The following is a 57,671-nucleotide window of genomic DNA, read 5'->3' as shown; positions in this document are numbered from 1 at the left end:
CCAGGCCGCGCTGCCGGGCCTTGGCGACGACGTGGATGGTGTGGATGGAGTCGCCGCCCAGCTCGAAGAAGTTGGTGTGCACGCCCACGTCGTCGACGCCGAGCACCTCCGCCCACAGCTCCGCGAGGATGTGTTCGGTGGGGGTGGTGGGTTCGGCGGCGGTTCCCTCGATGTCACCGTGGTCGGGCACCGGCGGCAGCGCGTCACGGTCGAGCTTGCCGTTGACGCCGACCGGCAGGGCGCGCAGCGGCAGGAACGCGGAGGGCACCATGTAGTCCGGCACGCTGTCCTTGAGGAAGCGGCGCAGGCCGCGCACGAGGTCGGTGCCCGCACGGTCGAAGGCGGGATCGTTGGTCAGGGGCCCGGCAGGCCGGGAGTCCGTCAGGTCCAGGCGGTGGGTTCCGGTGCGGCTGAGCAGGACCGCGTAGCTGCCGTCGGTCGCGTCCGGCATCCAGGAGACGGTGACGGCGCAGCCGGTGTCGGCGCCGAGCCGCCACCACTCCTCGGGGTCCACGTGGCCGGCGGGGTCGGCATCGGTGTCACGGACGAGTTCGCCGACGATCTCCTCGGCGTCCCGGTCGCGCAGCCGGTCCCGCTTGGCGTTGACGGCGGCGAGGCGGGCGTTGGGCACGCCGAGCACGGCGAGCGCCTCGGGCCGCTCCTCGTCGAGGCGCCGGCGCACCTCCGCGGGGCTGCCGCCGTCGGCCCGGTCGAGCGTGACGATGCCCGTGCCGGAGCCGGGGGGCCGCGGCGTGACGTGCAGGACGGCGTCGTAGCGGTACCGGGTCAGTTCGTTGGCGTGGCGGCCACGGCGGAGCTGTACGTCGACGTCGCGGATGGCGGACCGTTCCTCGCGCAGGGCGGTGAAGAACGCGGGGTGGACGAGGAGTTCCTGCTCCTGGCGCGTCTGGCGGGCGATGCGGCCGCGCAGGCGCCCGACGGGCAGTTTCGCCGTCGCGCGGCTCAGCTCGACGTCGGTGTGGAAGGTGTCGAGCAGGGCGAGGTTGCGCAGGTCGCCCACGAAGACGGCGCCGTCCCCGGTGAGGCTGTCCAGGGCTTGGCCGAGCACGGTGCGCAGGTAGGCGGCGTCGGGAAAGTACTGCGCGACGGAGTTGAGGATCACCACGTCGTACGGCTCCTCGTCGCACCGGGCGCTCTCGTCGGCGGCGCGGTGCGAGAGGGTGACGCCCGCGAGTTCGGGGCGCTCGGCGATCAGCCGGGTGCGGACGAAGTCCAGGGCTTCCGATGAGATGTCGGTGCCGTGGTAGCTCTCGCAGTACGGGGCGATGCGGGAGAGCAGCAGGCCGGTGCCGCAGCCGATTTCGAGGACCCGGCGGGGCGCCAGGGCGAGGATGCGTTCGACGGTGCCGTCGATCCACTCCCGCATCTCCTCGGCCGGCAGCGCCTCACCGGTGTAACTGCTGTTCCAGCTGGCGATGTTGAAGTCGGCGTCGCGCGGTCCCGTGCCCTGCGCGTAGGCCTGGTCGAAGACCTCCGCCCACTCGGCGACCCGCTCGGACAGCGGGTCCCGGTCGTCGGAGGCGCGCGCGGCGGGTGCGGGGTCGGGCACGACGTAGGCGACGAGCTGCTTGTGGTCCGCCTCGCGCGGGTCGTCGCGGGTGACGACGGCGGCCTCCAGGACGTCGGGGTGCCGGGTCAGGGCGGCCTCGACCTCGCCGGGCTCGATGCGGATGCCGCGCACCTTGACCTGGAAGTCGGCGCGGCCCCGGTACTCGATCGCCCCGTCGGGCAGCAGCCTGGCCAGGTCGCCGGTCTTGTACAGCCGCTCGCCGGGGGCGCCGAACGGGTCGGGGACGAAGCGCTCCTCGGTCAGCTCGGGCCGGCCGTGGTAGCCGCGGGCCACCTGGACGCCGCCGATGTGCACCTCGCCGACGACGCCGACCGGCACCGGTTCGAGCCGTTCGTCGAGGACGAGGACGCGGGTGTTGGCGATGGGGCGGCCGATGGGCACGACGCCGCGCTCGTCGCCGGGCACGCACTGCCAGGCGGTGACGTCGACGGCCGCCTCGGTGGGCCCGTAGAGGTTGTGCAGCTCGGTCCCCGGCAGCCTGGCGAAGAACCTCTCCTGGAGGGCGAACGGCAGCGCCTCACCGCTGCACATCACGCGCCGCAGGGCCGCGCAGCGCCCGGCGAGGCCGTTCTGGCCGAGGAAGACCTGGAGCATCGACGGCACGAAGTGGGCGGTGGTGATCCGCTCGTCGCTGATCACCTCGGCGAGCCTGGCCGGGTCCTTGTGCTCCTCGGGGCCCGCGACGACGAGCGTGGCGCCGGCCAGCAGCGGCCAGAAGAACTCCCACACCGAGACGTCGAAGCTGAACGGCGTCTTCTGAAGCACCCGGTCGGTGCCGTCGAGACGGTAGCGGTCCTGCATCCAGAGCAGCCGGTTGACGATGCCGCGGTGGGTGTTGAGGACGCCCTTGGGCTCGCCCGTGGAGCCCGAGGTGTAGATCATGTAGGCGAGCGTGTCGGGGCCCGCGCCGTGCTCGACGGGCCCGTCGGGCTGCTCGGCGATCTCCGCCCGGCGGGTGTCGAGGGCGAGGACCTCCGCCTCGGTGGGCGGCAGTCCGGCCCGCAGGTGCTCCTGGGTGAGCACGATCCGCGGGGCGGCGTCGCCGAGCATGAAGGCGCGTCGCCTGGCGGGGTGTTCGGGGTCGACCGGCACATAGGCGGCGCCCGACTTGAGCACCCCGAGCAGCGCGACCACGAGGTCCACCGAGCGCTCGGCGCAGACGGCCACGGTGTGCTCCGGGCCCGCGCCTCGGGCGCGCAGCCAGTGGGCGAGCCGGTTGGCGCGGCGGTCCAGTTCCGCGTAACCGACCTCTTCGCCGCCGAAGACGACCGCGGGCGCGTCGGGGGTGCGTGCGGCCTGGTCGGCGATCAGGTCGTGCAGGCAGCGCTCCGCGCCGTCGTAGGCCTTCGCGGTGTCGTTCCACTCCTCGACGATGCGGCGGCGGTCGGCCTCCGGCAGCACGGGGAGCCGGGAGACGGCGAGCTCCGGGCGGGCGGCCGCGGCCTCCAGCACGACGCGGAAGGCGTCCATCAGACGGCGTACGGTGCCGGGTTCGAAGACGTCGCGGTTGTACTCCACCTCCACCAGGAGTTCGTCGGCGCGGTCGACGACGCTGATCCACAGGTCGAACTTGGAGGTGCCGATCCTTACGCCCTCGATCGCCTCGATGACCAGTTCGTCACCGGGTTTCATCTCCCTGGCGGGCAGGAAGTTGAAGCAGACCTGGAACAGCGGGTTCTGCGACAGGTACCGCTCGGGCCGCAGCGCGTCGACGAGGACCTCGAACGGCACCTCCTGGTGCTGCTGGGCGCCGTTGACGACCTCCTGGACCCGCCGCAGCACTTCGCGGAAGCCGGGGTCCCCCGCCATGTCCGTCCGGTAGACGAGGGTGTTCACGAACATGCCGATCAGCGGCTCGATGTCGACGTGGGTGCGGTTGGTCACCGGCGAGCCGACGGGGATGCCGCGCTGGCCCGTGTAGCGGTGCAGCAGGACGTTCAGCGCGCCGAGCAGCACGACGAACAGGCTGACGCCCTCGCGGCGGCAGAGCGCCTGCAACTCGTCGCGCAGGGCGGCCGGGTACACGTCCCTGAGGTCGCCGCCCTCGAAGGTCTGGACGGGCGGCCGGGGCCGGTCGAGGGGCAGCTCCAGGTTCTCCGTGCCGTCGCCCAGTTGCCGGCGCCAGTAGTCGAGCTGGTTCTCCAGGCGGTCACCGGAGAGGTACTCGCGCTGCCAGACGGCGAAGTCCGCGTACTGCACCTCCAGTTCGGCGAGCGGGGAGGGCCTGCCCGCGGCGAACGCCTCGTACAGCGTGAAGAGTTCCTGCCAGAACAGGCCGAGCGACCAGCCGTCGACGACCACGTGGTGGGCGTTGAGCAGCACCACGTGCAGTTCGGGGGCGAGCCGGTAGAGGGTGACGCGCAGGAGCGGTCCCGTGGCCAGGTCGAAGGGGCGGCGCCCGGCCTCGTGGACCAGCGCGTCGAGCCGCGCCGGGTCGTCGGTGAGATCGACGAGTTCGACGGGGACCCGGACGTCGTCGACGATCTCCTGCCACGGTTCACCGTTCTCGCTGGGCAGCCGGGTGCGCAGCGACTCGTGCCTGCGCACCACTTCCCCGGCGGCCCGCTCCAGGATGTCGCGGCGCAGCGGCCCGCGGACGCGGAAGCTCATCGGGACGTTGTACGCGGGGCTGTCGGGCACCATCTGGTCGAGGAACCACAGGCGGCGCTGGGCGAAGGAGAGCGGCGGCCGGTCGTCGGCGGGGCGGCGCGGGATGCGGGTGGTCCCCGACGTGCGGGCCGCGCCGCTCAGCTTCTCCAGCAGGGCCCGCTTCCGCGGGGACAGCCGTGCCTTGCGCGAGGTGGCGAGATCTTCGCGGGACATGTGGGGGAACTCCTTGGTGGTCTCGGCGGCGTCCTGGCTCTCGCCGGTTCACGCGAGCGGCGGGCGTACGGTCCGGTTCACGCGAGCAGGGTGCTTTTCACGCGAGCAGGGTGCTGACGGTCTCCTCGGGCAGCTCGTCGATGCGCTCGATCAGCTCGGCCTCAAGCAGCTCGACCATGTCGGCCAGGGTGCGGGCCTGGAACAGCTCCCCGAGGTCGAGCTCGAAGGGGAAGCCGCTCTTGAGCCGGGAGATGATCTGGGTCGCCAGGATCGAGTCGCCGCCCACCTCCTGGAAGTCGTCCTCGGGGCGGACCGTGGTGACACCGAGCACGTCGCGCCACGCGTCGGCCACCAGTTCCTGGAGTGAACCGCCGGGCGCCTGTTCGCCCGCTGCGGCCTCGGGGAGCGGTTCCGCCACCGGAGTGACGGCGACCTGGGCCGGGGTGTCGGGCAGCTCCGCCACGGGCTCCCCGGAGTCGCGCGCGCCTTCCTTCTCCGCGAGGACGACCGCCTGGTACGCCTGGTCCTCGCGCACGGGAGCCGGGGAGAGGCCGCGGACCGCGCGGAAGCCGCCGCGCTCCAGGGCCTGGCGCCACAGGGAGACGCTGAGCAGCGGGGACCCCGGGATGCGGCAGTCGTCCTCGTAGGCCCACCAGCCGCCCATCAGGCCGAAGGTGAGCGTGAAGAAGTCCTGGGCCCGCGTGGTCTCCAGGAGGATCAGCACGCCTCCGGGGCGCAGGAGCTGCCGGGCGTGGGCGAGGGTGTCGTCGATGCTGCGGGTGGCGTGCAGCACGTTGCAGGCGAGGACGACGTCCTGGCTGTCCGCCTCGAAGCCCTGCTCCACGGGCGCCGATTCGATGTCCAGCGGCGCGAAGGTCACATAGGGGTGGTCGGCGCCGTACTGTTTGCGCCCGTACTGGGTGAAGCCGCGCGAGATGTCGGTGTAGACGTAGCGCAGCCGCCCGTCGCCGCCGTCGAGCGCGGGCAGCACCTTGGCGGTGGTGCCGCCGGTGCCCGCGCCGATCTCCAGGACGGAGAGGGTGGCTCCGGGGTCGCGCTCGCGCCGCGCGCGGACGTAGCGGGCGACGAGTCCGGCCACCAGGCCGTTGGTGTCGCCGTCGCTGTGGTAGACGGCTTCCACGGCGTCGAACGAGCCGCCGGGGAAGAGCACTTCGTGGGCCTTCCTGCGGCCGGTGAGGACGTCGGGCATCTCCTCCAGGCAGAGCGTCAGGAGGTGGAAGTACCCGTCCATCTCGGCGTACTCGGCGGTGACGTGGCGCTTGAGGTCGGCCAGTTCGCTCTCGTCCCAGTGGAGCCGGCCGGGTTCGGCGACGAGGTCGGTGGTGACCAGGTCGGTGGTGAGCAGGTCGGTGGTGAGCAGGTCGTCTCCGTCGGCGCGCAGGTAGCCGCCTTCGGTGAGGACGCCGAGCAGCCCGTGGAAGAGCGCGCGGTGCTCGTCCACGATGCCGAGTCTGTCGGCCAGTTGGGCCTCGGTGTACCGCTCGCCCGCGCTCGCGAAGACGTCCATGCGGCGCAGCGAGGCGAAGAGCATCCTGCGGCAGACGCCGGTCAGCTCGCGGACCATCACGTCGGAGCGCAGCGCGGCTTCGAGGTCTCCGGCGGCCGGGTCGGACCGCAGGTGCTCGGCGGCGGCGTCGTCGAGGTCGGCGAGGACGGAGGGCACGGCGTTCGCCGCGTACGCGGTACGGGTGCCGCCCTGGTCCGCGGGGCCCGGAGCGGTGCCGTCCGCCCAGGCGTGCGGGAAGACCTCGCGTACGAAGGGGTGTCCCGGCAGGGCGATGCGGCGCGGTGCGGTGCCGGTGTGCAGGCGCGGCCAGTCCACGGGGGCTCCGGTGACCCAGGCCGCCGCGAACTCGTCGATGTCGCGGCCGGCGGGGCTGGCCGCCGGCCGGCGTTCGGCGGCGCGTCCGCTGTAGGTGCCGGGCACCGCGGCGGCGCCGTCGGCGAACGCGTCGAGGCGGCCGAGCAGTTCGCCGGTCGATCGGGCCGTGACGGCCAGGCGTTCGGCGAAGGGTTCGCGCCCCACTTGCAGGGTGTACGCCACGTCCTGGAGCGTGATGTCACCCGGTCCGGCCGCGCGCAGGTGGGCGGCCAGCGCGGCGGCCTTCTCGCGGAGCTGCTCCTCGCTCTTGGCGGAGAGCGGTACGACCATCCGGCGCTCGGGCGTGGGCAGGGCCGCGGGGCGGGCGGGCAGGTGTTCCTCGATGATGACGTGCGCGTTGGTGCCGCTGTACCCGAAGGAGCTGACACCGGCCAGGCGGGGTTCCTCGCCCGCGCGGTCCCAGTCGGCGAGCTCCCGGCTGACGTAGAGCGGGCTCTCGTCGAAGTCGGCGTGCTTGTTCTCGGTACGGAAGTTCGCCGCCGGGGGCAGTTTGCCGTGCCGCATGCACAGCAGCACCTTGATGGCTCCGAGGACACCGGCGGCGCCCATGGTGTGGCCGATGTTGGCCTTCACGGAGCCGACGGCGCAGAACCGGGCGCGGTCGGTGAACTCCGCGAACGCCTCGGTGAGGCCGTGCACCTCGATCGGGTCGCCGAGGCTGGTGCCGGTGCCGTGCGCCTCCACGTAGCGCAGGCGGCCCATGTCGACGCCGCTGCGGCGGTAGACGTCGCGCAGCAGCGCGCTCTGGGCGGCGGAGCTGGGCGAGGTGATGCCGGAGGTGCGGCCGTCCTGGTTGGTGGCGCTGCCCCGGATGACGCCGAGGATACGGTCGTTGTCGCGCACCGCGTCGGAGAGGCGCTTCAGTACGAGTACGCCGACGCCCTCGCCGACGAGCATGCCGTCCGCGTCGGCGTCGAAGGGGCGGCAGGCCCGCCCCGGCGAGACCGTGCCCAGGGCCTCCATGGTGACGAACGTGCCGGGGTGGTTGGCCACGTACACGCCCGCGGCGAGCGCGAGGTCCGACTCGCCGTCGAGGAGCAGCCTGCGGGCGATGTCGACGGCGACGAGGGAGGACGAGCAGGCGGTGTCGACCGTCATCGCAGGCCCGCCGAGGTCGAGCTGGTAGGCGAGGCGGGCCGCCATGATGCTGGTGTCGGCGCCCATCAGGGCGTGCGCGGAGTACTCCGTCTGGGGCGCGAGCCCCGTGCTGCCGACGATGGTGGCCACGGCGCGGCCGCGGAGCGCGGAGGCGTCCTGGGCGGCGTCCTCCAGGGCGTGGTAGCAGGATTCGAGCAGTACGCGCTGGGCGGCGTCCATCGCGGCGGCCTCGCGGGGCGCGATGCGGAAGAACGCCGGGTCGAAGCGGTCGCTGTCGGCCATCTTTCCGTAGCGTGGCGGGGCCACGTCCGGGAAGTGCTCCTTGAGCAGGGACAGCGCCACCGGGTCGTCGACCTCGGTGGTGCGGTCCTCGCCCGAGCTGATCACCTGCCAGAGTTCGTCGGGGCTCTGCGCGCCCGCGGTGCGGCAGTGCATGCCGATCACCGCGACGGCCTCCGGCGGTGCGGCGCCGTCGAGCCGGCCGGACACGCGGGCGGCGAGCGCGTCGAGGTCACCGGCCTCCAGCACGGCGTCGGTCGGGAGCGTGGTGCCGAACCGGGAGTTGATCTCCTCGGTGAGCGCCACGGCCGCCGCAAGGTCGAGGCCCAGCTCATCGAAGGACGTACGGGAGACCCGCTCGGGGGTGGCATCCAGGACACGGGCCGCGAGTTCCGACAGCGCCTGCTTGACGTGGGGCGACATTGACTCTGTATCTCCTTCAGCTCCGCGGGGTGCGCGGCTGCGCGGTGGTCTCGGCCAGATGTGCCCGGTTGGTCCGCAGGCGGTCCTCCTGGGTGCCGGAGGCCGCCTTGCGCAGGTGGAACAGGCGGCGTTCGATCCAGCCCCGCCGCAGTGGCTCCGCCAGGTCGGGGTCGGGGTTCTCGGCCGCGGAGTGGTCGACGCCCGTCTCCTCGACCACGAAGCGGTTGTACGCGAAGACCTCGGCCCAGGTGCGGCCGGTGGGGACGCTGACCCCGGCGGCGGGGTCGACCAGGTCACCGCTGAGCGTGCAGAGGTAATCGGCGAGGAGGAGGCGCCCACCGTCCACGACGGCCGCGTCGAGCCGGGCGAAGAGGGCCTGCTTGTCCTGTACGCGGTGACTGGCGTCGATGCCGTACGCCAGGTCGTACTGCCCCGGGAAGGCGTCGAGCGGCCCACCCCGGTGGAACAGCCCGACCCGCCCGCCAAGACCGGCCCGACCACCGATGTCCCGCCGGCCACGGTCGACGACCTCCTTGTCGGAGGTCACGCCGTGCACGATGAGCGCGGGATACGTGTCGGCAAGCCCGACGAGCGACCCGACACCACGACAGCCGAAGTCGAGGACGGCACCGAGGTGTTCCAGGGCTGCGTGGGCGAGGAGGGGATGGGGGGAGACGGGGGGCGGCTCGGGGGGCGGGGTGGTGGCCGCCGCCGGAGGCGGTGTTGAGGGCACCTGCGGGGTGGGCTGTGCCGACGGTGGGCTGGCAGCGGGTGTGCTCTCCGGCATTGCCTCGTGGGCGCCCTTGGGCCGCGTACCGGCCTTGGCGGCGGTCGTCAGGCGGCGTTGTAGGTACGTGGCCAGGGGGCCCGGGGCCGGGTGGTCGAAGACCAGGGTTACCGGCAGGCGCAGGCCCGTCGCGCGGTTGAGGCGGTTGCGGAGTTCGACCGCCGTCAGGGAGTCAAGGCCCAGTTCGACGAAGCCGGTGTCCGGGCCGATGGTGGCCGGGTCGGTCACCAGGACCGAGCCGACCATCTCGCACACCAGCTCAAGGAGTACCGCGAGTTGCGCGTCCGAGGGGAGATCGGCGAGCCCGGCCAAGTCCACGTCGAGGCGCCCGCCCACCCGGTCGGCGGTGACGGCGGCCGCCCGCGGCGCGCTCCGCAGCAGGGCGCGGTGGAGCGGATGCCCCTCCCCCGACTCCGCCTGCGTACGCAAAGCTTCGAGGTCAAGGCGCATCGGGACCTGGAGCGGTTCGTCCGCGCCGCGGGCCAGGTCGAAGAGGGCGAGGCCGTCCCCGGAGGGAAGCGGCAGCAGCCCGCCGCGGGCCATCCTGCCCGTGTCGCCCTCGCTCAGGTGCTTCGTGAGGCCCGTGGCCTGCTCCCAGTATCCCCAGGCCAGCGAGGTCCCCGGCAGCCCGTGCGCCCTGCGGTGCTGGGCGAGGGCGTCGAGGAAGGAGCTGGCCGCCGCGTAGTTGGACTGCCCGGGGTTGCCGAGGACACCGGCCGCGCCGGAGAACATCACGAACTCGGCGAGGTCGGCCCCCCGGGTCAGCTCATGGAGGTTGAGGGCACCCTCGGCCTTGGGCCGCAGGACCCTGTCGAGCCGCTCGGGGGTCAGCGCGTCGAAGACCCCGTCGTCGAGGTCGCCCGCGGTGTGCACGACGGTGCCGAGCGGATGCCCGGCGGGGATGGCGTCGAGCACCTCCGCGAGCCGCCCCCGGTCGGCGACGTCGCAGGCCACGACGGTCACCTCCGCCCCGGTAGCGCGGAGTTCGGCGGTCAGCTCGGCCGCCCCCGGCGCGTCCGGACCGCGCCGGGAGAGCAGCAGCAGGTGCCGGGCGCCGCGCGCGGTCACCAGGTGCCGGGCGAGCATGCCGCCCAGGGTGCCGGTGCCGCCGGTGATGAGGGTGGTGTGGCCGGGGTCCGGTCGGCGCGGCACCGTCAGCACGATCTTGCCGATGTGCCGCGCCCGGCTCATGAACCGGAACGCCTCCGGCGCCCGCCGCAGGTCCCAGGCGCGCCGGGGCAGGTGGGCCAGGACGCCCCGCTCGAAGAGGCCGACGATCTCGGCGAGGATCTCCCCGATGCGGCGCGGCCCCGCGTCGACGATGTCGAACGCCCGGTAGCGCACCGCGAAGTGCTCGGCCGCGACCTGCGCCGCGTCACGGATGTCGGTCTTGCCCATCTCCACGAACCGCCCGCCGCGCGGCAGCAGCCGCAGCGAGGCGTCGACGAACTCACGGGCCAGGGAGTCCAGTACGACGTCCACGCCCCGTCCGTCCGTGACGGTACGGAAGTGTTCCTCGAAGCCGAGGTCGCGCGAGGAGGCCAGGTGGTCCTCGGGTACGCCGAGGGCGCGTACGGCGTCCCACTTGCCCTCGCTCGCGGTGGCGAAGACCTCCGCGCCCAGATGCCGGGCGAGCTGCACGGCGGCCATGCCCACCCCGCCCGCGGCGGCGTGCACGAGGACCGACTCGCCGGAGCCGAGGCCGCCCATGTCGACCAGGCCGTAGTACGCGGTGGCGAACGCCACGGGGACGGCCGCCGCCTCTTCGTAGGACCACCCGGCGGGCATCGCCACGACCGTGTGCGCGTCGGCCACGCAGACCGGCCCGAGGCCGCTGGGGAAGAGACCCATCACGCGGTCACCGGCCGCGAGGTGGGTCACGTCGGCGCCGGCGTCGAGCACGACACCGGCCCCCTCGGCGCCGAGCGTCAGCTCGCCGGGGTACATGCCGAGCGCGCCGAGCACGTCACGGAAGTTGAGGCCCGCCGCACGCACCTCGATCCGCACCTGGCCGGGGCCGAGCGGCGCATCGGCCGCGGGCCAGGGCAGCAGGGCGAGGTTCTCGAGCGTGCCGGCGCCACGGGTGTCCAGGCGCCATGCGGTGCCGTCGCCCGGCGGCACGAGCGCGCTGTCCGAGCCGAGCGGGGCCAGGCGGGGCACCAGGGCCTCTCCCGCGCGCAGGGCGAGCTGCGACTCACCGGCGGCGACGGCGGACGCGACCGCGGCGGGCAGCGCCGCGGCGGACGCCTCCTCGCCGTCCACGTCGACCAGGAGGAGCCGCTCGGGGTTCTCCGCCTGGGCGGCCCGCAGCAGCCCCCACACCGGGGCGTGCGCCAGGTCGCCGACGTCCTCGCCGACGTGCGTGGAGACGGCCCGCCGGGTCGCGATCACGAGACGTCCCGCGGTCTGGTTCTCGTCGTTCAGCCACGCCCGCACCAGGTCGAGGGCGCGCGCGGTGGCCGCCCTGATCCCGGCCGCGAGGCCGTCCGCCGGCTCGGCGCCCAGGGAGAGCAGCGAGGTCTCGCCCCCGTCCCTCACGTCGACGCCCGCGTCCCGCAGGGCCGCGGCGAGGCCGAGTTCGTCCGGGCCCGCCACGGCCCAGGCGCCGCCGGGGGCGTCGACCGGCGTGAGGGGCGTCCATTCCAGACGGAGCAGCTCGTCCGGCAGGGCGGCGGCGCCAACAGACTGCCGGGCCGTGCCGGTGATCGGTCGCAGCACCAGCGAGTCGAGTACGGCCAGCGGCCTGCCGGTGGCGTCGGCGACCGCGGCCGAGACCGCGTCGGTCCCCGCGCCGGTGAGCCGCACCCGTACCGTGGCCGCCCCGCCCCCGAACAACCGCATCCCGGTCCAGGAGAACGGCAGCAGCCCGCCGCCGTCCCGGACGAAGCCGCCGAAGCCCATCGCGTGCAGGGCCGAGTCGAGCAGCGCCGGGTGCAGGCCGTAGCGGGCCGCGTCGGGGGCGTCGTCGAGCGTGGCCTCGGCGAAGACCTCGTCGCCGCGCCGCCAGACCGCGCGCAGCCCGCGGAACGCGGGACCGTAGGCGTACCCGGCGTCGGCCATCACCTGGTAGTAGTCGTCCACGGGTACGGACTCGGCGCCGGCCGGCGGCCACACCCCCCATCCCTCGAAGCCGGCCTCGGCGGCATCCGTGGCCAGCAGTCCGGCGGCGTGCCGCGTCCATGCCCCAGGCGTCCGCTGCTCCTGTGCCGCCGAGTCGTCGGCGAGAGGCCGCGAGTGCACTTCCACGGGACGGCTGCCCATGGCGTCGGGCGCTCCCACGACGAGCTGGAGCCGGACGCCGCCCTGTTCCTCGTCCGTGAGGGCGAGCGGGGCCTCAAGGGTGAGCTCTTCGAGGCGCCCGCAGTCCAGCGTCCGCCCGGCGTGCAGCGCCATCTCGACGAAGCCCGTGCCGGGGAAGAGCACCGTGCCGGACACCGCGTGATCCGCGATCCACGGGTGCGTGGCGAGGGACACCTCGCCGCTGAACACGGTGCTGCCGTCGGCCAGTTGCACCTGGGAGGTGACGAACGGGTGCCCCGCGGCGGAGGCGGGAACGTGCTCCCGGGCCGCAGGGGCGGGCTCGTCGACCCAGCAGACCCGACGCTCGAACGGATAGGTCGGCAGCCCCTGCACCCGTACGACCCGACTGCCCCCGCCCCCGCCTCCGTCTCCGCCTCCGTGGAGGGCGGGCCAGTCGACGACCGCGCCGCGCACCCACAGGTCCGCGACCCGGGCGAGGTCCCGCTCGCGCAGGGCGGCATCGAGACCCGAGACGTCCACGCGGGCGGCCGTGGCCGAGAACACCGCGTCGGAGGGTCGGCCCCGGCGCCACCGCGTCAGGTGCCCGCGCAGCTCCTCTGCCCCGGAGGCGATGACGGCGAGGCGGTGGGTCAGGTCCGTGCGGCCCACTTGCAGGGTGTACGCGATGTCCGCCATGGCGGCCTCGGGCCGCTGCCCGAGGAAGTCGAGCCAGAGGTCGGCATAGGCGTCGAGGCGTTCCCGGGTGTGCGCCGAGAGGACGAAGAGGACGGGACCGCGTTCGGCCGGCCGGGGGCGGGAGGCCGGCTCAGGAGCCTCTTCCAGTACGACGTGCGCATTGGTGCCGCCCCCGCCGAGGCCGGTGATCCCGGCGCGGCGCGGTGCGGCGGCCCCGTCGACCGTGACCCGGTCCCAGGCCACGGGGGCGCCGGACAGCTCGAAGGGGAGCCGGTCGATGTCGATCGCCGGGTTGTACTCGTCGGGCAGCCGGGTCGGCGGCAGCGTGCGGTGCCGGAGCGCGAGGATGACCTTGAAGAGCTGCGCCATGCCGGCGGATGCCTCGCCGTGGCCGATGTTGGGCTTCAGGGAGCCGATGCGGTAGGGCCCGCGCGCGTCCTGCCGGTCCTCGAAGACCTGGGTGAGGGACGTCATCTCGACGGCGTCGCCGATCTCGGAGCCGTTGGCCGTGGCCTCCACGTAGCCGACGGTCCGCGGGTCCACGCGGGCGTCCCGCAGGGCCTCGCGGATCACCTCGGCCTGCCGCTGGGAGCTGGGGCTGGTGAAACCGATGGTGCGGCCGTTGTGGTTGACGGCGCTGCCGCGGATGACCGCGTGCACCGGGTCGCCGTCGCGCCGCGCCTGCCGCAGCGGCTTGAGCAGCACCGCGCCGACGCCTTCGCCGGGGACGATCCCGGCGGCCTCCGCGCCGAAGGACGCGCAGTCGTCGCGGTCGGAGAGCAGCCCGACCGTGGCCAGTTCGACGTACGTGGACGGGTGCAGGTAGAGGTTCACGGCTCCGGCCAGCGCCAGGTCGCAGCGGCCCGAGCGGAGACTCTCGACCGCCTCGTGCAGGGCCACGTGGGCCGAGGAGCAGGCGGTGTCCACGGCCTTGCTCGGGCCTCCGAGGTCGAACTGGAACGAGACCCGGTTGACCATGTCGCCGAACGACGTACGCGGCATCTCCAGGCGCCCCTCGGCACCGAGCTGCGTGAAGCCGTGCTTGGCGCCGCCCGCGAAGACGCCTATGCGGCCCCGTATCTCCGGCGGGAGCTTCGACGGGGCGTGGCCCGCGTCCTCCAGGGCCTTCCAGCACTCCTGGAGGAAGAGGCGCACCTGTGGGTCGGTGTTGCGGGCCTCCTGCTCGGTGAAGCCGAAGAGGGCGGGGTCGAACGCGTCGAACCCGTCGAGGAAGGCGCCCCACTTGGAGTGGCTCTTGCGCACGACATCCGCGCCTTCGGGCCGCGGATCGTAGTGCTCACGCCAGTCCCACCGCCGCTCGGGTATCTCACCGACAGCACTCCGCCCCTCCATGAGCAGCCGCCAGAAACTGTCCTGGTCGGGGGCGTCGGGGAAGGTGCCGCTCATGCCGATCACGGCGATGGCACCGTCGAAGTCATCGAGACCGAGGTCGACGTCATCGACCACCGGGTCCGAGGCCCGGACCGGGACCGGGCCTGGGGCCGGGGCCGGGGTCGGGGCCAGGGTCGGGGCGGCGCCCTGCGGCACCCCGGCCCTCCCCAGGAACGCCCTGCAAGCGTCGGGGAAGCGTTCGACGAGATGCTCGGTCACGTTCTCGACCTTGGCGAACTCGAAGAACAAGGTGCGGGAGGCGGCCGGGAACGCATCGCTCAGGAGTTGGTTCAGGCGGGTGCGGGTGATGGAGTCGATGCCGTAGCGGTCGAGCTGCTCCCTCGGGTCGACCTCACCGTCGCCCTCCGTGCCGCCGAGCAGCTCCGTGGCCATGAGGGCGATCCGCCGCTCCACCGCCTCCGCGAGCCGCTCGGGCGGCTGTTCCACCCGCTCGGCGGCCACCGGGGCCACCGGGGCTGCCGGGACCGCCACGGGAGCGGGGGCCACCGTGGTCGCGGGGATACCGTGGCGGGTCTCGGCGAAGGGGTAGCCGGGCAGGGAGATCCTCGTCGGCGTGCCGTTCCGGTGCAGTGCGGACCAGTCCACGGGGCCACCCCGTACCCACAGCTCCGCCGCCCGGGTCAGCTTGCCGCGCTCCAGCCACTTGCCCACGGCCTCGCGCAGCTCGTCGTCGGCGAAGAGCCGGGCGACGTCGGACCGGCCGTCTCCCTCTCCCACCCAGCAGTTGTCGGGCAACTCGGTACCCGCTGCCAACGCCCGCAGCCCGGCGGTCAGTTCCTCCAGGTCGCTCACCACGAGCGCCGCGCGCGACGCCAGTTCCGCGCGGCCGAGCTGCAACGTGCGCGCCACATCGGCGAGCGAGAGCGACGCGCCCTCGCCGCGGACGTCATCGGCGTCACCGGCGGTGCCCCCGGACACGTCGGCAAGGCGCGCCAGCTCGGCCGCCGTACTTCCCTCGTGCAGGGCGTCGCCGTCGACGCGACCGCCGAGCGCCGCGTCCAGTGCCTCGCCGATGCGGGCGAACTGCTCCGGCCGTACCCCGTAGGAGTCCAGGGGCTCGTCCGGGTCGATCTCGTCGGCGTCGACTCCCAGGACGCCGGCCACCACGGCGCACACCCGCGCGGGCGCCACCACCGGGCGCGGGGCAGGCGGGACGGTGGCGGTGGCGTCCGCCAGGTGCTCCGCGAGGGCCTTCGCGTACGCGCGCAGCCGCTCGGGCGTACGCGCCGACAGCGGCACGACCTGCGGAACCACGACCCGCGGCCGCTCCCGACCGGCGACGGGCACGTACTGCTCCACGACCACGTGCGCGTTGGTCCCGCTGTGGCCGAAGGAGTTCACCGCGGCCATCAGCGGAAGCCCGCCGGGGTGCTGCCAGGGACCGGCCGCCGCGTCGGCGACGAACGCCGACTCCGCGAGGTCGATCAGCGGGTTGAGGCCGCGCAGCGTCGGCATGCCGACGAGCCGGCCGTACCGCATCGAGAGCAGCACCTTGATCATGCCGACGACCCCTGCGGGGGCACCCGTGTGGCCGATGTGCGCCTTGGCGCTGCCGAGGGCGGCGAACCCGCGCTCATCGGTGAGCCGCCGGAACGCCCGTACCAGCGCGTTGGCCTCCACCGGGTCGCCCAGGGCCGTGCCCGTGCCGTGGGCCTCCACGTATCCGACGCGCTCGGCGGGGATGCCGAACCGGCGGTAGACGTCGAGGACCAGCTCTTCCTGGGCGGTGCCGTTCGGGGCGGTGATGCCGTTGCTCGCGCCGTCCTGGTTCATGCCGGTGGCGCGGATGACGCCGTGGACGTGGTCGCCGTCGGCCACCGCGTCGGAGAGCCGCTTCAGTACGAGGACGGCCACGGCCTCGGAGTAGACGGTGCCGTTGGCGTCGGCGTCGAAGGTGCGGCACTCGCCGCTCGGTGACATCGCGCCGCTCTCGACGAGGAGGTCGAGGCCGCGCGCGTCCAGGCCGGCGTTCACGCCGCCGGCCAGCGCCAGGGTGGACTCTCCGGAGCGCAGACTCTGGCAGGCCAGGTGCACGGCGGCCAGGGAGGAGGAGCAGGCCGTGTTGACCACGAGGGCGGCGCCGCGCAGGTCGAGGAAGTACGAGAGCCGGGAGGCGACCAGCGCGTCGGAGGCGCCGGTGAACGACTCGTGCGGGTAGCCGGTGGGCTCGGCGCCGATGAACAGGCCCGTACGGGAACCGGCGAGCGACGTCGGGTCGATCGCGGCGTCCTCCAGGGCGTGCCAGCTCTCCTGGAGCAGCAGCCGCTGGTTGTGGCTCATCAGGTCCGCCTCGTGCGGCCGGATGCCGAAGAACTCCGCGTCGAAGTGGTCCCTTTCGGAGAGGGCGCCGCCCCAGCGGTATCCTGCCGGGTCGTCCGGGGCGAGGTAGTGGTCGGGCAGCTCGCCGTAGCCGACGCGGCCCTCGGTGAGGTTGCGCCAGAACTCGCGTACGTCCGCCGCCCCCGGGAACTGCCCGGCCATGCCGACCACCGCGATGTCCAGCATCCGCGAACGGTCGAGGGGGCCCCGGCCCTCGTCCTGGTCCCGCTCCTGGTCCTGGCCCCGGTCCTGGCGGCGCGCGTCGAGGAGAGCGCGAGCCTCCTCCGCGCCGACCGCGCCCTTGACGTATCCGTCGAGGATGTCGCGGAAGTTGGCGCTGCTCATCGTTGCTCCTTCGTGGCCGGCGGTTCTGCGTCGAGCAGGTCGAGCACCTCCGCGGCGGACAGCTCTCCGGCCGCGAACCGTGCCTCCAACGTCACGATCAAGTCGTCCGGGACTTCCGGCGGTGGCGTCGCCTCCGGTGGCCGTGGCGGCTCCGTCGCCTCTCGCGCGCCGCCCAGCAGCCCGTCCAGATGCTCGGCGAGCCGCTCGACGGAGGAGAACTCGTACAGCGCCGCCGCGTTCAGCTCGACGCCCAGTTCCTCCCCGATCCGGGCGACGAACGTCGATCCGGTGATGGAGTCGACCCCGAGGTCCGCGAAGGCCGTCGACGCCGACACGTCCTCCTTCGGCACCCGCAGCGTCTTCGCCAGGCGCTCCACGAGCAGGCCCCGCAGCTCCGGGCGCCGTTCACGGCCGACGGGCGCGACCCGCTCCGACCGGTCGGGCCGGTCGGCCGCCTCGCCACGAGCCGTGGGGCGCTCCGGAACCCGCATACCGATGACCTGCCGGTGGCGGCCCGCCCGCAGCAGCCGCACCGCCGTGTCGAAACAGGCGGCCCCCTCGTCGTCGTCCAGGAAACCGAGGGCCGGGTAGTCCCGCGCGGCCTCGCCGAACGAGGCGCGCCAGGCGCCCCAGTTGACGATGCCGACCGGGAACGCGGCGGCCGGTGCGACGGACCGGGCGAAGGCGTCGGCCGAGGTGATGCCGGCCGCGTAGGCCGCGTGGGTACCCGCGCCGCCGAAGGAGAAGGCCTGGGCCGACGAGAAGTAGCAGAGGAAGTCGAGCGGCTCGTCCGCCACGGCTTCGTACACGTTCCGCGCGCCCGAGGCCTTGATGTCGTAGTGCGCGCGGAACTCGTCCTCGCCGAGGCCGGCGAGCGCGCCCGGCGCTCCGGTGATGCGCGTGGCCCCCGCGAACAGCACGCCGTGGATCTCGCCGAGCAGCCCCTTGGCCTCGGCGATCGCCCGCCGTGCCTGGCGCGGGTCGGTGACATCACCTTGTACGTAGCCGACGCGGTCGCCGTAGAGCGCCTCGCGAACGGCGGGGTCGCTGTGCGGGCGGCGTCCGACGCAGACGACCTTGGCGTCGTAGCGGTCGATGAGGTGGCGGCTGACGACGCGTCCGACGGAGCCGCTGCCGCCGACCACCACGTAGGTGCCGCCGGGCCGGATGCCCGGCCCCGGCCGGGCGGCCTCGGCCGGGGTCACCGGGGCGACCTCCTGGCGGTACCGTCGCCCGCCGCGCAGCGCCACCAGGTCGGCGGCCGGGGAAGCGGGTTCGTCGGCCACCAGGGCGGCCACCGCGGCACGGTCGTCGGGCGTCCGCAGGTCGGCCGCCGTCACGTCGAGGTTGCGTACGGCGAAGCGGCCGGAGTCCCGTGCCACGAAGTAGGCGAGACCGGCCAGGCCCGCGCCGTGCGCGGCGCTCGGCTCACCGGCGACCGACTGCGTGTCCCGGGTGACGACGCAGAGGTCCGTGCGCCCGCCGTCGAGCCGCTGGACGGCCTTGACCAGCCGCAGCAGCGCGAGTTCGGGCCCGGCCGTGCTGTCGTCGGCGGGCGTGCCCGAGCCGCTGACGAGGACGATCCGGTCAGGTGCCGTCCCCGTCAGGGCGAAGGCGTCGTCGAGCGGCCGCTCGGTCACCTCGGTGACGCCGCCGCGCCGGAAGTGCGCGGCCAGCGCCCCGGCGAGCCCGTCCCCCGGCTCATCGGCGGCGATCAGGACCCTGCGTGGCGCGGGGCCCGCGGCGGGCGCGCCGGGCGCCTCCGCCCATCGCGGCACCCCCAGCAGCCCGCTCGGCGGCACGACGGACGACGCGTCGTCGGCTGCGGGCGCCTCACGCGCGGCGCGGACGTCAACGGCCCCGCCCCCGGGAATCCAGTGCCGCTCCCCCGCGAACGGGTACGTCGGCAGCGCCACCCGCCGCGGCCGGTGCTCGCCGTAACGGATGTTCCAGTCCACCATGGAGCCGCCCGCCCACCGCCGTGCGACCTCGTACGGCTCACCGCCGCCGAGCACCGGGCGCACCCCGTGGTCCGCGAACTCGCCCACCTGCCGCGCCAGTTCACTCGCGTCGCGCGCCACGAAGGCCACGCGCACAGGCCACTCGACCCGGCCCACCTGCAAGGTGTACGCGATGTCGCGCAGCGCGTGCCCTGCGCCGTCCCCGGCGAGCGCGTCCCGCAGCCGTGCGGCGGTCCGCCGCAGTTGCTCCTCGGTGCGTGCGGACAGCGGTACGAGGACGGGCTCCTCGGGGGCGGGGGGAGGCTCGGCGGCGGGTCCGTACTCCTCCAGGATGACGTGCGCGCCCGCCCCGGTGGCCCCGAACGAGCTGAGCCCGGCCCTGCGCGGCCCCTCGGGCGGCGCGGGCCATGCCTCGGTGGCGCGCTGGAGGCGGAAGGGCGTGCCGTCCAGGGCGAGCAGCGGGTTCACGGTGTCCGCGTGCAGGGAGGGGACCAGCGTGCGGTGGTGCAGTTGCAGCGCCGCCTTGGTCAGGCCCGCGACACCGGCGGCGGACTCCGCGTGCCCGATGTTGGACTTGACCGACCCGAGGGCGCAGAACCCCGTGTCCTCGGTGTGTCTGGCGAAGGCGGTGGACAGGCCCCGGATCTCGATCGGGTCGCCGAGCGAGGTGCCGGTGCCGTGCGCCTCCAGGCAGCCGATGGAGCGGGCGTCGACGCCCGCCTTGTCGAAGGCGGCCGAGATGACGGCGGCCTGGCCGACCGGGCTCGGCACGCTGAAGCCGCTGGAGGAACCGACGTGGTTGACGGCGGATGCGGCGATGACGGCATAGATGTGGTCGCCGTCGGCCTCGGCGGCGGCCAGCGGCTTGATGACGACCGCGCCGACGCCCTCCGACGACACATAGCCGTCCCCGCCCTCGCCGAAGGAGCGGCAGCGGCCGTCGGAGGAGTGCATGCCGACGGCGCCGTAGGTGCGGTACTTGCCGGGGTGCAGCGAGAGGTTGACGCCGCCCGCGAGGGCGACCTCGCACTCGCCGCGGCGCAGTGACTCCACGGCGAGGTGCACGGCGGTGAGGGAGGACGAGCAGAGGGTGTCCACCGTCATGCTCGGGCCGTGGAAGTCGCAGACGAAGGAGACGCGGTTGGCGATCTGCCCCTGGTTGAGGGCCAGCGGCACGGGTGCGGACGCCTCGGCGGCGACCAGCGTGTAGTCCTTGTGCATGGCCCCGGCGAACACGCCGACGGCTCGCCGCCGGTCAGGGCCCCCGGCTTCGGCGAGCCCTGCCGGGGTGTACCCGGAGTCCTCGATCGCCTCCCAGCAGGTGCGCAGGAACCAGCGCTCCTGCGGGTCGGTGATCTCCGCCTCGGGACGGGAGATCCGGAAGAAGTCGGCGTCGAAGCGGCCGACGTCGTCGAGGAACCCGCCCCAGCGCGAGCCGTCCCCCTCCGCCGGGGTCCACCGCTGAGCGGGCACTTCGGAGACGCTGTCCTTGCTGTCCTTCAGGTTCGCCCAGAACGCGGCGAGGTCTTCCGCGCCGGGGTAGTGGCCCGCCATGCCGATGATCGCGAAGCGTTCGGCGCCCACGGCGGGCAGGCGGCGCCGCTTGAGGCGGGGGCGCTCCAGCGGTGCGCGGCGCCCGGCCCCCGTCCCGTCCCGCCCGGCCAGGATCGCGTGGGCGTTGGTGCCGCCGTCCGCGAAGCTGGAGACGGCGGCGACCAGCGGGGCGTCGGGCCACGGGACGAGCGCGCGCTCGAAGCGCAGGGGCGTCGCGGCGAAGTCGAAGTGCTGAAGGGGCTGCTGACCGCTGAGGAACGGCACGATGGCGCGGTTGCGGAGCATCAGGACGGTCTTGATGACCCCGGCGATGCCCTCGGCGCACTGCGGGTGGCCGATGTTGGGCTTGACCGAGCCGAGCGAGCAGGGCGTGCCGGAACCGTCGCGGTAGACGTCCGCGATGGCCTTCAGCTCGATCAGGTCGGGGATCTGTGAGCCCGCCGCGTTGGTCTCGATGTACGTGACGTCGTCGGCGGCGACCCCCGACCTCGCGAGGGCGCGGGCCATGACGCCGCGCTGCGCGGCGGGGTTGGGGGTGGCGGGGCCCGCGGTCCTGCCGTCGTTGTTGACGGCCACCGCCTTGAGCACCGCGTGCACGCGGTCGCCGTCCGCCTCGGCCGCGGCGAGCGGCTTGAGCAGGAGGACGCCGACGCCCTCGGCGGGTGTGAAGCCGTGGGCCCGCCGGTCGAAGACGTGGAACTCCGTGCCGGTGTTGAGCAGCCCCCGCTTCTCGAAGAGGCGGTGCCCGCCGGCGTCGGGCAGCAGCGTGATGCCGGCGACCACGGCCGCCTCGATGTCGCCGGAGCGCAGGGCCTGGGCGGCGTGGTGCATGGCCACGAGCGCGGAGGAGCAGGCGGTGTCGACGACCGTGCTGGGGCCGCGCAGGTCGAAGTAGTGCGACAGGTTGGCGGCCAGGTAGTTCTGGCCGACGGCGACCACGGGGTTGCGGCTGCGGCCGAGGGTCGCCTCGTCCGGTGCGTGCCGGGTGCGGCCGCCCACGTACACGCCGATGTCGCGCCCCTTCAGCTCGTCGGGGGTGTGGCCCGCGTCGCAGAGCGCGAACAGCGTCTCCTCCAGGAGCAGCAGGGCCTGCGGGTCCATCGCGGCGGCGTCGGCGTCGGAGAGGTGGAAGTGGCCGGGGTCGAACCCGTCGAGGTCGAGCAGGCCCGCGGTGTACCCGGCCCCGCTCCCGCTCCCGGTCCCCCAGCGCCCGGCGGGCACGGCCGCGATCGCCGAACGCCCCTCGCTGAGCAGCCGCCAGTAGGCGTCGAGGTCCGGGGCTCCGGGGAAGCGGCCGGACATGCCGACCACGGCGATGTCGTACGGGGTGTCGGCGGGTGCCTGGTGGCGCTCGGCGGGGACGGCGGCGGTGACCGGAGCCGGAGAGGGGTCCGCGACAGCCGCGGTCGCCGTGCCGCCGAAGGCCTCGGACGCCGTGCCGCCGAAGGCCGCGGCGACGGCCTGTCCGTGGTGGGCGGTGAGCCAGCCGACGAAGGACTCCACGGTGGGGTGGTCCACGAGGACCGACGGGTCGAGGTCGACGTCGAGTTCGGCGCCGACCGTGCGCAGGATCTGGACCATCATGATCGAGTCGGTGCCGTAGTCGGAGATCGGCACGTCGGCGGCGAGCCGCCCCGCGTCGAAGCCCAACTCCCGGGCCAGCAGACCGATCAGCCATGCCTCGGCCTTCTCGGCGGCGCCCTGACCGCTCCCGACGTGAGCGGCCACCGAAGCCGTGGCCGAAGCGGGAGCCACAGCGGGAGTCGGAGCCGAAGCGGAAGTCGGAGCCGTCGCCACGGCCGGCGCACCGGCCCTCTTCGCCCGCAGCGCGTCCGGCGTCCACTCCGGAGCGACGATCGCCGGCAGCACCACAGGGCCCGCCCCGGTGGACAGGACGTGATCGAGCAGCCGCAGACCCTCCGCCTCGGAGAGTTCACCGAGGCCGGTGGCCCGGTAGCCCGGCCCGGGGCGCTCGCTGCCCATGCCGACGCCCCGCCAGCTCGGCCAGGCCACGCTCACCACGGGCAGCCCGTGGGGCGCGCGGCGGGCGACGGCGTCCAGGTGGGCGTTGGCCATCGCGTAGTCGCTCTGCCCCACCGCCGCCGCGGGGACCGTCGAGGCGACCGAGGAGAACAGCACGCAGAACCGCAGCGGATCGACGGCCAGCGCGTCGACCAGGGCGTCGAGCCCGGCCACCTTGGGGGCGAGCACCGCGCGCACGGCCTCGACCGGCTTCCGTACGAAGGCGAGGTTGTCCCGGTCCACGAGCCCGGCGGCGTGCAGCACTCCGCCGATCGGCCCGAGCTCCCCGCGGATCTCGTCCAGGGCCGCGCGGACGGCTGCCGTGTCCTCGCCGAGGGGCAGCGAGAGGAGCTTCAGCCGGACCCCGTCACGCTCCAAGGCGCGCAGCCCGTCGAGCTTGCGGCCGAGCGCCGTGTCCGTGCCGTACCGGTCCCACTCCGCGCGCGGCGGCAACTGCTCCCGCCCGGTGAGGACGAGGGTCCGGGCGCCCCACTCCGCGACGGCGTGCCGGGTGAGCGCGAGGCCGATGCCGCGGGTGCCGCCGGTGATGAGCAGCGGCTCGCCCGCGGGGAAGCGGACCGGTGCTCCCTTGGCGGCGGGCAGCGCCTGAAGGACCGCCCTGTGCCGGGTGCCCTGCCGGTAGGTGACGTCGATGTCGTCGCCGCCGTCGGCCAGTTCGCGCGCCACGAGGTCCGGCAGGTCCGGGTCCGCGGGGTCGGCCTCCAGGTAGCGGGAGCGGACGCGCCCGTACTCGCTCCCCAGCATCCGGTAGAGCCCGGCGCGGGCGTCACCCCTGCCGACGCCGAGCAGCGTCGCCTCACGTCCGGTCATGCGCTGGAGCACCGGCAGCCAGTCGGCGAGGTCGAGGCCGCCGAGGTCGACCAGCGCGTCGAAGCCCTCGTGCAGGTCGGCGGCGGTGGTGATGAGCCGGCCGCCGGGCAGGGCTGCGGCGAGCCGGGCGGCGTGCTGCCCGGCCCCTAGGACGGCGACCTCGGCGGGGCCGTGGCCCGCGGTGGCGGGAGCGGGCTCCCACCCTCGTACGAGCAGACGTGTGCCCTCGGGCGGTGCCACCTCGCCGGGACCGCGTCGCGCGACGAAGACCTCACCGAAGGCGTCCGGCTCGGCGACCGGCCGCCACACCTCGTCGTAACCGGTGGCGTGCAGCACCTCCTGCCAGCGGGGTGCGGACAGGAGCGGTGCGCCGGGGAGCCGTACGTCCTCGTCGTCGTAGAGCCACCAGCCGTCGAGCAGGCCGAAGGTGAGGGTCAGGACGGCGGACTTGCGGGTGACCTCGTTGACGACGAGGACGCCGCCGGGGCGCAGCGCCGCGGCCAGGTTGCGCAGGACGGCGCGGATGTCTCGGGTGGCGTGGAGCACGTTGGTGGCCACGATGACGTCGCAGTCGCCGCCGGTGAGCCGTTCACCGGCGCCGGCCCGGGTCACGTCCCAGCGGCCGTAGCGCAGATGGTCCCTGCCGGGTCCGAAGCGGTGCTCGGCCTGGTCGAGGAAGGCCGGGGAGAGGTCGGTGTACCAGTACTCCAGGCGGTCGGCGTACGGGTCGAGGCGGGGCAGGACGACGGCGGTGGTGCCCCCGGTGCCCGCGCCGGCCTCGGCCACGCGGACCGTGGCCGACGGGTCATGGGCGAGGCGTTCGCGCACCGCCGTGGCGGTCACCTCGGCCACCACGTCGTTGAGCCGGTCGGCGACGGCGTTGCCCTGGTACACGGCGGTGAGCCTGGCCATGGAGCCGCCGGGGAAGAGCACGTCGGTCGCGGGCACCGTGCCGGACAGGATCTCGAGGAGCCGTTCCACGCACTCCTGGACGAGGGAGAGCTGCGCGTCCCAGTACGGGTCGGCCGCGAAGCGCTCGCGCACGGCCGTCCACGCGGTGTCGTGCGCCGGGGGCCGCTCGTCCGCGAGCTCCAGGACGTCGCCGTGCCGCCGCGTCAGACCGGTGGCGGTCAGCAGCCGGGCGGCCTCGTCGAGCCAGCGCCGGTACTTGTCCACGACGCCGAGGCGCCGCGCGATGCCGTCCACGGACTCGGTACGGGTCGTCGTGAAGACGCCGGACGCGCGCAGGCGGAGCAGTACCTGTCGGGCGATCAGTCGGTCGAGTTCGTCGGCGGGGAGAGCGGCGGGTGCGGGGGCGGGTGGGATGACGGCGTCCTGCCGCAGCCGGCTCAACCCGGTGCCGGTGGAAGTGTCCGCGCTCCCTGCGGCCTCGGAAGCGGCTCCGAAAGCGGACTCGGAAGCGGCCTCGGAAGCGGCCTCGGAAGCGGTCTCGAACGCGGCCCCGAACGCGGCCGGGAAGCGGGCCGCGAGGTGGGCGGCCAGGTCGCGGACCGTGGTGTACTCGAAGAGCAGCGTGGGTTCCAGCTCCTGCCCCACCACGTCCCGTACGGCCTCGACCAGGCCGAGGACCTGCACGGACTCCAGGCCGAGTTCGTAGTACCCGGCGGTCGCGGACACCGACTCCGGGTCCGTGCCCAGGCGTTCGGCGAGCAGGCGCCGCAGGAAGTCCTCGACGTGGCGGGCCTCGGGCACGGCGGCCGGGCCCTGAGCGGCGGGCCTGGCCGCGGTGGACGTCCCTGCCACGGCTTTGCTTGACAGGTCGGAGAGTTCGGCCACCTGGCGGCCCTGGGTGTCGAAGAAGTCCACGGAGAACCGGGCGACCTCGCCCCGGCGGCTCACCGAGGCACGCCGCACCCGTGCCGTGCAGGCCCCGGTCAGCGGCCCCGCCGTACGGAACGAGCCGATGTGCAGCGGCAGGAACGCCTCGCCACCGGTGTCGAGCAGCGACCCGGCGGCGACGGCGCCGGCGAGCAGCAAGGCGGGGTGGACGACGAAGTCGCCGCCGGAAGCGTCGAGTTCGGCCGTCAGCAGCTCCTGGTCCGCGCGTACGAGACCCTCGGCGCGCGCCGCGCCGCTGTAGTGCTGGCCGTTCCCGCCGTCCCTGGCGTAGGTCTCGGCGAGGGGGGTGGGTGTGCCGTGCGGGTGGCCGTCGAGCCGTTCGCGGAAGTCGGGGGCGCCGGTGCGGAGCACCTCGGCCGTGGCGTAGGGCTCGCCGTCGGTCACCGTGACGTGCCAGCGGTCGTCCCCGGCCGTGGTGCAGCGGATCTCGGCGGCCACGGGCCCGTCGGTCACGTCAAGCGGGCGCAGCGCGGTGAGGTCGCGCACGGTGAGCCGTTCTACGGCGTGCCCGTGGTCGCGGAAGACCTTGGCGATGAGGTCGACGTAGGCGAGGGCGGGCAGCAGCGCACGTCCCTGGACGCGGTGTCCTGCGATGACCGGCGTCGCGGTGGAGAGCACCACCTCGCCGTGGGGTTCGGCGGCGGTTGGCCGCCGCACCGCGTCGTCAGCGGCAGGCAGCCAGCAGCGCTCGCGGGCGAAGGGGTAGCCGGGCAGGGAGACGCGGGGGCCGCCGGGCCAGTCGACGGGGGCGCCGCGCACCCAGGCCGCGGCGAGTTCGGGCGCGGTGCCGCCGGTGGCGGGTGCGGCCGAGCGGTTCGCGGTGCCGGTCAGGACGCGCGGCGAGCCCGACCCTGCGAGGTGGCCCGCCAGGGCGTCGGCGAGGTCGTCCACGCCGTCGAAGACCACGGCGAGGCGGTGCGCCATCGGCTCGCGGGTCTGGAGCGTCGCGGCGACCGCGGCGGGGTGGGCGTCACGCCCCTCGCCGCGCAGGAACTCGGCCATGCGCGCGGTGTGTTCGTCGAGCCGCTCGGCGTCCCGCGCGGAGAGCACGCACACGTGGGGCGGCTCCTGCGCGGGCGGCTGCGTGGGGGGCACGGACTCCTCCAGGATCACGTGGGCGTTGCTGCCGCCCGCGCCGAACGCGCTGATTCCGGCGGTACGGGGCAGGGCGCGGCCCGCGGCGTCGACGCGCGGCGTCCAGGGGGCCTGCTCGCGTTGCGGGCGGAAGGGGGTGGCGTCCAGGTCGAGGTGCGGGTTGAGGCGTTCGGCGTGCAGCGAGGGCACCAGCTCCCCGTGGCGCAGTTGCAGCAGGACCTTGGTGAGCGCGGCCATGCCCGCGGCCGACTCGGCGTGCCCGATGCCGGACTTCACCGAGCCGATGGGGATGCGTACGCCGGTCAGGTCGTACCCCTGGAAGGCGCGCATGAGGCCGGTGATCTCCACCGGGTCGCCGAGCGAGGTTCCGGTGCCGTGCGCCTCCAGGTAGTCGAGGTCCTTCGGGGTCAGACCGGCCCGGTCGAGGGCCTCGCCGATCAGTACGCCCTGCGCCCTGGGGTTGGGCACGCTGAAGCCCTTGCCCGCGCCGCCGTGGTTGACGGCCGTCGACCTGACCACCGCGAGGATGCGGTCGCCGTCGGCCTCGGCCGCCGAGCGGCGCTTGAGGAGCACGGCTCCCGAACCCTCGGCGGGCACGTAGCCGTCGCCGCCCTCGCCGAAGCTGCGGCACCGGCCGTCGGTGGAGAGGAACCCGCCCTTGGCTAGCTGGAGGTACTTGAGCGGGTGGCTCGTGACGTTGACGCCGCCCGCCACCGCGGTCTCGCAGTCGCCGTCCCTGATCGCCCGGCAGGCGAGGTGCAGGGCGGTGAGCGAGGACGAGCACATGGTGTCGAGGGCGATGCTCGGACCGTCGAAGCCGAAGAAGTAGGAGACGCGGTTGGCCACCGAGGCGTACGAGGACGAGGTGGCCGCGCCGGTGCCGCGGAGCGCCTCGTCGACGCCGTAGAGCTGGTAGTGGCCGTACATCAGGCCGACGAACACGCCGGTGCGGCCGTTGGAGCGGGCCAGGGCCTCGCGTGAGGTGCCCGCGTCCTCCAAGAGGTGCCACACCGTCTGGAGGAAGATCCGCTCCTGCGGGTCGATGTGTTCCGCCTCCACCTGGGACATGCGGAAGAACATCGGGTCGAAGGAGGCGACGTCGGAGAGCCAGCCGCCCCACTTGGCGTAGGTCTTGCCGGGTTTCGTGCGGTCGGGGTCGTAGAACCGGTCGTGGTCCCAGCGGTCCTCGGGGACCTCTTCCACGCAGTCCCTGCCGTCGCGCAGGTTGCGCCAGAACTGCCCGAGGTCGTCGGCCTTGGGGTAGCGGCCCGCCACTCCGACGATCACGATCTCGTCGTCGTCCCGTACCGGGCGCGGCGCGGGCGGGGCGGCGTGCACGGCCGGTGCGGGGGTGACCGCCGTCTCCTCGACGCCGTCCCCGACGGGAGTGACGAGGCCGCGCGCCTCGGCCGGGTGGTGGGCGACCAGGAAGTCGGCCAGCTCACCGATGGTCAGGTACTCGAAGAACAGCGTCTTGGAGAGCGGTCCGAAGCGTTCCTCCAGCGCCCGTGTGAGGCTCAGGACGAGGAGCGAGTCGACGCCGTAGTGATCGAAGGCGTCGTCCTCGGTGATGTCCTCCGGGGCCATCTTCAGTTCGTCGGCGAGGAGTTCACGCAGGTACGTGACCATGGGCGCGCGCAGGTCGCCGCTTTGCCTGCCCTCTGCGGACTCGGGGGGCGTCGCCGCCTGCCGCAGCGGCTCGGCGGTCCTCCGCAGCGCCTCGTCGATCCGCGCGGGGTCGCCCGCGGTCAGCAGCACGCGGGAGGCACCGCCGCGCAGGGCGGCCTCCAGGGCGTCGAGCGCCGCCTCCGACGGCAGCGGCTCCATGCCGAACTCGCGCCGCATCGCCGCGCGGGCGTCCGCGCCGAGGGTCATGCCGCCGTCGCGCCACAGCGACCAGTCGACGGTGAGGCCGCCGCCGGGGCGCCGCTCCAGGTAGTGGCCGAGGAAGCTGTTGGCGTACGCGTAGTCGGTCTGGCCGACGTTGCCGAAGACCGCGGCGGTCGAGCCGAACGCGACGAAGTAGCCGGGGGCGTCCGCACGCGTCGCCTCGTCGAGGTGGACCAGGCCGCGCACCTTGGGCGCGAGCACCGCGTCGGCGTCCGCGCGGCTCTTGTGCAGCGCGAGCCCGTCACGCAGCGTGCCGGCCGCGTGCACCACTCCGGCGACGCGCCCGAACCTGCGCCTGGCCTCGGCCACCGCCCGCTCGACGTCCTCGCGCACACCGACGTCGGCCCGGACGTGCAGCCAGCCCTCGGGCAGCGGCTCGGCCGGGGCGGACCGGCCGACCAGGACGACCCCGGCGCCCGGATGCCGGGCGATCCGCTCGGCCACCAGCATGCCGAGCTTCCCGGTGCCGCCCGTGACGAGGTGCGCCCCTGCCGCGGCCAGGGGTGAGGCCCCGGTTTCGGGGAGCGTGCTCTCACGCCAGGCGCGGACGAGCCTGCGGCGCCCGTCGGTACGTACCTCCGGCGCGGCGCCCGGAAGTTCGGCCAGCACGAGTTCGGCGAGGTCACGGACGGAGGGCGAGCCGGTGCGCGTGAGCACGCTCAGCCGGATGCCGGGGTGTTCCTGGCCGATGCTGCGGGCGAACCCGTCGAGCGCGGCGTGCGCCGCTCCCGCGGCCCCGGCCCGGTCCTCGTGGACGAACAGGTAGCGCAGCGGCCCGCCGTGGTCCGCGATCCGGGTCCGGCACACGTCGAGGACGGTGTGGAATCCGTCGCGCAGCGCTTCGTCGATATCTGCGCCAGCCCCTTCGGCGAGGTGAACGAGGTGCGAGGCGCGCGACCGGTCACCGACCACGACGTCCATCTCCGGTGCGAGCGCCGCGAGTTCGTCGCGCAGGGCCTCGGCGCGGCCGTCCCCCGTGCCGATGACGGACAGCAGCTCGACGTGCCCGGCCTCCGTGACGGCGGCCGGTGCCTCCTGCCAGAACGGCTCGAAGGCGAGCACGCCGCGCTCCGCGGTCCCGGGCGGGACGCGCCGGGCGTCCGGCACGGCCCGCAGGGTGAACCGTTCGACGCGTGCGAGGACCGTGCCGTCGGGGGCGGCCAGGCTGATGTCGAAGACCTGCGTGTCGGCCGGGCCGTCCACGGCCATGACGTGGGCGAGGCATGCGTCGGGCAGCTCGTCGAAGAGGCGTACGGAACCGATCGAGTACGGCAGGTGTGCCGTCGAGCCCCGCACCAGCAGGCCCGCGGCCTGGAGGGCACCGTCGAGCAGCGAGGGGTGGAACCGGTGGTCGCCGACCTCGGGGCGGCGCAGCCGTGCCAGGGCCTCGCCGTCGCCGAGGGCCAGCTCCTCGATGACCTGGAAGGCGGGACCGTACCGGAAGCCGAGGTCCGCGAAGTAGGCGTAGCAGTCCTGGCGGGTCCTGCGCTCGCCGCAGCGGGCGCGTACGGCGGACAGGTCGATCGGCGCGGGCGCCGCGTCGGCTTCGCCGCCGTCCTGCCCGAACACCAGGCGGCCCCTGGCGTGCGGGCGCTCACCCGTGATCTCGAAGGCGCCGGAGGGCTCGACCACCACCCGGATGTCCCGCGACCGGCCGGGCGTGAGCGCCACGGGCGCGGCCCAGACGATCTCGTCGACGCGCCGCACCGGGGCGGTGCCGTGGGCGCGCTCGCCCGCCAGCCGTGCCATCTCCAGGTAGACGACGCCGGGGAGCACGAGTTCGTCGCCGACCTTGTGGTCGGCCAGGTAGAACTCCGATCCTGTGAGGCGCTTCGCGAAGGCGGCTTCGCCGAACGTCGAGACGTTCTCGTCGAGCAGCGCCGACGACGCGGGGCGTGCGGCGGCCGTGGCCGGGGCGCCGGGGGCGGCGTCGACCCAGTGCCGGGTCGGCTCGAACGGATACGTCGGCAGCCCGATCCCGCGCCCTCGCGGCAGCCAGGACCAGTCCACGTCGGCCCCGTCGGTCCAGAGCCGGGCCAGGGATTCGAGGTCGCCCTCGGCGGACAGGGCGCGCACGAACTCCCGCCACGCGTCGCCGCGCGTGGCGGCGGCGCGGCGCTGCCCCGCGCCGACCCGGGCGCGCAGCACGCCCGCGGGGGTGCGGCCCTCGGCGCAGGCGTCGAGGCGGTCGAGGAGTTCGGCGCGGCCGCGGGCCACGAAGGCGAGCCGTTCGTCCATGGCCTCGCGGCCGACGCGCAGGGTGTGGGCGACGTCGGCGGGCGCGGGCTCCTCGGCGCGTACGTGGGCGGCGAGCCGCCCGGCCTGCGACCGCAGGGCCCGCTCCGTCCGCGCGGACAGGACGAACAGCTCCGCGTCCGCGCTGTCCTCGCCGGACGCGGCGTCCGCTCCTGCCGCGGCCTCCTCGATCACCACGTGGGCGTTGGCGCCGCCGAAGCCGAAGGAGCTGACGCCCGCGCGGCGCGGCAGCGCCGAGCCGTCATCGGCGAGCGGCGCGGGCCAGGGCCGGGTGGTGTCGACGATCTCGAAAGGGCTCCCGTCCAGTTCGAGGTACGGGTTGCGCTCGCGGAAGTGCAGGCCGGCCGGGATGGTCCGGTGGCGCAGCGCGAGGACCACCTTGAGCAGCCCGGCGATGCCCGCGGCGGCCTCCAGGTGGCCGATGTTGGTCTTCACCGACCCGATGCCGCAGTGCGGCGCGCGCCCGGCTCCGGTGGCCCCGCCGTCCTCGGCGAGCCGCGCGAACGCCTCGGTCAGGCCGCTGATCTCGATGGGGTCGCCCAGGGCCGTGCCGGTGCCGTGGGCCTCGATGTAGCCGACCGTACGGGGGTCCACGCCGGCCGCGCGGTAGGCCTCGACGAGCAGTTCCGCCTGCGCGTTGGGGTTGGGCGATGTGAAGGAGGTGGTGCGGCCGCCGTGGTTGACGGCGGCGGCCTTGATCACCGCGGCCACGCGGTCGCCGTCGCGGCGGGCCGCCGTGTGGTCCTTGAGCACGACGACGCCCACGCCCTCGCCCCGCACATAGCCGTTGGCTGAGGCGTCGAAGGCCTTGCACCTGCCGTCCTCGCTGAGCATCTCGTTCCGGCTCAGGGCCTCGTAGAGCCGGGGGTCGAGGATGAGGCTGACGCCGCCCGCGACGGCGAGGTCACAGGTGCCGTCGCGCAGCGCGCCGACGGCTTGGTGGACGGCGGTGAGCGAGCTGGAGCAGGCCGTGTCGACCGCGACGCTGGGTCCGCGCAGGTCCAGGAGGTACGAGACGCGGTTCGGGATGACCGACAGCGCGGCGCCCGTGAGCGTGTGCGCCTCGGCCGACCTGCCGCCGGCGCGCTGCACCTCGGCGTAGTCGGAGTTGGTGGTGCCGATGAAGACGCCGACGCGCTTGCCCGCCAGGTCACTCGCGCGGTACCCGGCGTCCTCGACCGCCGTCCACACCACTTCCAGGAGCAGCCGCTGCTGGGGGTCCATCAGCTCGGCCTCGCGCGGCGAGATGCCGAAGAAGGCGGCGTCGAAGCGGTCCACCCCGGGGACGAAGCCGCCCCAGCGCGAACGGGAGGTGCCGGTGTGCGCCCGCCAGTCCCAGCGGTCGCCGGGGATCTCGGTGACGAGGTCCCTGCCCTGCTCCAGGTGGTCCCAGAACTCCGCGAGGCCGGCGGAGCCGGGGAACCGCCCGGCCATGCCGACGATGGCCACGTCGGCGCCGGGGGCGGCGGGGCGGTTCCCGGTGGGGGCGGCTTCGGTCGGGGCGGTCCCGGTGGCGGCCTGCGTGGTGCCGGACTCCGCGAGCCCGCCTGCGTCGGCGTCGGTGTCGGTGTCGGCCTCCCCGAGTGCCTCGCTCAGGTGCGCGGCGACCGCGGCGAGCGTCGGGTAGCGGTAGAACAGCGTGGGCAGGACCTCGATCCCGTACCGCTCGCTGATGCGCGTACTGAGGACGGTGAAGCTGATCGAGTTCATGCCGAGCCGGCCGAGCGGCACGTCGGCCGGGATGTCCGCGGGGTCCGTATCGAGGATGTGCGCGATGAGCTCGGCCAGTTCGGCGATGTGGGCGGAGTCACCGGCCCTGCGTGCGGAGGCGCGCCCCGAACGACGCGGCGTGCTCGCCGCCTCCCCTCCGCGCAGCTCCGCCAGCGGCGCTCTGCTCAGTCGGCCGCGGTCCACCTTGCCGTTGAGCGTCTGGGGCAGTGTGGCCAGCTCCACCAGGACGTCCGGGACCATGTGGGCGGGCAGCCGCTGGGCGAGCGCCTCGCGGCGGGGGGCCGTGGCGTTCTCGTCGAGGGCGAGGAAGGCGTGCAGGACGTTGTCGCCGCCGACCCGCCGCGCGACCACGGCGGCCTCGCGTACGCCGTCCTGTCCGCGCAGCACGGCCTCGACCTCGCCGGGCTCGATCCGGAAGCCGCGCACCTTCACCTGGTCGTCTAGTCTGCCCAGGTACTCGATGCGGCCGTCGGACCGTTCGCGCACCAGGTCACCGGTGCGGTAGCAGCGCTCGCCGTCGAGGGTGACGAAGCGTTCGGCGGTCAGTTCCGGGCGGCCGAGATAGCCGGTGGCGAGACCCGCGCCGCCGATGTACAGCTCCCCTGGCACGCCGGGCGGCACCGCTCTGCCCCGCGCGTCGAGGACGTACAAGCCGGTGTTGGCTATGGGACGGCCGATGGTGACGCGTTCGCCGGGCGCGAGCCGGCACACGGCCGACCAGACGGTGGTCTCCGTCGGCCCGAACATGTTCCACACCTGGCCCGCGCGGGCCAGCAGTCGCTCTGCGGTGTCCTGGTCGAGTGCCTCTCCCCCGCACAGCACCTTCAGCCCAGGCGAGCCCTGCCAGCCGGCCGCGAGCAGCATCTTCCACGTCGCGGGGGTCGCCTGGACGACCGTGGCGGGACCGGACTCCAGAAGCCTGCGCAGGAGGACACCGTCCCGCGCGACCTCCGCGGGCACGATCTCGACCCGGGCGCCGACGATCAGCGGCAGGAACAGTTCGAGCGCGGCGATGTCGAAGCAGACGGTCGTGAGCGCGAGCAGGTGGTCCTCGGCCGTCAGGCCGGGCTCCTCGGCCATGGAGAGAAGCAGGTTGGCCAGCGCCCGGTGCGGCACCTGGACACCCTTGGGGCGGCCCGTCGACCCCGAGGTGTAGATCACGTACGCGATGTCGTCCGGGCCCGGTGCCGGGATCTCCCCCGTCTCGGGACCGCCCAGGGGCTCGTCGTCGGCGTCGAACGCCAGGACCGGCGCGCCGAGGTCGGCGCGGGCCCCCGAGTCCGCGATCAGCAGGTGCAGTCCGGCGTCCTCGGCCATGTGGCGCAGCCGCTCGACCGGGTAGCCGGGGTCCAGCGGCACATAGGCGCCGCCTGCGGCGAGAACGCCGAGCAGGGCGACGAGCATGTCGGCGGACCGGTCGAGGAGCACGCCGACGTTGCGTCCGGGCGCCACCCCTCGCCCGCGCAGGCGGGCCGCCGTCGCCGCGACCCGCGCGTCCAGTTCACGGTAGGTCAGCGTCGTGCCGCGGTCGGCCACCGCCACGGCGTCGGGGGTGCGGCTCGCCTGCTCGGTGAGGAGCGTGGGCAGCACGCTGCCGGCGGGGTGGTCGCCCCGCGTGAGCTGCTGCCGCTCCTGGGCGCGGGCCGTGTCGTCGGGCCTCAGCAGGGACAGTGCGTCCAAGGTGCGGTCCGGGGTGGCGAGGGCCGAGTCGAGCAGCAGGCGGAAGTGCTCGCCGAGCCCGCGCACGGTGTCCTCGTCGAAGAGGTCCGGGTCGTACTTCAGGCAGTAGCGGGCGCCCTCGGGCTCCTCGACGACCTCCAGGGTGAGGTCGAACTCGCCCTCCTGGTGGACGCCGTGGAACACGTCGGCGACCGGGCGGACGTCGGTGTCGTCCTCGACCCAGTTCTGGAAGTAGAAGGCCGTGTCGAACAGGCGCGAGGCACGGAGCTCCTGGGCGAGGCTGAGCAGCGGGTAGTCGCTGTGCTCCAGGGCCTCCAGGGTGGTGTCCCGCATGTCGCGCAGCAGGCCGCGGAAGTCCTGGCCGTCGTCGAAGTCGTGTTTGAGGACGACCATGTTCATGAAGTAGCCGAGCACGTCGGCGTAGCGGGCGGAGGGCCGTCCGGCCACCGGGGTGCCGATGAGCACGCGGTCCTGCCGCGAGTAGCGGTGCAGCAGCGTCGCGTAGACGGCGAGGAGGACCACGAAGAGCGAGGTCCGTTCGTCGCCCGCGAGCTGCCGCGCGGCCCGGACGGGTGCCGCGTCCAGGCGGCCCTCGACGGAGGCGCCCCGGTGTCCGGGCACCGCCGGACGGGGGCGGTCGAGGGGGAGCTGAAGCGTGGGCAGGTCGCCGGAGAGCCTGCGCAGCCAGTACGAGCGCAGCCGCTCGCCGCGCTCCGAGCCGAGCAGCTCCGTCTGCCAGTCGACGAAGTCGGCGAAGGTGGCGGGCGGCTCTGAGGTGGGCGGCTCGGTGGTGGGCGCCTGCCCGCGGTAGAACGCGGACAGTTCGCGCAGGAAGACGGCGATGGAGAGGCCGTCGAAGACGATGTGGTGGAAGGTGAGCAGCAGCACTTGCCTGCGGTCGCCGAGCGTGAACAGCGTGACCCGCAGCAGGGGCCCGCGCCGCAGGTCGAAGGGCTCGCGGACACACTCCTTGGCCGCCTCGCGCACGGCGTCTACGGAGGTGGTGTCCAATGCCCGCTCTATAACCGTGAGTTGCTGGTGCGCCTCAATGACCTGGTGGTCGCCGTCCAGGCGGGCGCGGAGCTGGGGGTGGCGGTCCACCATGGACTGCAACGCCTCGCGGAGGGCGGTCGGGTCGGTGTCCGGTTCCAGCCAGAACGCGAGCGGCAGGTTGTAGGCGTACGTGCCCGGCGCCATCTGCTCGATGACGCTCAGGGCCCGCTGCCCGGCCGACAGGGGGAAGCGGACCGGCTCCACCGGGGCGGGGTGAGCGGGCGCGGCGTGCTCAGGCGTGGCGTCGGTCAGTTCGCCGATGTGGTCGCTCAGCTCGCGCAGGGTCGCGTGTTCGAGCAGGTCGCTCAGCCGCAGCCGGACGCCCAGGTCCTCCTCGATGACGGCGGCGATCTTCATGCCGCTCAGCGAGTCGAAGCCGTAGTCGGCGAGGAGCCGGTCGGGGTCGGCGGGTTCGTCCAGCTTGAGGGTGGCCGTCACGATGTCGCGGAGCCGGTCGAGCGGACCGAGCGGGCCGTTGCCGGAGCCGGAGGCCGCGGCGGACAGCACGGTCCTCTCGGGAGCGGCCGTCGGTGCGCGGTGGCCGACGTCCGCGTTCACGCCGACGATCACGTGCTGGCCGAGGTGGGTGCCCCGGTCCAGTACCAGGGCGTCGGTGAAGCCCTCTTCGAGGAGGAGCCGCTGCCAGGTCTGCGCGGTGGCCAGGGGCGCGTCCTTGATGCGGAGTTCCGGGTCGGTGAAGGCCCACCAGCCGTCCAGTACGCCACCGGTGACGGTGATGCTGCTGCGGATCGCGGTCAGTTCGTTGAGTACGATCCTGCCGCCGGGTCGCAGCAGTTCCCGCGCCTTGCGCAGGGTGGCGCGCAGGTCACCCGTGGCGTGCACGACGTTGGTGGCCACGACGATGTCGACGCTGCCGGGGGCGTAGCCCTGTTCCGCGAGGCCTCGTTCGAGGTTGAGCGTACGGAACGTGGTGAACGGGTGCCGCGTACCGAACCGCTGCTCGGCGCTCTCCAGGAACTGCGGCGAGATGTCGGTGAAGACGTACTCGACCCGGTCGGCCCAGGCGGAGAGGGCGGGCAGCACGCGCTCGGTGGTCGCCCCGGTGCCCGCGCCGAACTCGACGACGCACAGCCGCCGCCGCTCACCCGCCCCGAGTTCTTCGACGCGCTGCCGGGCGTGGTCGGTGACCGCTTCGGCGACGAGTTCATTGAGGGAGTCGGTGAGCGGGTTGCCCCGGTAGAAGTCCTGGACGAGATCCATCGACGCGTTCGGGAACATGATCTCTGTCGCGCCGGTCTCGCCGCGCAGCACCTGCGGGTAGCTCCGCAGGAACAGCCGGGTCAGCTCCACCGTGGCCCTGATGTCCGGATGGCCGGCGGCGATCCGGTCGAGCTCGCGCTCGGCGTGTTCGGCGCTCGTGCCCACCCCCGCGTCCGGGTCCGCGTCCGCGGCAAGGACCTCCACCGCGTCGCCGCGCACGGTCAGGTGCCCCGCGTCGGCGAGGATGTTGAGCAGCGCCGCGTGCAGCCGGTGGTACTTGGGCACGATGCCGAGCCGGTCGGCGAGCGCCGTGACGCTGTCCCGCTCGCCCTGCCGGGTGAGGGCGCCCATCCGCCGGTAGACGCCGAGCAGTGCCGAGTCGCAGAGCGCGGAGAGGCGGTCGTAGCCCTCGATGACGGCGTCGGCGCCGGGCCCGGCAGGTGCGGGCGCGGTGAACCGCTCGCCGAGCGGCGACGCGCGGTGGCCGAGGGCCGCCAGGGCCCGCAGGTCGGCGCGGATCGGCATGATCTGGACGGGGCCGTCGGCCAGCACCCGCTCCAGGCAGTCGAGGCCCTCGCGCACGGTGAACTCGGCGACGCCCGTCCTGCGGAACACCTCCCGCAGCCCCGGCTGAGCCCCGGAGCCGACACGCCCCCAGTAGCCCCAGTTGACCACCCGTACGGGATACGGGAGCCGGGTCGAGAGGTGACGGCCGTAGGAGTCGAGGAAGGAACTGGCCGCCACGTAGGCGGCGTTGCCCGCGGCGCTGACGAAGGAGCCGACCGAACTGAAGAACGCGAGGAAGTCCAGGGGCTCGTCGCCCAGCGCCGCCACGAGCGCGAGTGAACCGTCGACCTTGGCGGCGAGTGCCGCCCGCAGCTCCGGTTCGGTGAGTTCGTCGATGGTGCTCGCGTTGAACGTCATCGCCGCGTGGAAGACGCCGTGCGGCGCGCCGAACCGCCGCTTGGCCTCGGCGACGGCCTCGCTCAGCGCCGTGGGGTCGGACGCGTCGGCCCTCAGGTGCAGCAGCCGCCCCCCGGCCTCGCGCACGCGGTCGGCGGTGGCTCGCTGTTCGGCGTCGAGTTCGCCGCGGCTGATCCACACGATGCCGGCCCGGTACCGCTGGGCGAGCTCCTCGGAGAGTGCGCGGCCGATGCCGCCGCTGCCGCCGACCATGAGGTAGGTGCCGCCGGTGCGGTAGGGCGGGCGCCGCGGTGCGGGTGCCGGGGTGCGCACGAGCTGCCGTACGTGGCGGCGGCCGCCCCGCAGCAGGACCGCGCGCCCGGCCGGGTGCGGAGGCTCTGCGAGCAGTGCGGGCAGCGCGTCCACGGCGTCGGCGCCCTCGATGTCGACGCAGGTGACGTCGGTGTGGGGGCATTCGGCGGCGAGGACTTGGGCGTATCCGAGGATGCCCGCCGCGTGGGGGTTGTCGTCGTGGGCACCGGCGGTGACCACGGTGATCCGGGGGCCTGCGCCATGGGTGCGGAAGAGGGCGAGGACGCCGTCGCGCAGGGCGGCTTCGAGGCTGTGGGGCCGGTGCAGTCCGCCGAGGTGATACAGGTGCCGCACGGGCCGGGTGAGCAGCTCCGCCGGGTCGTCACGGTCGAGCCGGATGAGGCGGGCGCCGGGGTGGTGACGGAGTAACACCTCGGCGAGAGCGCAGGGTTCACCGGCGGTGAGGACGGCCACCTCGTGGCCCGCGGCGGTGTCGGTGTCGGGGGCGGTAGTGCGGTGCGCGGGCTCGGGGAGTTCCTCCGGGCACCAGACGGGCTGGTAGAAGCCCAGCTCCGGAGTCTCCTCACGCGGCTCCGACGCGGGCGGCGCGGGCGGCGCGGGCGGCGCGGGCGGCGCGGGCGGCGCGGGCGGCGCGGCTTCGGCCGCCATGGCGGGGGCGGGTATGGGCTCCCTCGCGGAGGTGCGTATGGGGTCGGTGCGCAGGGGGACGGCACATATGGGCGGCTCGGCCCGTATCTCCTCCGGCAGCGACAGCCCCGTACGCCCCCCACCCTCCGTACCCCCCATACCCATGGACGCGTCACGTACGGCCCCCGCTGCCCCCGCTGCCCCCGAGGGCTCCGGTATCCAGTAGCGCTTGCGGGCGAACGGGTACGTGGGCAGGCCGATGCGGCGGGCGCCGCCGCTGTCCGGCCACTGGGCCTCAGCGCCCTGGGTCCACAGCCGGGCGGCTTCGGTCAGGTCGCCGTCGGTCAGGGCGCGGGTGAGGCGCTCCGCCGCGTCGGCGGCCGGCGAGCGGCGGCTGCGTGCCGCGTCGTTCAGCGCGACGCCGCTCTCCACGCCGTCCGCGACGTCAGCCAACACCCCCCGTACGTAGGCCAAGTCACGCGCCGGGAAGGCGAGGCGTACGTCGAGCTGCTCCCTGCCGACGCGCAACGTGTGCGCGAAGTCGGCGAGGGACACCGCGGGTTCGGGCCCGTCATGGGCCAGCTCGCGGAGGGTGGTCCTGTCGGAGACGGTCGTCGTGAGGCCGAGGCGTTCGCTGAGCCCGGCCAGTTCGGCCGCGCCCAGGCCGTACTCGGCCAGTTCGAGGTCGGCGTCGAGATCGTGCGGCTGGACCCGGAGGACGTCGGCGGCCATCCGTACGCACTCATCCAACGTCTGCCCCGTGACCGGCTGCCGGTCGAGGAAGTCGGCGAGCTCGCGCGCGTAGGCCCGCAGTCGCTCCTCGCTCAGCGCGGACAGGACGATCAGCTCCTCCGACGGGCCGCCGGGGGTGGGCGTGCGGCCGTCGGCGGGCTGTGCCACGTACTCCTCGACGATCAGATGGGCGTTGGAGCCGCCGCCGCCGAAGGAGCTGATGCCGGCCCGGCGCGGCCCTTCCGTCTCCCGTCCGTCCTGGTCGCGCAGCACGGGGCGGTGCCAGAGCGCGGCCTCCTGCTGTACGTGGAAGGGCGTGCCGGTCAGGTCGATGTCGGGGTTCAGCTCGGCCGAGTGCAGGGAGGGCGGCACGACGCCGTGCTTGAGCTGCATGAGCACCTTGGTCAGGCCCGCGATGCCGGCCGCCGACTCCAGGTGCCCGATGTTGGACTTGAGGGAGCCGACGGCGCAGCCGCCGGGTGTGGCGTTCGCGTCCTTACCGTCACCGTCGCGGAAGGCCTCGCGCAGTCCGGCGATCTCGATGGGGTCGCCGAGGGGGGTGCCGGTGCCGTGCGCCTCGACGTAGCCGATGGTGTGCGGTGCGACGCCCGCCCGGCGCAGGGCCGCGGTGATCACTTCGGCCTGGGCGGTGGGGTTCGGCACGGTGTAACCGCTGGTCCTGCCGCCCGCGTTGACCGCCGATCCCTTGAGCACCGCGTAGATCCGGTCGCCGTCGGCCTCCGCCGCCCGTAGAGGCTTGAGCAGGACGGCGCCGACTCCTTCGCCGTCGACGAAACCGTCCGCGTGGGCGCCGAAGCTGCGGCACCTGTCGCCGCGGGAGATCATCTGACGGTCGGCCAGCATCCGCAGGTGCATGGGGTGCAGGATGAGGTTGACCCCGCCGGCGAGCGCCGTGGCGCACTCGCCGCGGCGCAGGCTCTCGCAGGCCAGGTGGATGGCGGTCAGCGAGGCGGAGCACGCGGTGTCGACGGTCAGACTCGGCCCACGCAGGTCGAGGACGTACGAGACCCGGTTGGCGATCGACCAGTGGGCGGAACGTGCGTGCGTGTGCTCGCCGAAGGCGCTGCTGTGTCCCGCGAGCCATTCGTAGTCGTTGTTCATCACCCCGGCGAACACGCCCACCGCGTCGCGCTCACCCAGCCCGCGCGGGCGGTACCCGGCGTCCTCGATGCTCGCCCAGGCGGTCTCCAGGAAGAGGCGCTCCTGGGGGTCCATCTCCTCGGCGTCGGAGGGGGAGATCTGGAAGAGCAGCGGGTCGAACTTGTCGACGTCCTCCAGCCAGCCGCCCCACTTGCTGTACGCGCGCCCGTCCTTGGCGTCCGGGTGGTAGTGCGCGTCCACGTCCCAGCGGTCGGCGGGCACCTCGCCTACGCAGTTGCGGCCCTCGACGACGTTGCGCCACAGCTCGTCCGGTGTCCGCGCCCCCGGGTAGCGCCCGGCGAGCCCGATGACCGCGATGTCCTCGGCGGGGCGCCGCGGCGCGGTGACGGGAGCGGCCTGTTGCCGCACGGATGCCAGCAGCTTCAGGAGAAGAGCACGCTTGTCGTCCATAGACCTTCGTCTCATCCGGGTGCCTTGAGGCTCGAATTTGGGCGGCCCACAGCACCGCACCACAAAGTGGCGCAGTTCAAGGTGAACAATTCGTCAATAAGGGCTGAAGAGACTCGCGGAAGAGACTCAGCGCCGGGCCGGACCAACGGCTCTCGGTCGGCCTACATGAGCCGGAACCCACATGCGCGTGGAAAAGATGCCCGCCTGTGCGACGAAGCGTCAGTATCGGGGCTGACCGGACGATCGGTCACGGGGTTGACCGGACAAAAGGAATTGCCGCGCCCGGCGACTCCACATACATCACTGTCCGTAAGCATGGTCAGCGGTCGACCCCCCGTCAGCTCCATCGGTCAAGCGGAATCTAACACTTGATATCCAGCAGCGGCAAGCATGTGATCATTCACGCGTCCACCACTCATCACTCATTCAAGTAAATTGCGCTAAACCCTGGTTGGCCAGCGAAAACATCTACTCCACGACGTTCCGCTCGCCCTCACCAGGAGGTATCCCGGTCGAACGTTTCCGGACACGATCCCCGCCGGGGCTCGGCCGCCAGCAGGTAACCCGACCCACGGGGTCCGCGCACCGTCCGTAGCGCAAATCAGCCCTCCTGTCCGTCCGGTTGTGCCCAATTGCGGCACCTTGGGCTGCTTTTGCGCGATGTAGCGTCCCGCACCGTCCACGCCTCCTGGAGGTGTGCGGGCAGCGTGCGGGCCGAACCCGGAAACGTATTCCCCGCCTGCCCCCGACATATTCACGGAAGGAGAAGAAGACGAGGAAAAAGAGAGAAGCCGCAGGCTGTACGGCATTCACGGCGGAGAGACCCGGGATTCGGGAGCTATTGGCCTCTGGCGCCACCCCAGAACAATCATGCTACGGTCGTCCGGCGCCGGATCGAAGGGGAGGAACGTGGCGTCGCATTGCGACCCGTCGAGCATCTCGTGAACGAGGCCCGACGTTTCCGGAATGGAGAATTCCGCCGGGGCGCCGCCGCGCGATGACACGGCGCGATGACGCGGCGCAGTGACCCCATAAGGCGATATCCCCAGGCGGCCCGCGCGCGCCGAGCGAAAATCCATACCCGCTTCCCGAGCGAACCATTCATCTATGTCGACCGCCAGGCAAGGGGAGGTATGCGGTGACAGAGGAAGAACCCACCCCGCGGCTGGCCGTTCTGGGCGCCGGTGTCATGGGGGTCAGCATCACCACGCTCGCCATCGGGCAGGGCGTGCCGGTGGTCCTGATCGAGACCGATCCGGCGACGCGGGCCGACGCCCCGGCCAGGATCGAGCGCGAACTGCGCATGGCCCAGCTCATGGGCGTCCACAGCCGGCAACCCCGCGCGGAGCTCGTCACCGGCGCCTCCCCTGCCGACTGCGCGGGCGCGGACGTGGTGATCGAGGCGATCACCGAGGACGCCGCCCTGAAGACCGCCGTACTGACCGAGGTGAGCCGATCGGCCGGCGCGGACACCGCGCTGGTCACCAACACCTCCTCCATCCCGGTGGACGAACTGGCGGCGAAGCTCCCGCGCCCCGAGGCCCTCCTCGGTGTCCACTTCATGAACCCCTCGTACCTGATCCGCACGGTCGAGGTGATCCGAGGCTCACAGACCTCGCCCGGGGCCGTGGACTCGGTCACACGGCTCCTCACCGCGCTCGGCCGGCGCGGCGTGTTCGTCGGCGACGGACCGGGGTTCGTCACCAGCCGCGTACTGCACCGCATGATCAACGACGCGGCCCGCATCGTGGAGGAGGGCCGGGCGAGCGCCGAGGACGTCGACACGCTGATGCAGGACTGCCTCGGGCACCGCACGGGGCCGCTGCGCACCGCCGACCTGATCGGCATCGACAACCTCGTGGACTCCCTGCGGGTCCTGCACGAGCGCACCGGCGACGAAGGGTGCCGCCCGTGCGAGCTGCTGCTGCGCAAGGTGCGCGCCGGCGAGCACGGCCGCAAGAGCGGGCAGGGCTTCTACTCCTATACGGGGGCCTACACGGGGACCTATACAGGGGCCTATACGGGAGAACCCTCCTGATGGCCGGGCAGCTCAGCGTCGACGAGACGCTCCTGGAGTACGTACGGCAGATGTCGCTGCGCGACGACGACGTACTGCGTGATCTGCGCGCCGAGACCGCGGGCATGCCCATGCTCCAGGCGATGCTGGCCCTGCCGGAGGAGGCACAGCTCCTCGCTCTCCTGGTACGGGTCACCGGGGCGCGGCGCGTCCTGGAGGTCGGCACCTTCACCGGCTACAGCAGCCTGTGCATGGCGCGCGCCCTGCCGCCCGGCGGCACAGTCGTCACCTGCGACATCAGCGAACGCTGGACCGCCGTCGCCCGGCGCTACTGGGAGCGGGCCGAGGTCGCGGACCTGATCGACCTGCGGCTCGGCGACGCCGCGCGGACGCTCGACTCCCTGACCGCGCGGCACGGCCCCGGCAGCTTCGACCTGGCCTTCGTCGACGCCGACAAGGCCAACTACGTCCGCTACTACGAGCAGGCGCTCGCCCTGGTCCGCCCCGGTGGGCTGCTCGTACTGGACAACACCCTCTTCTTCGGCAAGGTCGTCGACCCCGCCGCGCAGGACCCGGACACCCTGGCCATCCGCGAACTCAACACCCTGCTGCGGGACGACGAGCGCGTGGACATCTCCATGCTCGCCGTAGCCGACGGCCTGACCCTCGTCCACAAGAAGCCCTGAGAGGAAGCACGGAGATGAGCGAGCCCACCACCACCCCGCCCCTGTCGGCGGAGCACGTCCGGACCGAGCTGAAGCGGTTCCTGGAGGAGCGCACCAAGACGGACTGGGCGGTGGACACCGACCTCTTCGCGACCGGCGGGGTCTCCTCCCTCTTCGCGATGGAGCTGGTGGTCCACGTCGAGAAGACCTTCGGCATCGCGGTCGAGGGCCCCGACCTGCGGATCGACAACTTCCGTACGGTGAACGCCATGACGGCGCTGGTGCTCCGGCTCGCCGAAGCCGGTTCCGGTGAGTGACGGGCTCGCGGCCCTGATCGGCGCGGAGGCCGCCGACCGGGCCGCGGGGTGGGACCTGGCGGGGGCGATCCCCCCGGAGGTGCTGCGCGGGCTCGGTGCCAAGGGCGCGCTGTGCGCCGAGGTGCCCGTCGAGTACGGCGGACACGGTCTGACGGGCCGGGCCAACGGCGAACTGACCGCGCACGCGGGGGCGTTGTGCAGTTCGCTGCGGTCGGTGATGACCTCGCAGGGCATGGCAGCCTGGACCATCCAGCGCTTCGGCACCCGCCGTCAGCGCTCAGAGGAGCTGCCCCGGCTCACCTCGGGCGGCCTCGCGGCCGTGGCGTTCAGCGAACCGCAGGCGGGCAGCGACCTCTCGGCGATCGCCACCACGATCGTGGACGACGGCGACGAGGTGGTCCTGAACGGGCACAAGGTGTGGTCGACCGCCGCGGCCTACGCCGACGTCCTCATCGTCTTCGGCCGCTACCAGGACGGCGCGGCGGCCGTGGTCGTCCCCACCGACGCCCCGGGTGTCACGGTGAGCCCCATCGCCCAGCCCCTCGGCTGCCGCGCGGCGGGCCACGCGGACGTGGTCCTCGACGGCGTACGCCTGCCCGCCGGCCGGGTGCTCTCGGGCGCGAGCCAGTCACTCGGCCTGCTGACCACCATCGCCCTGACCTATGGCCGCCTGTCGGTGGCGTGGGGGTGCGTCGGCATCATCCGCGGGTGTCTGCGGGCCGCCGCCTCCCACGCCCGCCGCCGCGAACAGTTCGGCAAGCCGCTGGCCCAGCACCAGCTCGTCGCCCGGCACCTGTCGGAGCTGCTGGTCGCCGAGCAGAGCGCCACTCGGGTGTGCGAGCACGCCTCGGACCGCTGGGACAGCGGATCGCCCGAGCTGTCCGGCGAGGCGGTGCTCGCCAAGCACGTCTCCGCGGGCCATGCGGCGCACGCCGCGGCCACCGCGGTGCAGGTGCTCGCCTCGGCGGGCTCGGTGGACGGCGAGCCGGTGGCCCGCGCCTACCGGGACGCCAAGTTGATGCAGATCATCGAGGGCAGCGACGAGATCTGCCAGCTGATCCTCGCGGAACGCGCGCTGGAGAGTGTGGCATGACGACCGAGGCCCTGGAGGGTGTGGCATGACGACGGAAGCCGGGGACATGGGCACCGGAGACATCGGCATAGGGGCGATCCACTGCCTGCTGCCCGACGAGCGGGTGCCCGTCGCGGACCTGCCGGAGCTGGCCAGGCTCACCGACGACGAGCTGAAGTTCGCCGAGCAGGCCGGCATCAAGTCGGTCGGCGTCTTCCCCGACACCGAACCGACGGAACTCGCCGCACGGGCCTGCCGGGAGCTGCTCGCCGCGCACCCCGGCGTCCCCGACCTGATGCTGCACATCGGCTCCCGCGCACCCGACGTACTGATCGGCTCGGACGCGGGCAAGATCGCCCACCTCGCCGGGCTCACCGGCGTCTTCCCCTTCACCGTCGACGGCCTGGGCTGCGCGGGCTCCTCCGCGGCCTGGGGCCTGGGCCGCGACCTGCTCCTCGGCGACCCGTCCCGGCGGAGCGTCCTGCTCACCTACGGCAGCCGCCCCACCGCCGCCGACCGGGTGCGCCGCCCCGTCACCGTGATCGGGGACGGCGCGTTCGCCATGACCCTGGTGCGCGGCGGCCGGCCGCTGCTCAGGGCGCACCGCATGGAGGCGGACAGCTCCTTCCACGACCTGTTCAAGGTGGAGTACAAGAACAGTCCGTGGTCGCAGTGGCGCGAGGTGTGCGACGACAACGACCGCTACTCCTTCGAGCTGGCCATGCACAGCCGCACCAGGCTCGGCAAGCTCGTCGACCAGGTGCTCGCGGACGCGGGCATCGGCAAGGACGACGTGGCCGCCACCCTGATGCAGAACGTCACCTCCAGCGCCTTCGACTTCTACAAGGCCACGCTGGGGCTCGCGGTCCACCCGGTCTGCGCCACCCACCTCGCGGAGCTGGGCCACCTCGGCCCGATGGACGTGGTCCTGAACCTGGACAGCCTCCTCGCCACCGGTGAGGTCGGCCCCGGACAGCACGTCCTCGTCCTGAGCAACAGCCCCGTCGCCGCGTGGACGGTGACGCTGTGGGAGGTGTGAAGCCGGTGACCGACACGCAGCCGACGGTCAAGTGCCTGGTCTGGGACCTGGACAACACCCTGTGGCGCGGCACGCTCCTGGAGGACGGCGAGGTCGCCCTCCACGAGGGCCTGCGCGAGGTGATCGTCGAACTGGACTCGCGCGGCATCCTCCAGGCGATCGCCAGCCGCAACGACCACGATCACGCCTGGGAACGCCTGGAGAAGCTCGGGATGGCCGAGTACTTCGTGCTGCCGCGCATCAACTGGGGCGCCAAGTCGGCCTCCGTACGGGCCATCGCCGACGAGCTGAACTTCGCGCTGCCGACGATCGCCTTCATCGACGACCAGCCCGCCGAGCGCGCCGAGGTCGCGTTCCACCTGCCCGAGGTGCGCTGCTATCCGGCGGAGGAGGCCCTCGCTCTGCCCGGCCGCCCCGAGTTCACCCCGGCCGTCGTCACCGGCGACGCCCGCAGGCGGCGGCAGATGTACCAGGCGGGGGTCCGGCGGGAGGCGGAGCGCACCGAGCACGTCGGCACCGACGAGGAGTTCCTGCGCTCGCTCGGCCTGGAGCTGCGTGTCGAGCGCGCCGGTGACGAGGCGATCTCCCGGGTCGAGGAGCTGACCCTGCGCACCAGCCAGATGAACGCGACGGGCGTGCACTACTCCGACCGGGCCCTGCGCGACCTGATGGCCGACGAAGGGCACGAGGTGCTGGTCGCCTCGCTCGTCGACCGGTTCGGCCCGCACGGCGCGATCGGTGTGATCCTGCTGGAGCGGCGCCCCGCGTCCTGGCACATCAAGCTCCTGGCGACCTCCTGCCGTGTGGTGTCCTTCGGCGTGGGGACGGCGCTGCTGCGCTGGCTCTCCGACGAGGCCGCCCGCGCGGGGGTCCTGCTGACCGCCGGGTTCCGGCGCACCGAACGCAACCGCATGATGGAGGTCGCCTACCGCTTCGCGGGCTTCCGCGAGCACACCTGCGGCGCCGGGGCGGCGGAGGCGGACGGCGTCCAGACCCTGGCCCTCGAACCCTCCCGGCAGGACGCTCCCGCGCACCTGTCCGTGGTGGCGCCCCGCCTGTTCGATGCCTGCCGCGCACTCACTCCGTGGCTTCCGCCTCCACCGGCTTCGGGATGAGGAAGGACGTGGCGAAGGCCGCCGCGATGAGGACGACACCGGCGATCATGCCTGCCGTGTAACCGGCGGGTGAGGTCTTGTCGGCGGGTTCCGCCGCGGTCTGCACCGCGTACAGGACGGCGAAGCTGAGCCCGGCGCCGAGGTTGAAGGCGCCCGCGTTCAGACCGGGCAGGAAGCCCGGGTTCTCCTTCGGGGAGAGCACGATGCCGAGGCCGTTGAGGACGATGTTGCCCACGCCCGCGTAGGTGACGCCGATGAGGACCGACGCGGCCAGGAGCAGCACCCGCGAGTCGCCGTGCAGGGTGACCAGCATCAGTGCCACCGTCACGGCCGAGCCGATGAGACCGATGCGCAGGATGCGGCCGTAGCCGTACGTGGCGGCCATGCGCCCGGCGACGGGGCCCATGGCCAGGCCCGCGAGGGCGTACGGGGTCAGGGTCCACCAGGCGGATTGCTCGGCGCTCATGCCGAAGCCGGCCTGGGCGTCCTGGGCGAAGGCCGGGATCATGCCGTTCATCACGGCGAAGACGCCCGTCATGGTCAGGACGGTGGTCAGGAGCAGCGCCCAGGTGGAGCGTCGGCGCAGATGGCGGGTGGTGACCAGCGGGTGGCTGCTGCGGTCCTCGGTGCGCCAGAACAGGGCGAAGGCGATGGCCGTGACGACGAACAGGCCGATGACCAGCGGCCAGTTGGCGGCGCCGAGCTTGCCCGCCTCGTTCAGGGCGATGAGGGCGGCGCCGACGGAGACCACCAGGAGGGTGACTCCGGGCCAGTCCATACGGCTGTCGGCGGTGTCGGCGGCCTTGGACTCCGGGGTGAGGGTGGCGACGAGCAGCGCGGCGAGCGCGGCCACGCCTGCCATCGCCCAGAACACCGACTGGAAGCCGTGGTGGTCGGCCAGGTAGCCGCCGGCCAGGGAGTCGACGCCCGCGATGCCGCCGTTGACGGCGGTGATGACGCCGAGGAGGGTGCCGTACTTCTTGGGCTCGTGCACTTCGTTGCGCAGCATGATCAGGCAGAGCGGCACGGTGGGGCCCGAGACGCCCTGGATGACACGGCCGACGAAGAGCATGGGGACGCTCTCGGCGAGCGCCGCGACCACGCAGCCGACGACCATGAGCGCCAGCATTCCGCCGAGCACCTTGCGCCGTCCGATGAGGTCGCCCAGGCGCGGCAGGAAGAGCGAGAAGAGCGCGGCGGAGGTGAAGAACGCGGTCTGGGTCAGGCCGATCTCGGCGGAGGTCGCCCCGAGGGAGTCCTCGATGTTCTTCAGGGCCGGGCTGAGCATGCTCGCGTTGAGCTGGAAGGCGAAGCACGCCGCGAGGAGGGCGGCGACCAGGACACCGACGCGCACCGGGCGGGAGCCGCGCGCGCCGCCGGGGGCGGCGGCGGATTCGGTGAGGGCGTTCATGCGCGGACGTCCCCGATCCGCTCGAGGGCGTCCACGACGAGGTCCCAGAACCGCTGGTGGTCGAGGTCGACCGCGACCTGGGTGTGGCAGTCGTCGGGGGCGGGCGCGCGGAAGTCCGTCACGGTCATGCCGAGGGTCAGGGTGCCGGTGAGCTCGATGTCCACGGGGGCCTTGCGGACCGTCATGACGTCCGGGTCGATGACGTACGCGACCGCGCACGGGTCGTGGACCGGCGGCGCGTCGAAGCCCTGGGCCTCCAGGTACATGGCGCCGAAGAAGTCCAGGAGCTCGGTGACGAAGACGGCGGGCCCGGTGCCGACCTTCGCGATGCGCTCGACGACCTCGGGGGTGGCGAGCGCCTGGTGGGTGAGGTCGAGGCCGACCATGGTGACCGGCCAGCTCTCGTTGAAGACGATGTGCGCGGCCTCGGGGTCTATCTTGATGTTGAACTCGGCGACGGGGCTCCAGTTGCCCGTGTGGTAGCCGCCGCCCATCAGGACGACCTCGCGGACGCGCTCGACGATGCGGGGCTCCTTGCGCGCGGCCAGGGCGATGTTCGTCAGGCCCGCCGTGGGCACGATGGTGATCTCGCCGGGCTCGTGCGCCATGACCGTGTCGATGATCAGGTCGACGGCGTGGCGGTCGTCGAGGGCCAGGGTCGGCTCGGGCATGACGGGGCCGTCGATGCCGCTCTCGCCGTGGATGTCCGGGGCCGTCTCTATGGTGCGGATCAGGGGGCGGGAGCAGCCGGCCGCGAAGGGCACGCCGGTGATGTTCGCGATGCGGGCCACCGACAGGGCATTGCGGGTGACCTTCTCCAGGGTCTGGTTGCCCACCACGGTGGTGACGGCGACCAGCTCCACATCCGGGTTTCCGTGCGCCAGGAGCATGGCGATCGCGTCGTCATGTCCGGGGTCGCAGTCCAGGATGATCTTACGGGGCATCGCGGAACCTCTTTGTTCGGCTGAGCCGCCGCCACGGGGCGGCGACTCGGGAAAACGTTCTCCGAAGACTGTGTGCACGAGTGCGAATTCTGTCAATGGCCGAAACCACACCTCGGGCAAACGCGCCCGGAACGGACAAGGGCCGGAGTGGGCCAACCACGGCTGAATCGGCGGTAACCGCCCAGAAAATCAGGTCTGGTCGAGGCGCCCGCCCGCTGATAACGTTTGCCGAAATTTGATCAGCTTGACCGAAAGGTGACCGCGGCGTGGCCGACGTAACGCTGAAGGACGTGGCCCGGGCCTCCGGCTGCTCCATCGCCACGGTCTCCCGGGTCCTCGCGGGCACACGCCCCGTCGGCGCCGAGACCGCCCGCCGCGTCCGGGCGACCGCCGAGGCGCTGGGCTACCGGCCCAACCACGCGGCACGTGCCCTGCGCAGCCGCGCCACGGGCACGGTCGGCCTCGTCCTGCCGCAGATCACCAACCCGTTCTACCCCACGCTCGTACGGGAATTGACGCACGCCCTGCACGCCGACGGCCGGGCCGTGCTGCTCGCCGACTGCGACGACGACCCGGCGGCCGAGGCGGAGCACATCGCCGACCTCCTCAGCAGACAGGTCGACGCCCTTCTGGTGATCCCGGCGGACGAGGAGCGCAGCCGGGCGGCGGTGGCCGCGGCGGCGGCCCGGGTGCCGCTCGTCCTGATGGACCGCGGCTGCGGGCCGGGGGTCGCCGACTCCGTCGCGGTCGACAACACCGCGGGCATGGCCCTCGTACTCGATCACCTGGCCGCCACGGGCCGGCGCACCGTCTGCTTCATCGGGGCCGAAGGCACGACGTCGGCCGCCGCCGAGCGGCGCGGCGCCTACGCGGCCGAGGCCGGCGCCCTCGATCCCGGCGCGCCGCGGCGGGTCGCGCTCGGCGACTTCTCCGTGGAATGGGGGCGCGCCGCCGTCGACCAGGTCTGGCAGGACCGGCCCGACGCCCTGGTCTGCGCCAACGACCTCATCGCGATAGGGGCCCTTCAGCGGCTCCACCAGCTCGGCGCCGGCGTGCCCGGTGAGGTCGCCGTCACCGGCTTCGACGACATCCCGATGGCGGCGCTCTCCGCGCCCGGCGTCACGACCGTCCGCCAGCCCGTGGCCCAGCTCGCCGCCGAGGCCGCGCGGCTCCTCGCCCAGCGCCTCTCCGGCGGTGACGCCGGACCGCAGCGGGCAATACGGCTCGCGCCGGAACTGGTCGTACGGGAGTCGAGCGTGCCGAAGCGGGCGGCACGCACCTCCGCGTAGGAGTGCGTGCCGCCCGGTTCAGGGGCCGGTCAGCGCCGCACGCGCCAGGTGAGCGTGTCGGTCAGCTCGGTCCGCAGCCTCGGGTCGCGGACCGCGTCCGTCGGGTCGGTGGCGCGGACCGACAGCGTGTGGCTCCGGCCGTCCGCGGGGACGCCGAGCGCGCGCGGGGTCACGGCGCTCTTCCCCCTGGCCTGCCGCGCCTCAAGGCCGTCGACGGACCAGCGGAGCCGGATGCCGTCAGCTACCTCCACGCCCACCTTCGTGCCGCGCCGCAGCGTGCGGTCGGTGGGCGTGAGGGCGGTCAGGACGGAGGCGTGCCGGTGGAAGCCCGCGATCATGGCCTCGCGCCCCGGCAGGTTGAACTCGCGGCCGAGCGTGCGCATGATCGAGTCGGCGGTGGGCCGGTAGAGACCGCGCGGGTAGTAGCCGCCGCCCTCGTGGGCGCCGACGGTGCCGCCGTCCGGTGAGGTCTGGCCGATCCAGCGGTACCACTTCTTCTTCTGGGCGGTGAGCTGCGCGGCGGTGAGCTTGCTGGTGTTGGCTTCCCAGGGTTCCGCGCCCTGGTAGGTGCCGTACTCGTCGTACCAGTACTCGTCGGCCAGCTTGCCCAGGGAGTGGCCCGTCTCGTGGACGGCGACCTGGTCGGACTGGGCGTTGTCGGAGGACGCGGTGGCGATGCCGTCGTAGCCGGAGGGCGAGGTGATGTCGTTGTAGCCCGCGCCGCCGTACTTGGTGGAGTTCGACAGGACGATCACCAGGTCGGGGTCGGCGGCCTTCTTCGCGTACGACTCGACCTTGTTGGTGTCGACGCAGAGCAGGCGCTCGATGCCGTCGCAGAAGAAGGCGGAGCCGAGGGCGGTGTCCTTGACGACGTCACTCGTCGGGTCGCCGGAGACGCCGGACTGCCGGGACACCGCGTCGACGGCCCAGACGTTGAAGAGGCTCTTGTACGAGGCGTACGGCTCCACGGCGGAGATCTTCGACCACTTGGCGCGGACGTCGGCGTGGAAGTCCTCCTGCTGGGCGGCGGTGTAGCCGTCGCCGACGAAGACGACGTCGAGCTTGGAGCCGGTGGGGCCCGCCTGCACGATGGGGACGACGTCGCCGTCCCCCTCGATCTCCGCGTGCTCCTTCGCGGAGAGCGGGGCGTCGGCGGGCACCTCGGTGTGCCGGGGGTGGGTGCCGGGCCCGGTGAAGTACTCGACGCGCTCGGTGCCGCGGGCCGTCGTGGCGGGGTCCGCTGTGGTGGCCGTGGCCGCGGGAGCGGTGGCGGCGAGGGCCGCGGCGAGGGCGACTCCGGTGGCGGCGGTGATCCGCAGGGAGGTGCGTCTGGTCCGGCCGGGTATTCGATGCGTGGGGGGCATGGGCTTCCTTCCGAAGTCCGCGGTATAAATGGCGGGTTAAGCGGGGTTAAGGCGCGGCTCAACGTAGGGGTTCCTGCGGTCCCGGGCAATGGCTGGGTCTCAAGTCGCTGATGGTGTCCGTGAGTTCACACAGCGACAGCGGACCCGGCGCGCATCCCGGCACGCGACCTGTGGAGACAGCGGTGGCACAGAACAGTCCCGAAGGTGTACGGCGTGACAGTGCTGAAGGGGTACGGCGTGACCGTCCCGAAGCGGCGCGGCATGAGGGTGGTTTCCGGTGCGATGGGCCCGTCGAGGTCGGTCGGCGGGTTTTCCGGCTGCGTACCGAACGTGGGCTGACGCAACGGCAGTTGGCCGAGCCCGCCTACACTCCCGCCTACGTCTCCACCCTGGAGTCGGGGAAGGTGCGCCCGTCCGAGGCCGCGCTGCGCCACCTCGCCGGGCGTCTCGGCGTCAGCCATGAGGAGCTGGCCACCGGCCGCCCCGCCGAGCTCGCCACCGGCCTGCGGCTGCGGCTCACCGACGCCCGGCTCGCCCTGGCCTCCGGTGCGCCCGAGGACGCCGCCGCGCTGTTCAGGGCGCTGCGCGAGGAGGCCGTGCGGCACGCGCTCGCCCCGGAGCAGGCGGCGGCGCTGCTCGGCCTCGGCGACTGCCTGCTGGAGTCCGGCGACCTCATCGACGCCCGCGACTGCTTCGCCTCCGCCGAGCGGCTGCTCGCCGACGAGCCGCTGCCGCGCCGGGTGCCCGCCATCCGGGGCCGCGCCACCGCCCATCTGCTCACCGGCGAACTGCGCTACGCCTGCTACCTCCTGGAGAGCGCACTCGACGAACTGAACGCGTCGGGCCTGCACGACCCGGAGGCCCTGCTGCTCCTCTACACGGCGTCCATCGCGCCCTACATGGACATGGGCGCGCACGTCCGCGCGGCGCACGCCGCCGAGCTGGCCCTCGCCCTCGCCCCGCGCGTGAGCGACCCGGCGCTGATCGCGGGCATGCACCGCGGGGTGGCCCGCACGCTGATCGCCGAGGGCCGCATCGCCGAGGCCGACGCCTCCCTCGCCAAGGCCCAGGAGCTCTACCGCCAGCTGCAGATCCGCACCGAACTCGCCCACTGCCACTGGATGCGCGGCTACGTCCACGCCCAGGACGGGGACCTGGAGCACGCCGAGAGCGAGCTGCGCCTCGCCCACGGCATCCTGGCCGCCAAGCGGGCCGCGCTCTTCACCGAGCAGGTGGAGGTCGAGCTCGCGGACGTCCTGCGGCGGCGCGGCAAATCCGAGGAGGCCGAGTCACTGCTCCGGCCCCTGCTGACGGACGACCTGAGGGGCGACCCGGGGAACGACCTCACGCGGGACGGCGCGGGCGACGGCACAGGCGCCCTCGGGGCCGGCCGTGGCGCGGTCCACGCGGGCGGCGCGCACCGGCTGCTCGGACTCATCGCCGAGGACCGCGGCGACACCGAGGCCGCGGAGGAGCACTACTGCACGGCCCTGTCCCTGCTCGAACGCTCCAGCGCGGCGGGCGATCTGGCCGACCTCTGCCGCCTCCTCGGCGACCTGCTGCGCCGCACCGGCCGGGTGCGGGCCGCGATGGACGCCTACCGCACCGGCCTCGGCCACCGCGCGGCCCCCGGCACGACGACGCTGGGCCCGGCACCGGCGACGCCGCCGTTCCAGGGCTTCTGACGCACCCCCGCCCCGGGGACCGTCAGGCCGCGCTCTCCCGCAGCCGGCGTACGGCTTCGAGCGCGCGGTCGGCGTGGGCGCTCATGCGGATCTCACTGCGGACCACCTCGACGACGGTGCGGTCCCGGCCGATGACGAACGTGACGCGCTTCGTCGGCGCCAGGGAGAAGCCCCGCGTCACGCCGAACCGGTCGCGCACCACGCCCTCGGGGTCCGAGAGCAGCGGAAAGCCGAGGCCGTGCCGCTCGGTGAACTCCATCTGGCGCTCGACCCCGTCGGAGCTGATGCCCACGGGCCGCGCGCCCGCCGCGGCGAACTCGGCCGCCAGATCGCGGAAGTGGCAGGCCTCTGCGGTGCACCCGGGAGTGAGGGCGGCCGGGTAGAAGAACAGCACGACGGGGCCGTCCTCCAGGAGTTCGCCGAGGCCCCGCGGGACGCCGGTCTCGTCCGGCAGCGTGAAGTCCTCGACGGTGTCACCGACCGCCACGCGCGCCGTCATACCGGACTTCCCTGGGACAAACGACCGATGAGCGACACGGGTGCCTCCTCAAGTGACGGGAGCGCAAACCCTACTCGATGGTAGGAGCCCGTCGGTGAGCGTCCGTCACCGAGACCGCGCACACCCCCTCCGACCAGCCGTGATCCCCGCCCACACGCTCGTGCGATGCTGGGCAGCGCCGGAAGGCACCGAGCAGACGCAAGCGGGGAGCAGCGGATCGCGATGACAGCGGCACAACGGACAGCGAAGGGCGTCTGGGACCGTTTCTCGGCGTCCGACCCGGGGCTTCTGCGCCTCATGGCGGGACTGCGCACGGTGGGGGCGATCCTGCTCGCCCTGGCCGTGCTCGCCCTCATCGGCACTCCGGTGACGCACCTGGTCGCGGGCGCGATGACGGCGATGGTCGCCACCTTCGCGATCCAGGAGAAGGAGGTGCGCGGCCAGGCGGTCACGCTGGCGCTCGGCCTGCCCGTGGCGCTCGCCGCGATAGCCCTGGGAGCGCTGCTCAACTCCCGCGTGATCGCGGGTGACATCTTCTTCGTCCTGTTGATCTTCGGGGCGGTGTACTCGCGCCGGTTCGGCGACCGGGGCACCTCGCTGGGTCTGATCGGCTTCCAGGTCTACTTCGTCTCGCTCTTCGTGAGCGCGCCCGTCTCCGCGATCCCGGGCCTCTGCCTGACGCTGACCCTGGCCTTCGCGTGCAGCGCGTTCGTACGGTTCGCGGTGGTGCCCGAGACGCCGGAGCGCACGCTGCGGCGGCTGCGCGAGGCGTTCCGGGCGCGCCTCGCCCAACTGGTCGCCCACCAGATCGACCTCCTCGAAGCCGACGCCGACGACGTGGACAAGGTCCTCGACGACCTGCGGCGGAGCACCGCGCGGCTGCACGAGGCCGCGCTGATGATCCAGGGCCGCCTGGAGGAGGGCACGCGCGACGCCTCCGCGGCGGCGCTGCTGCAACGCAGGGTCGCCGACGCCGAGATCGCCGCCGAGCGCCTGGGGGTCCTGCTCCTGAACGCCCGCAGCGCCGAGCGCGTCGACACCCTCACGCTGCACCTGCCGCAGGCCGCCGCGCCCCTGCCGCCGCGCGCGAGGCTCGCGGACGACGCCGGGTCGGCCCTGCGCAGGGATCTGCGGGCCCTGCACCTGCTCGTGGTGCGCCTGGTGCCCGACGACCGCGGCACGGCACTCCCGTACGTACGCAACCGCCTGCTCGGCTACCGCGAGGAGCAGGGCCTGCCCAAGGGCTCACCGGCGGTCCAGGACTGTTTCCGCGCGGTCGGCGAGGCGGCGCGCGCCATCCTCGGGCTGCGGCTCGCGGTGGACGGGGCGCGGGACGAGGAGTACGACACTCCCGAGGCGGCCCGTTCCCGCGAGGAGTTCGAGGCGGAGGAGATCTCGATCTCCGGTGAGGCGGCGGACGCCGCGGAGGAGGAACCCGCCGGGCTGCGGCGCCCCACCACCAGGGCGGCGGTGCAGGTCGCGGTGGGCTCCGCGCTCGCGATCGTCGGGGGCGAGTTCCTCTCCACGCAGCGCTGGTACTGGGCCGTCCTCACCTGCTGGGTCGTGTTCCTCAACACCGCGTCGACCGGCGAGATCCTGGTCAAGGGCTACCGCCGCCTGCTCGGCACGGTCCTCGGCGTGGTGGCGGGGGTGGCGCTCGCGGGGGCCGTGGGGAACCACACCTGGATCGCGTTCGCCCTCGTACTGCTCTGCGTCTTCGGCATGTTCTTCACCGCGCCGCTGTCGTACGCGCTGATGTCGTTCTTCGTCACGGCGATGCTGGGCCTGCTGTACACGCTGCTCAACACCTACAGCCTCGACGTCCTCGTGCTGCGCGTCGAGGAGACCGCGCTCGGCGCGGCCTGCGGCATCATCGCGGCCGTCCTCATCCTGCCGGTACGTACGTCGCACCGCACCGACGAGGAGCTCGGCACCGTCCTCGCCCGCCTCCGTGACGTCGTGTCGGCCGCGGTGGCCCAGCTCAGCGGCGGGCCCCCGGTCGACCTCGTGGACCTGGCCCGCGACCTGGACACCGCCCTGGACGGTCTGCGCAGCTCCACCAAGCCGCTGACCCATCCGATCGCCCCGCTGCGGGCCAGGCGGCAGACCGCCCGCTATGTGATGGCGCTCCTGGAGACCTGCGCCTACCACGCGCGTTCGCTCGCGGCGACCGCGGAGCTCGTGCCCTCCAGCAAGAGCGTCGCGGCCGACGCCCGGCTCGCCCTGGCCGGCCGCCGCATCACCCACAACATCGACCTCATCGCCGCGCACGTACGCGCCGAGGAGACCACCGGCACCATCGAGTCGGGCGCCAGCATCGCCTCCATGCTGGACAGCGGCCGCCATGAGGTGCTGCGCACCGGCTCGGTGGCCTTCCGCGTGCTGCGCCATCTGCAACGCCTCGACGAGGGCATCGTCGGCCTCGCGCGACCGCTGGGGGTGCCGCTGGAGACACGGGAGGAACAGCGCCCGTGATCGCCCTGCTCGTCTCGGCCGCGCTGCCGCTTCGCGCTACGACCGCCTCACGGTGGCGGCGGTCGCCGCGAGGTGCGGATTCAGCAGCCCCAGCCAACTTCAGCCGGCGGCTTCGGCGGAGCGGGTGACCGTTCAGGCCCCGTGCAGGGCGGTGTGCAGGGTGTCGGTCACCTGGATACGGGCGGCCTTCGACGCCTCCGTGGAGCGGAGCAGGTCGAACAGCGGGAAGCCGCGCAGCCCGCTCAGCGGTGCGCGCAGCGGGGAGACGACGCCGCCGGCAGAGGTCGGCGAACGGCTCGGCGGCTTCGTGACGACGGCGATCCGCCGCTACATCGACCACCACCTGGGTGACCCGGAACTCTCCGCGGAAAGCGCCGCCGGGGTCGAGCGGTGCGCGCGGGAACTCGCCGCGGCAGTGGCGCCGCATGGTGACAGCAGAATCCGGCGAATCGGCAACCGGCTTTCCCCATTCTCCCGGAAATTGACAGCGACGCGATGATGTGGCCCGACTGGTCGCCGAATGCGAAATTGACAACTGCCTTTCCGTATGGCTCGGTTGACCTCCCAAAATGGGAATTGACAGGGGTTTGAGAATTGCCTACGGTCCGGTCGTTCAGAAATCCTGCCGAGCGGACCAGAAGGTATTCATGACGACATCCCCGACGTTGCCCAAGTCCAGGCAGCAGTTGATCCTTGCCGTTCTCATGACGTGCTCGCTGCTGATCTGGCTGGACAACACCGTCCTCAGTACGACCCTGGAGACACTCGCGGACCCGGACCGTGGCCTGGACGCCGGGCCCGGCCAGCTCCAGTGGGCCACAGGCTCGTACACCCTGGCCTTCGCCACCCTGATGTTCACCGCGGGCGCGCTGGGCGATCGCTTCGGCCACCGGACGGTGCTCGCGACCGGACTGGTGATATTCGCCGGGTCGTCAGTGTGGGCGGCGTACGCGGGCGACGCCGACCAACTGATCCTCGCGCGGGCCGCGATGGGAGTGGGCAGCGCACTGATCATGCCCGCCAACATGGCCATCCTGATGTGGACGTTCACCGGTCCCGCACGGGCGACCGCGGTCGCCATTTCCTCGACGTCCGCCGGTGTCGGAATGGCCGTGGGCCCGGTGTTGGCGGGACTGCTTCTCGACCATTTCTGGTGGGGCTCGGTCTTTCTCGTCAATGTCCCGGTCGTAGCGGTCTCGTTGCTCGGAATCGCCGTACTGGTGCCGAACTTCCGCAGCCCCGTCCCGCGCCCCCTCGACCCGGCCGGAATGCTGCTTTCGATCAGCGGACTCGCGGCGGTCGCCTACGGGCTGATCCGCGCGGGGCAGGTGGCCGCCTGGAGCCGTACCGATGTCTGGGCGCCGATCGCCGTCGGACTGATCCTGCTGGCCGCGTTCGTACTCGCCGAACTGCGGAGCAAGGCACCCAGCTTCGATCCCCGGCTTCTCGCACAACGCGTCTTCGGTGGCGGAAACGCGGCAATCGGGCTGCTTCTCTTCGCCATTGCCGCCATCACCTTCTACAACGCGTTCTACCTCCAG

18 protein-coding genes and 1 pseudogene (2 of these 19 running past the window's edge) are annotated in these 57,671 nt (G+C 73.3%); 11 read left to right on the top strand and 8 right to left on the bottom strand.

From position 1 onward, the window contains the following. The 4 genes and pseudogenes from ACZ6JY_RS30800 to ACZ6JY_RS30785 form a co-directional block, all read right to left on the bottom strand. Window positions 1-4,414, bottom strand: partial view of a non-ribosomal peptide synthetase gene (locus ACZ6JY_RS30800; protein WP_469201059.1) — the 5' portion only. The gene continues 1,571 nt to the left of window position 1, outside the view; only the first 4,414 of its 5,985 coding nucleotides appear in the window; it begins with the start codon at window positions 4,412-4,414; its stop codon lies beyond the left edge, outside the window. 97 nt (window positions 4,415-4,511) lie between these two features. Further along, the gene (locus ACZ6JY_RS30795; RefSeq protein WP_469201057.1) at window positions 4,512-8,117 is read right to left on the bottom strand and encodes a beta-ketoacyl synthase N-terminal-like domain-containing protein; all 3,606 of its coding nucleotides are present in this window, start codon (window positions 8,115-8,117) and stop codon (window positions 4,512-4,514) included. A 16-nt stretch (window positions 8,118-8,133) separates the two neighbouring features. Next, window positions 8,134-16,740 (bottom strand): annotated as a pseudogene (locus tag ACZ6JY_RS30790) (SDR family NAD(P)-dependent oxidoreductase); the annotation flags it as partial. A gap of 173 nt (window positions 16,741-16,913) precedes the next feature. Further along, a complete protein-coding gene (locus ACZ6JY_RS30785; RefSeq protein ID WP_469201056.1) occupies window positions 16,914-40,238 on the bottom strand; it encodes an amino acid adenylation domain-containing protein in 23,325 nt (7,774 codons plus the stop codon). Window positions 40,239-41,376: 1,138 nt separating this feature from the next. Here ACZ6JY_RS30785 and ACZ6JY_RS30780 point away from each other — a divergent pair. The 6 genes from ACZ6JY_RS30780 to ACZ6JY_RS30755 are packed head-to-tail and all read left to right on the top strand — an operon-like array spanning window position 41,377 to window position 46,463. Then, the gene (locus ACZ6JY_RS30780; RefSeq protein WP_469201054.1) at window positions 41,377-42,276 is read left to right on the top strand and encodes a 3-hydroxyacyl-CoA dehydrogenase family protein; all 900 of its coding nucleotides are present in this window, start codon (window positions 41,377-41,379) and stop codon (window positions 42,274-42,276) included. Continuing rightward, window positions 42,276-42,941: an O-methyltransferase gene (locus ACZ6JY_RS30775; protein WP_469201052.1), complete on the top strand. Its 666-nt coding sequence runs from the start codon at window positions 42,276-42,278 to the stop codon at window positions 42,939-42,941. The genes ACZ6JY_RS30780 and ACZ6JY_RS30775 overlap by 1 nt, the downstream gene beginning before the upstream one ends. Before the next feature lie 14 nt (window positions 42,942-42,955). After that, complete coding sequence (locus tag ACZ6JY_RS30770) at window positions 42,956-43,237, top strand: acyl carrier protein (RefSeq protein WP_469201051.1); 282 nt, start codon at window positions 42,956-42,958, stop codon at window positions 43,235-43,237. Beyond that, on the top strand, window positions 43,230-44,330 hold the full coding sequence (locus ACZ6JY_RS30765) for an acyl-CoA dehydrogenase family protein (protein ID WP_469201050.1): 1,101 nt from the start codon (window positions 43,230-43,232) through the stop codon (window positions 44,328-44,330). The genes ACZ6JY_RS30770 and ACZ6JY_RS30765 overlap by 8 nt, the downstream gene beginning before the upstream one ends. A 25-nt stretch (window positions 44,331-44,355) precedes the next feature. After that, on the top strand, window positions 44,356-45,348 hold the full coding sequence (locus ACZ6JY_RS30760; protein ID WP_469201048.1) for a 3-oxoacyl-[acyl-carrier-protein] synthase III C-terminal domain-containing protein: 993 nt from the start codon (window positions 44,356-44,358) through the stop codon (window positions 45,346-45,348). Between the two features lie 5 nt (window positions 45,349-45,353). Next, complete coding sequence (locus ACZ6JY_RS30755) at window positions 45,354-46,463, top strand: HAD-IIIC family phosphatase (RefSeq protein WP_469201047.1); 1,110 nt, start codon at window positions 45,354-45,356, stop codon at window positions 46,461-46,463. On the opposite strand, the gene uriT is transcribed toward ACZ6JY_RS30755, so the two are convergent. Both uriT and uriH read right to left on the bottom strand, forming a co-directional pair. Continuing rightward, window positions 46,426-47,874, bottom strand: a complete 1,449-nt coding sequence (gene uriT / locus ACZ6JY_RS30750) for a uridine transporter UriT (protein WP_469201046.1) — start codon at window positions 47,872-47,874, stop codon at window positions 46,426-46,428. The genes ACZ6JY_RS30755 and uriT overlap by 38 nt on opposite strands. Beyond that, entirely contained in the window at window positions 47,871-48,818 is a 948-nt protein-coding gene (gene uriH / locus ACZ6JY_RS30745) for a uridine-preferring nucleoside hydrolase UriH (protein WP_469201044.1), read from the bottom strand. The genes uriT and uriH overlap by 4 nt, the downstream gene beginning before the upstream one ends. A 266-nt stretch (window positions 48,819-49,084) precedes the next feature. Here uriH and ACZ6JY_RS30740 point away from each other — a divergent pair, with 266 nt between their 5' ends. Further along, window positions 49,085-50,107 carry a LacI family DNA-binding transcriptional regulator gene (locus tag ACZ6JY_RS30740; protein ID WP_469201042.1) on the top strand — a complete coding sequence of 341 codons (1,023 nt, stop codon included), beginning with the start codon at window positions 49,085-49,087 and terminating at the stop codon, window positions 50,105-50,107. 29 nt (window positions 50,108-50,136) lie between these two features. Here ACZ6JY_RS30740 and ACZ6JY_RS30735 read toward each other — a convergent pair whose 3' ends face one another. Further along, window positions 50,137-51,471: a M64 family metallopeptidase gene (locus tag ACZ6JY_RS30735; RefSeq protein ID WP_469201040.1), complete on the bottom strand. Its 1,335-nt coding sequence runs from the start codon at window positions 51,469-51,471 to the stop codon at window positions 50,137-50,139. Between the two features lie 182 nt (window positions 51,472-51,653). Between ACZ6JY_RS30735 and ACZ6JY_RS30730 the strand changes: the two genes are divergently transcribed. After that, the gene (locus tag ACZ6JY_RS30730; RefSeq protein ID WP_469201038.1) at window positions 51,654-53,156 is read left to right on the top strand and encodes a helix-turn-helix domain-containing protein; all 1,503 of its coding nucleotides are present in this window, start codon (window positions 51,654-51,656) and stop codon (window positions 53,154-53,156) included. A 22-nt stretch (window positions 53,157-53,178) separates the two neighbouring features. Here ACZ6JY_RS30730 and ACZ6JY_RS30725 read toward each other — a convergent pair whose 3' ends face one another. After that, the gene (locus tag ACZ6JY_RS30725; protein WP_469201037.1) at window positions 53,179-53,655 is read right to left on the bottom strand and encodes a peroxiredoxin; all 477 of its coding nucleotides are present in this window, start codon (window positions 53,653-53,655) and stop codon (window positions 53,179-53,181) included. 222 nt (window positions 53,656-53,877) lie between these two features. On the opposite strand from ACZ6JY_RS30725, the gene ACZ6JY_RS30720 reads away from it, so the two are divergent. The 3 genes from ACZ6JY_RS30720 to ACZ6JY_RS30710 form a co-directional block, all read left to right on the top strand. Next, window positions 53,878-56,130: an FUSC family protein gene (locus tag ACZ6JY_RS30720; RefSeq protein WP_469201036.1), complete on the top strand. Its 2,253-nt coding sequence runs from the start codon at window positions 53,878-53,880 to the stop codon at window positions 56,128-56,130. 52 nt (window positions 56,131-56,182) lie between these two features. Then, on the top strand, window positions 56,183-56,629 hold the full coding sequence (locus ACZ6JY_RS30715) for a hypothetical protein (RefSeq protein WP_469201034.1): 447 nt from the start codon (window positions 56,183-56,185) through the stop codon (window positions 56,627-56,629). 148 nt (window positions 56,630-56,777) lie between these two features. Then, window positions 56,778-57,671: the 5' portion of an MFS transporter gene (locus tag ACZ6JY_RS30710; RefSeq protein WP_469201032.1), read on the top strand. Its footprint extends 663 nt past the window's final position; only the first 894 of its 1,557 coding nucleotides appear in the window; it begins with the start codon at window positions 56,778-56,780; its stop codon lies off the right edge, out of view.

Source organism: Streptomyces sp. NPDC046335 (genome assembly GCF_055587985.1).
Note: the sequence above shows the minus strand (reverse complement) of the source record. Positions and strands in the feature narration are given on the sequence as shown.

What these genes read in the sequence shown, in the direction of transcription:
- ACZ6JY_RS30795 (WP_469201057.1), bottom strand. Translation starts at nt 8,117, where the DNA reads ATGTCGCCCCACGTCAAGCAGGCGCTGTCGGAACTCGCGGCCCGTGTC.
- ACZ6JY_RS30785 (WP_469201056.1), bottom strand. Translation starts at nt 40,238, where the DNA reads ATGGACGACAAGCGTGCTCTTCTCCTGAAGCTGCTGGCATCCGTGCGG.
- ACZ6JY_RS30775 (WP_469201052.1), top strand. Translation starts at nt 42,276, where the DNA reads ATGGCCGGGCAGCTCAGCGTCGACGAGACGCTCCTGGAGTACGTACGG.
- ACZ6JY_RS30770 (WP_469201051.1), top strand. Translation starts at nt 42,956, where the DNA reads ATGAGCGAGCCCACCACCACCCCGCCCCTGTCGGCGGAGCACGTCCGG.
- ACZ6JY_RS30760 (WP_469201048.1), top strand. Translation starts at nt 44,356, where the DNA reads ATGACGACGGAAGCCGGGGACATGGGCACCGGAGACATCGGCATAGGG.
- uriT (WP_469201046.1), bottom strand. Translation starts at nt 47,874, where the DNA reads ATGAACGCCCTCACCGAATCCGCCGCCGCCCCCGGCGGCGCGCGCGGC.
- uriH (WP_469201044.1), bottom strand. Translation starts at nt 48,818, where the DNA reads ATGCCCCGTAAGATCATCCTGGACTGCGACCCCGGACATGACGACGCG.
- ACZ6JY_RS30735 (WP_469201040.1), bottom strand. Translation starts at nt 51,471, where the DNA reads ATGCCCCCCACGCATCGAATACCCGGCCGGACCAGACGCACCTCCCTG.
- ACZ6JY_RS30725 (WP_469201037.1), bottom strand. Translation starts at nt 53,655, where the DNA reads ATGACGGCGCGCGTGGCGGTCGGTGACACCGTCGAGGACTTCACGCTG.
- ACZ6JY_RS30720 (WP_469201036.1), top strand. Translation starts at nt 53,878, where the DNA reads ATGACAGCGGCACAACGGACAGCGAAGGGCGTCTGGGACCGTTTCTCG.